The following is a 47,253-nucleotide window of genomic DNA, read 5'->3' as shown; positions in this document are numbered from 1 at the left end:
CCGCCCGGACCCGTTGCGGGGGCTCCGCCCCCGTACCCTCCCCCAGCTACCGCTGGGGGTGCCCCCAGCTCCTCAAACGCCGGAGGGGCTGGACTTCGCCGCGCGAACCCAGCCCCTCCGTAGCTGGGGGAGGGTCTGGGGGCAGAGCCCCCAGTTCGGGATGGGGCAGGGTGGGGAAACGGCTCCGCGCAGCGGCAACGGCCCGCAGCACGCACAGCGCCGCACACGACACACACACCGCGCCCCCGGCAACGACCGGCACCCGGCACGGGACCGGCACGGGACCGGCGCGGGACCGGTCACCGGCGTTTGAAGAACTCGGCCTCCGCCAGAGCCACCCGCTTCGCGGGCCCCGCGCCGTAGGCGGACCGGACCGTCAGGCGGACCCGCACCGCGTCGCTCACCGGCACGTGAAAGGTCTGCTTGCCCGGCTCGTCCGCGACGCGAAGCGTCTTCGTCGTGACCCTCCCGTCCTCCGCCGTCACGGCGACCAGCACCTCCCGCGGCCGCCCCTGCGTCAGGAACCGCTCGGCGACCGGCGCGACACCCGGGTACAGGACCAGGTCGAGCAGCCGCACCGGTTCCGCGAAGACGGCCTCCAGGAACTCCCCTTCCCCGGCACCCGGTTCGGCGGGCGCCCAGTACCGGTCCGTGGTGCCGTCCACGGCCAGGGAGGCCGGATGGCCCTCCTGGGCGCTGGACGCCGTGACCTTCACCGCGTGCACCTGCTCGGTCTTCGAGGTGCGGTCGCGTACGGACTCCAGCGCCCCCTCCGCGTGAGAGCGCAGCGCGTAGCCGACGCCCAGCACCACGGCGATCACGATCAGCGGCACGAGGCAGCCGGGCCGCCGCCACTGCCGCCGCCCGGGCCGGTCGCCGGCATTCGGCTTCTGCTTGGGCCGACGCGTGAACAGCCGCTTCCACCAGGGTGGTTCGGGCACGACCCGGGCGTCGATGAGCGAGCGCCCGCAGCCGCGGCAGTATTTCCGGGTGGGGATGTTGCCGACGCCGCACTCGCCGCAGATCAGGTCGCCCGCCTGGGGTGGCGGCTCGTCGCGATCCCGCTCGCGGTGCAAGGGCGTGGGCCGCGGGTCGGCGGTGGGCTGGACGGCGCGAAGGGGCTCGTGCGTGGGCCGGGGAGGGATGGCCGGGGCGCCGGGCCCGGGCCCGGGCCCGGGGGTTCCGGGCCCGGGGGTTCCAGTGGTGCCGCCGGAGCCCCCGGACGCGCCGGCGCCCGTACTCGTACCCGCCCCCGCCCCGGCGGTCCCGGCACCCTGTGCTCCCGCGCCAGGCGGCCCCGTACGACCCGGACCCGCGCCCACCGACCCCGCGCCGGGCGACCCCGTACCGCCCGAACCCCCAGAATGCCCCTGGCCCCCGGCAGCCTCCCTGGCCGGCCGGCCCTCGAACTTCAGGAACGCCCCGCAGTTGCCGCAGAACTTCTCGTCCGCCCCACAACGCTGACCGCACCGCATGCAGTTGACCACGCGCCCCTCACCCCTTCCCGGGGCCCATGCTCCGCCGTGCGCACCGGGCGGGCCATTCCCGTAAGGGCAGGCAGGACGGGGACGCACTCTGCCCCTTCGGGCAAAGCTCCTGAGGGGCGAGGCAGGGGCGACTCAGGCAGGGACCAGGGAAGGGCCACGGGAGAAGGGACCGGAGACGGGACCGGAGAAGAACCGGCGGCGGCTCAGGACCGCGGATACCGCGCCAGCCACCCCGGCGACGTCACGGCCGGCCCGTGCAGCGCCGGGCCCTGGGTCATCTCCATCGCGAAGTCGTCGGCCAGTTCCAGCACCGTGGCCCGCCCCTCCAGCTCCGCCAGCCAGGCCGGCGGCAGCGCCGTCTCGCCGTGCAGCGCACCCAGCAGCGACCCGCAGAGCGCGCCCGTGGCGGTGGAGTCGCCGCCGTGGTTCACGGCCAGCCGCAGTCCGTGCCGCAGGTCCTCGGCCACCAGCGCGCAGTACACGGCCACGGCCAGCGCGTCCTCGGCGTCCCGCCCGTCCCCCGGGGAGAGCGACTCGACCAGCTTCGGCGAGGGCAGCCCCTGCCGTACGGCGCCCAGGGCCCGCTGGAGCGCGTCGGTGACAGCCTGGTGGCCCGGCCGGCTGCCGAGCATGCCCAGGGCGCGCTGTACGGACGCGTCGAGGCCGTCGCCGCGGGCGAGCCCGTGCACGATCACCGCGAAGGCCCCGGCCGAGAGGTAGGCCGTGGGGTGCCCGTGGCTCTGCGCGGCGCACTCGACGGCGAGCTGCAGCACCAGGTCCGGCTCCCAGCCGACCAGCAGCCCGAAGGGCGCCGAGCGCCCGGTGGCCCCGGCGTCGCGCGCCGTCGGGTTCTTCGGCTTGTCGAGGGTGCCGAGGATCTCGTCCCCGAAGCCCGTCATGCAGGCCCGGTCCGGGCCGCGGCGGGCGTACAGCCACTCCTCACGGGCCAGCCAGCCGTTGTCGGTGCGCCGTTCGTCGGGTCCCCAGTCGTGCTGGGTGGCGGCCCACCGGAGGTACGCGCGGTGCACGTCGGTCGGCGGGTGCCAGGCGCCCGTGTCCCGGCGCACGTGAGCCCGTATCAGGCCGTCGACGGTGAAGAGGGTGAGCTGGGTGGACGCGGTGACGCTGCCGCGCCTGCCGTAGGCGGGGGCGAGTTCGGTCAGGCCCTCCAGGCCGTGCTTCTCGCGGATGCCGTCGAGGGAGAGGCCGGCCACGGGCGCGCCGAGGGCGTCCCCGATGGCGCCCCCGAGGAGCGTGCCGCGCACCCTGCTGCGGAAGTCCTGTTGCTCGGTCCGCCCCCACACGGGCGTCTTCGCCACTGTCGCTGAGCTCACTGAACCCCCCAACCGTCTCTGGACGCAGCAGGTTAGTGGACCGGAGCGGCCGGATTCGTTCGGTGGTGGGGAGGCGGCGAGTAAGTGAGCGGAGAACGGCTGGAATGCGAATATCGGCGGGCGCACGGGTGGTGGGGTGGCACGTTTTGCCACCTTGCTGGTCATCGAGCCGGTCGGTTTCGGCCACGTCCCGTTCAGCGCCGGTTCTCTCGTGGCACGGATTGTCACCTCCATGAAGACCGCAGCAGTCGCGACCACCGCGCTCGCCCTCGCCCTCACCGCCGCAGCCGCCACCGCCCCGGCGTACGGCGGCGAACCGGGCCGGGACCACGGCCGCCCCGAGGCCCACCACGGACGTCCCGGCGCCCACCCCGCCCGCATCCCGTTCACCGAGGCCACCGTCACCGCCGGCGCCGACGGCTCGTACACGCTCAAGTGGGCCGCGGAGGGCGTCCGCCGGGTCGAGATCCGCGCCGACGGCCGGGTCGTCGCGCGCGGTGCGGAGCGCGGCGAGGCCCGGGTCACCGGCCTGCCCTCCGCCGACCGCCAGTGGTTCGACTTCCGCGCCGACCACGGGCAGTCGCTGCGCCTCGCCGACCGGCTGGTGCGGCTGGACGGCACGGTCAACCTGCGCGACGCGGGCGGCTACCGCACCTCCGACGGCCGGTGGGTCCGCATGGGCGAGGTCTACCGCTCCGACGCGCTGAACCGCCTCACCGCCGACGACCAGGACAAGCTGCAGCGCCTGGGCATCCGCACCGTCTTCGACCTGCGCATGCAGGGCGAGCGCGACAAGGACCCGGACCGCGTCCCGGCCGGCACCACGTACACCTTCGCGGACGTCTTCGCGGACTCCGGCGCGTTCTCGACCATGCCGCGCACGCCCGACGAGGCGGTTCGCGCCATGATCGACGCCGAGAAGGCCATGGTCTCCTCCCCGGCCGGCAGGCAGGCCTACGCGCAGGTGGCCGACGGACTCGCCGCCGCGGACGCCCGCGGCGAGGCCGTCCTCTTCCACTGCACCGCGGGCAAGGACCGCACCGGCTGGGCCGCCGCGGCCCTGCTCACCGGCCTGGGCGTGCCGCGCGCGACGGTGGAGGCCGACTACCTGGCCAGCAACGACTACCGGAAGGCCGCCAACGACGCGATCCTCGGGCACCTGCCGCCCGCGCAGGCCGCGGTGTACAAGCCGCTGCTCGACGTACGCCCCGAGTACCTGAACGCCGGCTACGACGAGGTGGCGGCGCGGTTCGGTGACTTCGACACGTACCTGGGCGACGGCATCGGCCTGAACCGTCACGAGCGGAAGCGCCTGGAAAAGGACCTCCTGACCGGCTGACCGCCGCCCCCGCCCCCCGGCGGGCGGCTGGCGGCTGGTGGCTGGTGGCTGGTGGCTGGTGGCTGGTGGCTGGTGGGCGGCAACGAACCGGGCCCGGTGGGCGCCGCGGGCGGGCGGGCGCAGCCGGCGGTCGCTCGGTCGGTAAACACACTGGCACCAGAGGGCGGCCGGCAAACGGTCCGCGACGTACGGGTGAGCAAGCGGGCGGCCGGCAACGGACCGGCACCGACGGGCGGCCGGCGACGGACCGGAGCTGGCGGACCGGCGGACCGTGAGCCGGTGAGCCGGTGAGCCGGCAGACCGGCGGGCCGGTCCTACGGGGGTGTCACGCCCAGGGATTCCAGCATGCGGGCGTGGCGGCGCTCCGCCTGCGCGGCCGCCACCGGGTCACCCGCACGGAGGTGGGCGGCGATCAGCAGCCGCCACACCGCGTCCTGGAACGGATCCACGGCCAGGGCGTGGGAGGCCGCGACCACCGCCGCCTCCGCGCGCCCCCGGCCCAGTTCCACCTCGGCCAGCACCTGCGCGGCCTGCACCGCCTGCACGCGGTACCTCTCCCGGATCGGCACCACCCACTCCGCCGGCCCGTCCTCCGGCAGCAACTCGCCCGTGTAGAGCCGCAGGGCCTGCCCGAGCGCGGCCGCCGCCCGGTCGGCCTCGCCCCGCGCCGCGGCGCGCAGCCCCTCCCCCACCGCCGACTCGAAGGCCTGTACGTCGGAACTGCCGCCGGGGTCGAGCACCAGCATGTACGCCTCACCCTGGCGCACCAGCACCTGCGCCCGCCCCCGGTCCGTACCCGGCTCCAGGAAGGTGCGCAGCGCCGACACCGCGACCTGCAGCCCGCGCCCCGCGGTGCGCGCCGGGCTCTCGGGCCACAGGGCCGCCATCAACTCCTCGCGGTGGACCGGGCGTCCGGCATGTACGGACAGCAGCCGGGCCAGCGTGCGCACCCGGGGGCGCGTCGCGGACCAGTCCAGCGCCTGACCGCCCAGCGTCGCCTCGTACCGCCGGAAGCAGCGCACCGACAGGGGGGCGGCCGGAGCCCGTACCGGCCCGGCACAGGGCCGGCGGCCGGTCCCGCTCGCCGCTCCCCCTCCGCCCCCTGGTCCCGCTGCCCCGTGGGGGCCACCCGAGCCGCCCGGGCCCACCGCCCCTCCCGGCCCCCCGAAGCCCCGTACCCCCTGCGCACCCGCACCCGCCCCCGCCCCCGCCCGTTCCGCAAAGGCACGCAGCAGCGGCACGGGCGTCATCCCGTACTCCTCCAGCGCCTCCGGGGCCTCGACGGCGAAGCCGGACGGCAGGCCGCCCAGCACCTCCCGCTCCAGGTACGTGCGCAGCGCGCCGGAACCCAGCGGGTCGCGCCCCGCCAGCACCAGCGGTGCGCTCAGCCGCAGTACGGCGGGCCAGCCGCCGGTCAGCTCCGCCAGCTCGCCGCTCGCGTCGGGGAAGGCGCGCGCGATCTCCGCGTCCCGCAGCCGGAGGTCCAGCGCGGTGAACACCTGGGTGCCGGCCAGTTCCGCCCGGGCGAGGCTGAGCGCGGGCATCCGCCGGCCGGCCAGTACCAGCCGCAGGTTCTCCGGGGCCAGCCGCGCCAGCTCCTCCAGCACCCCCTCGGCCGGACTGCCGTGCACCAGGTGGACGTCGTCGACGATCAGCAGCACCGGCTCCGCGTACCGCTCCACCGCCAGCAGCACGGACTCGACGGTGACCTGCTCGGGCGGATCGGGGATCTCCAGCCGGCGGCCCAGCCGGCCCAGCAGCGCGGGCGCGCCACGGGTGTCCCGGCAGGGGTGCCAGTGCAGCACCTTGCCGGAGAAGGCGGCGGCCGCCTGGGTGAGCAGGGTGGTCTTGCCGTATCCGGCGGGCGCGACCAGGAGCGCCAACGGCGCGGCCCCGCCGATCAGTCCGGGCACGAGCCGGTCCCGCACGGTCATCGATGACCTCCTCCCCCGCCGACGAGCAGGTCAAGGATTGGTGCTCACTCTCCGCAATGGATGAGTAACTCATTACCTAATCGGCGCACGGCTGACAACATCTGCGCCCCTCTCGGCAATTGCACGCGCACCCCGTACGTTGTGTGCTCCCCAGCCGACTCCCCAGCCGACGGAGGTGTCAGCACGTGCGCATCGCCACCACGATCTTCCTGACCGACCGGACCATCACCCCGGTGCGCCTCGCCCGCGAGCTGGAACAGCGCGGCTTCGACGGCCTCTACCTCCCCGAGCACACCCACATCCCGGTCAGCCGGGAGTCGCCGGCGCCGATGGGCGGGGAGCTGCCGGAGCAGTACGGGCGCACGCTGGACGCGTTCGTGGCGCTGGGCCAGGCCGCCGCCGTGACGGAGCGGATCACCCTCGGGACCGGGATCACCCTGGTCGCCCAGCACGATCCGATCGACCTGGCGAAGGGCATCGCCACGCTCGACCACGTCTCCGGCGGCCGCTTCACGCTCGGCCTCGGCTACGGATGGAACGTCGAGGAGGCCGCCGACCACGGTGTCGAGTGGCGCACCCGGCGGGAGCTGGTGCGCGACCGGATGGCCCTGATGCGGGCCCTCTGGGCACCCGAACCAACTGCCTACGAAGGGGAGTTCGGCTCGGTACGGGCCTCCGCGGCCTTCCCCAAGCCGGTACGGGCCCCGCGCGCGCTGCCCGGCGGCGCCCCGCTCTACGGCCCCCGCACCCTCCTCGGCGGCGCAGCCGGGCCGAAGCTGTTCGCGCACATCGCCGAGTACACGGACGGCTGGATGCCGATCGGCGGCCGGGGCCTGACCGAGTCGCTGCCGGTGCTGCGCACGGTCTGGGAGCGGTCCGGGCGCGACCCGAAGGACCTCCAGGTGGTCCCGTACGCCGTCCACCCGACGGCCGGGAAGCTGGCCCACTTCGCGGACCTGGGCATCGAGGAGGTCGTGGCCCAGCTCCCGGCGGCGGAGGAACCGGAGGTGCTGCGGGTACTGGACGAGCTGGCGCAGTACCTCTGACGGGCCCGGGGACCCCGGCCCGGCGTCCGTTCCGCCGGTTCTCACCGGTACGGATCCGCCGTACAACCTCCCGGGGTCCCCGAATGTCTCCTCTGCGGACTGATCGTCTTCTTTCCACGGGGGAAACATGCAACTGCCCGTCCCTGCACGCTCAAGACGCGGCCTCGCCGCCCTGATCGCGGCCGCGGCCGTAGCCGGCACGGCGCCGGGCGTCGCCCGGGCGGCCACGCCCGACGCGGCCGCCACCACCGGGGCCAGCGCCACCGCCGCCGCCACCGTCCCCGCACAGCACGGCCCCTGGGAGACGCCCACGATCCACCAGGGGCACGCCGACCCCGGCACCGCCGTGGTCGCCGAGGACGGCACCCAGGTGGTGCTCGCCAGTGTCGGCGTCATGATCCGCCGACCCGGCGCCACCGACTGGCAGAACACCGGCTTCCACCCGCCGCTGGAGAACTGGTGGGAGGTCAGACTCTTCGCGCTGCCCGACGGTTCGGTCCAGCTCACCTGGCTCGACAGGTCGGACAGCTACTGGAACCGCCTGAAGACGGCGGTGCTCGCGCCCGGGGCGACGCAGTTCTCGTCCGCGGAGGAGTTCGTCCACACCCTCAACAGCCCCAAGCCCGTGGTGGCCGGCAACGCCGCCGGTCGGGTCATGGCCGCCTGGTACGCCAACAAGGGCGTCTGGGCCGCCGAACGCACCGCCGACGGCGGCTGGTCCGCGCCGGTCATGATCGACACGCACGGCATCACCCGCGGCACGGCCGACCTCTCGCTCGCCGTCGCCCCGGACGGCACCGCCCTGGTCACCTGGGACGCCCGGGTCAACCAGCCGGACGGCACGTACACCCGGCAGTACCGGGCCATCGAGAACACCGCCGCCGGCGGCTGGGGCAAGCCCGCCGACCTGGCGCTCGGCACCGACCCCGTGGACGTCCGAGCCGTCGCCCACCCCGAGGGCGGTTTCCACATGATCTGGCAGAACCAGGCGGGGTTCCGGTACGGGCGCAAGGCGGCCGGAGCGACCGCCTGGGGCGCGGCCGAGGCGATCGGCGCCGGGAACTCCGCCCAGGCGAACCCCCCGCTCGTCCTGCCCAACGGCGACGTGTTCGTCGTCGGGGCGGACGGCAAGCCCTTCCACCGGGTCCGTTCGGCGGCCACCGGCCGGTGGACCACCGGCCAGCGCTTCCCCGACACGTACGCCGTCAGCGGGACGATGCGCAGCACGCCCGGCCCGGACGGCTCCGTGGTCGTCGCGTGGTCGCAGGGCAGCAGCGGCCCCTGGCTCGCCAAGACCTCGACGTACCGGAACGGCAGCTGGTCCGTGCCCACCGTGCTGAACAACGGCAAGGGCCAGCACAACCGCAAGCTCGCGCTGGGCAGCGACGGGGCGGGCCGCCCGTACGTCTACTTCGAGCTGATCGTCCCCCGCCACAGCGGGCCCGTCCCGTTCACCGCGCGCACCCTCCCGCGCGGCCTGCCCGCGTGGCGCGACTTCACGGACGACGGCAGGGCCGACCTCCTCGGCCTCTCCACGGGCGGCAGCCTCAGGATCCTCAAGCCGGGCACCAAGGGCGTCACCACCGCGCACACCGTGCCCGGCTGGTCGAAGGACGCGCTGGTGCTGCCCTTCGGCGACCTCGACGGCGACCGCTGCAACGACGTTTTCGTCCGGCTGCCCGGCGGCGAGGCCCGGATGTACACGCCGGTCTGCGGCGGCCTCCCCTCACCCGGCTCGGCGCACCGGAAGGTCTCGTCGGACTGGAGCGGCTACGACGCGGTCGTCTCGCCCGGGGACGTGACCGGCGACGGCAGGGCCGACCTGCTGGCCCGGTCCGCCGCGTCCGGCGACGTCTACCTGTACGCCAACGACGGCAAGGGCGGCTTCGCCTCCCGGGTCAAGGCCGCCTCCGCCTGGAACGGGTACCGGAAGCTGATCGCCGCCGGCGACCTCGACCGCGACGGCCGCGCGGACCTGCTCGGCCTCGACTCCTCGAACGAGCTGTGGCGCCTGAGCGGCACGGGCAAGGGCACCTTCAAGCCGCGGGCACTGGTCTTCAAGGACTGGGGCACCTCGTACAAGGACGTCGTCGGCGGCCTGGACGTCACCGGCGACGGCAGGCCGGACCTGGTCTCCCGCGACAGCACCGGGCACCCCTGGCTCAACCCGGGCAACGGCACCGGCGGCTTCGGCGGCCGCACGGCGATGGGCGGCGCGGCCACGCTGGAGTACGTCCGCATCTCGTAGGCCGCGTCCTTCGGATCGGCCCGGCCGGCACCCTGCCGGCCCCGGGCGGCCTCAGCCGACGGGGCTCCTGGGGTCCCGCGGGTCCGGCGCGCGCGGCGGGTCCGGGGGGCGGGGCGGGAGGGGGACCACCTCCACCCGGAACGGGAGGTGGACCGGGCGGTTGCGGTCGACGTACGCCGTGACCGCGGCCACGTCCAGGGCCGCCGGGTCCGGGACGCGCAGGCGGACCGTGACGTACGGGCGGTCCGCCCCCGGCAGTGGGGTGCGGGCGGTGGCCGACCAGGCCGCCGCGCCGCTCTCCTCGATCTCCGGCTCCACCCCGAAGGCCTGGCGGATGCCCTTCGCCAGGCCTTCGGCCGTGCCACGGCGGGCGTGGCCGCGCACCGCCCCCGCGACCTCCGGGCCCTCCGCCCCCACCCACGCCCCGAGCAGGGCGCGGAAGTCCTCGGGCGCCAGGCGCGGGTCGAGGTAGGCGGGCAGGCAGTCCAGCACGGCCAGCACCGGCGCCAGCACCTCGTCCAGGCCCTCCGTGATCCGCTGGGCATTGTCGTCGTCCGCGTACACGGCCGGCAGCTGCGCGCCCAGCGGGTACCGCGACACCAGCCCGGGCACCAGACGCCGCCCGCTCACGACGGCCCCCCGGCGGCCCCGGCCCCGGCCCCGGCGCGCCGCCCGCTCCGGGCGCCCCCCGCGGTCACCGGCCGCCGCCCACGCGGACCTGGTGGTCGTACGAGAAGACCAGCGAGCCCGCGTCCAGGGGGATCCGCTCCACCTGGTCCAGCCGGCGCAGGGTCTCCATGTCGGCCGGGAACAGCAGGACGCCCTCCACCGCGTCCACCCCCGGCACCTGCTGGAGCACCGCGTACACCTCCCCGCTGTGCACGGCCCGCCCGAAGGGCCAGCCCCTCCCGTCCGGGCCGCCGGTCAGCGGGTTGAGGTACCGGTAGAGCGCCGCGAGGGCGTCGCGCCGCACCCGCGCCTGCGGCAGGCCGGGCACGGCGAGCAGCTCGGCCACCACCGTCACGCCCTGGTAGTACGGCGGCTCCACGACCAGCCGGGTGCCCAGCATCCGCCGCTCGTCCAGCTGCCCCGACACCTTCGCCAGCAGCGCCGGCGGGCAGAACAGCCGGCCGAACTCCAGCTGCCTCTCCCCGTCGTCCTCGGCCGCCGGCACCAGCAGCACCCGCACCCCGCCGCCGCCCGCGTCCACGCAGCGCACCCGCGCCACCTGCGGGGCCGCCTGCCGGGCGAGGTACTCGTAGTCCTCGGCCGTCACCGCCCGCTCCCGGCTGCGCAGCGCCAGCGCCCCCCGCAGCCGCGCGTTCGCCACGTCCTCGCCGTCCACGCCCCCGGAGGCCGCGCGGCGGTTCTCCACCCGGGCGACGTACGGGATGGAGCTGCGCAGCACCGACAGCGCGCGCCGGGCCACGTTGCCCCGCCGGCCGCCGCCCGCCAGGTACGCGCGCACCCGGACCGGCACCCCCTTGGCGGGCACCGCCCCGTACTGGCGCAGCCGCCCGTCGGGCTCCCGCACGGCGGGCCCGAAGGAGACCTCGCCGGTGGCCCGGTCGAGCCGCACGTGCCGGCTCCGCTCCCCCGACTCGGCGAAGTGGGGCACCACCTCCCAGCTCTCCCAGGCGCCCTCGCGGCCGGGCGTCTCCACCACGAACGGCGGCCCGCCCTCGACCACCGGGGCCCGGTCCAGCCGGAAGACCTGCCCGGGCACGCCCTCGGAGACTCCCAGCAGTTCCTCGCCCAGCCTCTCCGCGTGCAGCGCGGGCGCCGTCCCCCCGACGGTGAACGCCTCGGCCGCCAGCAGCTCCGGCGTCGCCGAGTACGCCCGCCGCCCCGGCACCCGGTCGGTGACCACGCAGCGCAGCCAGCCCGCCCGGGTCCGGGCCTCGACGGACGCGGTGTGGCCGGGCGGCAGCTGGACCAGCACGTCCCCGGGGCGGTTGAAGCCGCCGGTGCCGTCCCGGTCGACCTCGCAGCGCGTCCACTCCTCGCCGGTCCACGCCTCCCAGCGCAGCGGCGGGTCCTCGGGGTCGATGCCGTGGCCGGCCACCGGGAAGTCCAGACGGAGCGCCACCACGCAGGCCGGCGCGGGCCGGGACAGGCCGAACAGCAGGGCGTCCCCCGGCCGGGGCACCGGCTGGAAGCACGGCACGCCCCGCCCGCCGGCGAGCTCCGGTCCGCGCTCGGCGGCCGGGGCGCCCGGCTCGGCGGACTGCGTGGCCAGGACGGCGAGTTCGACGGGGACGACGGCCAGGTCTCCGACGGTCGAGAAGACCACGGCCTCCTCGGTCTCGGTGCGGTGGGTGGCCACCTCGGTGCCCTCGCGGACCAGGACGGTCTCCGGCTGGGGCGCCGAGAGCCAGAAGGTCACGTCGGTCCAGGCGGCGGCGGGCGGGTAGAGGGTGAGGCCGATCAGGTCGAGGAAGGCGAGGTGGTTCTTGTCGGGCACCCGGTTCAGCCGGTAGATCAGCTGGTCCGTCATGTGCGCGAAGGCCTCGATCAGCGTGACGCCGGGGTCGGAGACGTTGTGGTCGCTCCACTCCGGGCAGCGCTGCTGGACCATCCGCTTGGCCTCGTCGACGAGGTCCTGGAAGCGGCGGTCGTCCAGGTTGGGCTGGGGCAGACTCATCCCGTCACCGCCGCCTCCGGGCCGCCGTCCGCCTCGTGCTCCGGGATCACGTAGAACGGGAAGACCAGGTTCCGGGGGTCGTTGGTGCCGCGGAGCGCGTACCGGACGTCGATGTAGAGGGTGCCCTCGTCGCCCGAGTCGAAGGTGACCGACACGTCGACCAGCTCGATCCGGGGCTCCCAGCGCTCCAGCGACAGCCGCACCTCGTACGCGATGTGCGCGGCGGTCGCCGCGTCGGCCGGAGCGAAGACGAAGTCGTGGATCGCGCACCCGAACTGCGGCCGCATCGGCCGCTCCCCGGGCGCGGTGCCGAGGATCAGCCGCATGCTCTCCTCGATCTCCACGTCCCCGCCGACCAGCGCGACCGCGCCGGTCGCGTCCGTGCGCACGGGGAAGCCCCAGCCGGCACCGATGAACTGCTCACCCACGCCCGCTCACCCGCCGATCAGCACGTTGACCGCGCCCAGGATGATCGGCGCCCCGCACGCGGCCATGTCGCCCACCCGGGCCGCCGGCATGCCGCCGATCAGCACGGTCGGGCAGCCGGGCGGGGCGATCACGCTGGGCGGGTGGACGGCCGGGGGCGGGAAGGAGCAGATGTGCGGGGTCGAGACGACGGCCGCGGGCAGCCCGCCGATGAGCACGGTGGGCACCCCGGGCGGCCCGATGACCCCGGGGTGCCCGGTGGGGTCGCCTACACGCGCGGCAGGGGGCATGTCCTCCAACTCCTCTTCTGTGACGTGTCAGTTGATGCGGACGAGCGCGGCGCTGATCGAGCAGCTCGCCCCGCCCTTGATCTCGGTGCCGGCCTGGCCGTTCACACCGACGGTGGTGCCCTTCACGTCCACCTGGCCGTTCGTCCTGAGGTTCAGCGCGCCCGCGCCGCCGTCGACCTCCACTCCGGTCCTGGCGGTCACGGAGACGGACTGGCCGGAGAGTTCGAGCTTCCCGGTGCCCGCGTCCACGCTGATGCCCTGGTCCGCCTTGACGGTGACCTTCTCCTTGGCCGTGATCTCCACCTTGCCGTCGCTGTGCACGACCACCGACGTGGCCTTCTGGTCGAGGTGGAGGGTGAGCTTGCCGTCCCCGGTGGCCAGCCGGACGCCCTGGGGGCCGTTGGCCGCGTCCAGCAGCTCCAGCCGGTTGCCCGTACGGGTCACCAGGGAGCGCCGGTTGGTCTTGCCGCTGGTGGGGTCCACGAGCGGGCCCTCGTGCTTCGACGGCTTGTCCTGGCCGTTGTAGAGCCCGCCAACGACGTACGGGTGGTCCACCCGGCCCTGCTCGAAGCCGACCAGCACCTCGTCGCCCACCTCGGGCCCGAACACCCCGCCGCCGCCCTTGCCGCCCGCGCCCGCGGTACGGGCCCAGTCGCTCACGTACTCGCCCGACAGCCAGGGGAAGGCCAGCTTGACCCGGCCCCGGTCCTCCGGATCGCGGGTGTCGGTGACGGTCGCGCTGACCAGGCCGCCGATCCGGTCCTGGGACGGCCCGCCGGAGCCGCCCGACGCCAGCCCGTACAGCGACCGGTTGGACCTGCCGCCCACGGTCAGCCAGGTCTGGTAGCCGGTGTCCGGGTCGAAGACGTGCCGGCTCGCGGAGACCGTGTACTTGCCCTCGAAGGGCTTGCCGACGTTCGCGAGGGTCACCGCCGTGCCCGCCCTCAGCCGCGGGATTCCCATCGCCACCGCGTCCAGCTCCGCGAAGCTCGCCGCCAGGTCCGCGGCCAGCGCCTTCGCCGCCTGGTCGGCCTCCGCCTGGGTCCCGTACGGGGTGTCCGTGGCCAGGAACACCGCCTTGCCGAACGGGTCGGCCGCCTGGCCCGGGGTCAGCCCCAGCTGGAGGCGGTCGCTCCGGTCCGCCGGGGCCCGCCCCACCACCGCCGCCTTCGCCTGCACGTCCCAGCCGCGCACCTCGACCTGCTGGACCTGGTCGGCGGCGGTCACGGAGGCGTGGCAGCGGAGCAGGTTCCGGCCGAACTCCAGGACGTACGGGCTGGCCTGCGGGCGGGTGGAGGTGGCGGGGGCCGCCGCGGCCTTCGCCGGCACCCGGAACACGAACCTGCCGTCCACCACCGCGACCTCGGCGCCCGCCAGGTCGGCGAGGCGGTGCAGGAACTCCCAGTCGGTGACCCCGGGCTGCGCCACGTGCTCGTACACCGTCGTCGTCGCGTCGACCTGCCCGACCGGCAGCCCGGCCCTGCGGGCCACCTGGACGGCGATGTCGGACGCGGTCATCTGCCGGTACCCGGCGACCTTCCGGCCGCGGAAGAAGCGGTGCGCGTGGTCCAGGCCGCGGACCACGGTGAAGGTGCCGGTGGCGTCCAGGTCGATCTCGACCGCGGTGACCTCGCCGGACACGAGGAGCACGCGCTGCGGGTCGTCGCCGGAGCGGGCGAAGAGCTTCACCTTGGTGCCGATGGTGATGCCGGTCTGCTCCAGGACGAGGTGGTGCGGGTCGCGGAACCGGATGAGGAAGAGGTCCGGCAGCTGGGTGCTGTCGTCGACGTACGCGGACACGATGGTCTCGGCGACGGGCCCGGGCAGGGGCCGGCCGTCCACCTCGACCGCGAGGGTGTTGGCGAAGGTCTCACCGGCCATGGGGGCTTCTCCCTGGGGTTGTGGAGGAAATCCGCCTGCGTACGGTCACTGGGCGCCGAGTTCCTCGGCTCCCGGGAGGAGGAGTTCCGTACCCGGGGCGAGCCGCATCGGGTCGTCGATGCCGTTGGCCTCGGCGATGTCCCGCCAGGCCGCCGGGTCGCCGTACTCCCGCCAGGCCAGCAGCGCGAGCGTGTCGCCCGTGACGACCCGGTGCACGCGCCGCGCGGCCAGCGCGCCCGAGGTGGGGTTCTGGCCGGGCATGGGGCCGCTGATCTCCTCCAGGGTGACCTGGCAGGTGGCGCGGATCGGCAGGCCGCCCGGGGTGAACAGCGTGTACTTCGCCTGGACCTGGCTGACGTATCCGACGAACCCGGTGAGCCCGCCCCAGTGGAAGATCACCCAGGGCGGCACGCCCTGCTGCTTCTGGTGGGTCTGGTCCGTGGGCACGCAGCAGCCAAGCAGCTCCTCCACCGACTTCACGACCCGGTCGTCCTGCACGCCGGTCGCGTCGAAGAACATCTCCAGCGTCAGCTTGGAGGGCCCGGCCCCCTTGAACTCGGCGGGCCCGGCCTTCTTGGCGCCCTTGGCTGTCTTGCGCTCCCACTTCGCCGTCTTGGCGAGGGTCAGCTCCTTGGGGTTGAACTGGAAGTCGATCTGCCCCATCCGCGGCCCGGGCGTGGTCGTGCCGCCGTCGGCGGGCGGCTGGCGCAGCTCCAGGTACGCCCGCTCCAGCTTGGGGCGGGAGCCGCTCGCGCCGTTGCCGTTCGGGTCGTTGGACGGGGCCGCCGGCGGGGCGGAGGCGATGAACGCGACGGGCTGTCCGGGCGGCGGAGCCATGGCTACCTGCCCCCGCCCGCGTTGAGGAAGCCGTGGTGCGCGATCTCCAGGGTCTCGGTGGCGACCTTCACCGTCTCGGGGTTCAGCTGCGGTCCGGTCCAGCGCACCGGCACGACGTCCATCAGGCTCCAGCGGGCCACGACCGTGCCGTCGACCGTCATGGCGCTGATGTGCGCGGTCTTCCGGGCGACGCCGTTGATCATGCCGGAGAGCCAGGCGGTGACCTTCTCGGTGTCCTTGGTGACGGGGCGGCTGAGCTTGATGTTCGAGTACTTGATGCGGGAGGGGAGCTGCCAGACGTACCCGTTGTTGCCGCCCTCCTCGCGCTGCTCCATGACGACCTCGCAGCCGAGGCCCTCGCAGCTGTTGAACGCGCCGAGGCTGATGTTGTCGATCTCGACCATGAAGCAGACGCTGACGGCGGGGTCGGGGTCTCGGGCCATGTCGTTGTCCTGTCCTTGTCCTTGCCTCGTCCTTGGGTTCCTCGTGTGGCGCTCAGTGGCGCGGGTCGATGCGGAGGCCGGCGCGTTCGCGGTCCAGGCGGAGTTCGGCGCGGAGCAGGCGGCTCAGCGGGCCGATGAGGCGGCGGACCAGTTCGTCGGTGGACTCCTTCGAAGCCTCCTTCGGCGGTGGGGCGTTGGGGGCTTCCGCGGGTTCCGGGGTGGGGGGTGGGGGTGGGGGTGTCGGTGCGGCGTCGTCGGGCTCGCGCTGGAGGGTGGGCGGGGTCCAGATGAAGGCGGTGGCTTCTGGGGTGGGGGTGGAGGTGGGGGATCCGGCGGGCTCGCGCTGGAGGTACTGCGGTGCGGGGGGCCCGGGTGCGGTGGAGGGTGCCGGTGCGTCGAGGCTCACGAGGCTTACAGGGCTTACGGGGCTTACGGGGCTTACGGGCATGGCGCCTACGGGTACCGGGCTGCTGGATGCGAGTCCCGCGGACGCGGGGCTCGGCGGTGCGGCCGTGGCCGGCCGCGGTGCCTCCGAGCGCTGGACCGTGCCGGGGCCTCCGGGGCCTCCGGGGGGTGCCGGGGTGCTCCACGTGACCGGTACGACCACGGGTTCTGCGGCGTCCGGAGCGGGGGCTCCCGGTGCGGGGTGCTCGGGTGCCGGGGCGGCGTGGAGTTGCAGGGGGCGGTCGCCGACCAGCCCTGCGACCGGGTCGTCGGTCGGCTGCGGGACCAGGGGCGGGGTCCGCTGGAGCGGGAGGGCGGGGACGACGGGGAGGGGGGCTACGGGCCCTGCCGTCGCGGGGGGCGCGGTGGGTGCGGTGGGTACGGTGGGCGCCGCCGGGTGGGTGGTGGGCCAGGGCGCGGGCGGTGCGGCTTCCGGGGCGGGGGCCGCCGACGGGAGGGGCGCGGGGTCCTGGGTGCGCTGGAGTGCCGGGGCGGGGACCTGCGGGAGCGGGGGGCCGATGCGTCCGGTGCGGGGGCGGGCGGGGGCCCCGGGGGCGGTGGTGCGCTGCACCTCCGGTACCGCGGGCAGGGGTGCGCCGAGGCCCGGCCGACGGGTGGCGCGCTGGACCGGAGCGGGGGGCAGGGGCGCCGAGCTGCCGGTTCCGGGGGCGGCCGGGTGCGGGGCCGGGGCCTGTCCCGGGTCCTGGTCGCCGGTCACCGGCTCGAAGCCGCGCCCGCCCAGCAGGGGGCGTACCTCGGTCGGGGTGTCGTGGTCCGCTGCCGACCGCTGCACGGGTGCGGGGGCTGCGGTCGGTTCGGGTGCGCCCGGGTCGGCGTACGACGGTACGGGCGCGGGCGGCCCGTGCGCCTCCCGTACCCCGGGCTCCGGCGCCTGGAAGGCGCGCTGCACCGTCGGCTCGGGCCCCGTCTCGTGCCGCACCTGCGCCCCGGGCCGGGTCTCGCGCTGCACCGGCGGTACGGGCCCGGACCCGCGCTGTAGGGGCGCGCCGGGCCCTCGTACGGCGGGCGGCACCGGGGAACCGGCCTCCGTGCCCGCACCCGTCAGCAGCGGCGTACCCGGATCCGCACCGCCCTCCGGGCCGGCCACCCCGGGAACCAGCGGCTGCTCCCCGAGCAGCGGCCGCACCTCCGGCTCCGCCACGGCCCCCGGGCCGGGCGCATCCACGGGGCCCGGCTCCACGTTCTGGTCCGGCACGGTCCGCTGCACCGGCAGCGCGGCGGCCGCACCGGCGGACACGGGCGGGCCTGCCGCCGTGCCCGCACCCGCACCCGCAGGGGAGGCCGAGGGCATGCCGCTCAGCCCCTCGCCCCCCGGCACAGCGGCGCCACCGGTCGCACGCTGGACCGGCACCTCCGCCTCCGCGGCCGGCATCCGCTCCCCGACCAGGGGCCGCACCTCGGGCGCGGGCGGGACCGACGGGCCCGCATCCCGCGGCACGGCCGGCTCCCCGGCCGCACCGGGCGCATCCGGCACCGCGGCCGTGCGCTGCACCGACGGCACGGCCGGCTCCGCCCCACCGGCCTCGGCAGCCGGAGCGAACGGCACGTCCCCGGCAGCGGCAGCCGGCACCTCCGCCACTGCCCCCGCATCCGCCTCACGCACCGGCGGCAGCGGCGCAACCGGCAGCCACCGCAGCGGCAGCTCCACCGCCCGGGCCACGGTGAACACCGGCACCGGCGGCTCGGCCGGCACCACCACGCGCCCACCGTCCGCCCCGGCCCCGGCCCCGCCCCCGGCCCCGAACCCGTCCCCGCCACCAGCACCAGAACCGGCCCCGGACTCCACTCCGGCCCCGACGACGCCCACCGGCCCGCGCTCGCCCAGCAGGGGCGCATCCGGCACCGCGGCACCGGGCCGCAGCGGGGGCCCGTCGGCATCCGGCACCCCGGCGGCCCGCTGCACCGGCAGCCCGGCCACGTCCGGCACCGCCTCCGGCGCACCTCCCGAGTCCTCCGGCGCCTGTGCACCCGGCACCTCGGGCCCCTCACCGCCCGGAAGCTCCGCCGCACGCTGCACCCGCACGACCGCCGGCACGGACGCCCCGGCCCCGGCCTCCACAGCCCCCCGGGGCACCCCAGGCACCCAACCCGCCCCAGGCACCTCACCCACCCCAGCAACCCCAGCAGCACCCCCCGCCACCGGCATCTCGTGAGCCGTGCTCCCCGACCCCGGGGCAGCCCACCGCTGGACGGCCGTCGGCACGGGCGGCCGCGGCTCCGTGACCCCGTGCACCACCCCCGACGGCGCCTCCGGCGTCACGGCGTGACCCAGCGCCCGCGACAGGGAGGGGTTCTGCCAGCTGGCCAGCGCGGATCCGAACCCCTCAGGGTCCGTGACGAGCCCAGGCGCGCCGAACGTCAGCCGCTGCACCGGCAGTTCACGCCACCCGCCACCCGACTCACGCGCGACCCCGCCGGCACCGCCCCCGCCATCCGGACCCACACCGGCACGCGCACCGGCACCCGCATCGCCCCCCGACGGACCCTCGCCCGGACCCTCGGCCGGACCCTCGGCCGGACCCTCCGCCGAGCCCCCGCCCGGACCCTCGACCGAGAACCGCCCCCTGAGCCACCCCCACACCCCCACGGCTCACCGCCCTCCGGACGCCTGGCGGTTCAGGCGGGCGATCCGGTCGACGTACCGGCGGCGCTCCGCGTGCTCCAGGTCCAGGATCGGGTCCATGCCCCAGTGGAAGTGGTAGGCGATGTACGCGACTTCGTCGTACAGGGCGTCCGTCGCGTACGTCACGATTCCCCCAGGCGCCCACCTGCCAGGTCGACCGCGAAGCCGGTGGCGCAGGAGGGGCAGGTGACCTGGGCCCGCGTGTGCCCCTCGGCGTTGATCCGCCGGTAGAAGTCCTGGAGGAACGCCAGGTCGGAGGCGAAGAGGTCCTCGATGACCCCGGCATGGACGTCGGTCACGGAACCGATCCGCTCCACCACCCGCCCCAGCAGCACCACCGACAGGTACGCCGGGTTCTCGCGCACCCGGTCGTCCCGCAGCGGCACGAGCTCGTCGCGGGCGGTGGCCAGCCGCATGACGCCCGTACGGTGGACCTGGCCCGCGCCGTCCACGTACCCGCGCGGCAGCTCGAAGGTGAACTCGGTCCGCATGGTCTCGTGCACGGGCGCGACGGCCCCCGGCACGGCCCCCGGCACGGCGGCCGGCACGGCCGCCGCACCGCCCGCCCCGGCCGGCCCGTGACCCACGCCCTGCCCCGCCCCCTGCCCCGCCCCGGCGAACGGACCCTCCTGGGCCACCGGACCCGGCTCGGGCGCAAACTGTCGGCGCATCAGCGCACGCACCCCCGCCGCGCCCAGGCCGTCACGCCACGTCCATCTGCTCGTACGTGATGACGAGCTTCTCGGTCAGCACGCTCGTGTCGCCGGCCTTGAGCGAACTGATCTCCAGGCTCTTCGGCCACGCGTTGACCAGCGTGTACCGCTTGATCGGCACGCCCTCGTAGTCGAAGACGATGATCGCGCCGCCCTTGCGGGCGGTGGCCATCTTGCCGAAGCGGGCGTCCTTGATCCACTTCTCGAAGCTGTTGTCGGCGGTGAGGCCGCGGGTCAGCGTGACCTCGCCGGCCTTCGCGCGGCCCGGCAGTTTCTTGATCACGTATTTGCCGTCGGCCGTGTTCTGCTTCAGCTCGATGACGTCCTGCTCCATCTTCAGGCCCGACACCTCGTTGATCTGCTTGATCACGACGCCGTCGATCTCCAGCCCGAAGGAGTGACCGACGGAGGTGTCCATGTCGGGAAGCGCCACAGCAGTACCCCTAACCCCTTAAGTAACCAGCCCTGACTCACTCGTTGACGAGGCTCGTGCCGCCCGAGAACTGGGCGAGCCGGAAGATGACGAACTCGGCCGGCTTGACCGGCGCGATGCCGATCTCGCAGACCACCTCGCCGGCGTCGATGCCCTCCGCGGGGTTGGTCTCGCGGTCGCACTTGACGTAGAACGCCTCGTCGGGCGTGAGCCCGAAGAGCGCGCCCCGGCGCCACTCGTTGACGAGGAACGCCGAGATCGTGCGGCGGATCCGGGCCCAGAGCGCCTCGTCGTTCGGCTCGAAGACGACCCACTGGGTGCCGATGAGGATCGAGTCCTCGATGTAGTTGAAGAGCCGGCGGACGTTGAGGTACCGCCAGGCCGGGTCGGAGGAGAGGGTGCGCGCGCCCCAGACCCGGATGCCGCGGCCGGGGAAGGCGCGGATGCAGTTGACGCCGTTCGGGTTGAGGAGGTCCTGCTCGCCCTTCGTCAGGTGCACGGCGAGGTCCACGGCCCCCCGGACCACCTCGTTGGCCGGCGCCTTGTGCACGCCGCGGCTCTCGTCGTTGCGCGCCCACACGCCGGCCATCGCGCCGCTCGGCGGGATGAACTTCATCTGGTTCGGGGCCGCGGGATCGGCCACCTTGATCCAGGGGTAGTAGAGGGCCGCGTACTTGGAGTCGTAGCCCGCGCCGACCATCCGCCACTCCTTCACCCGCTGCGGGGAGAGGTCGGGCAGCGGGTCGACGATCGCGACGCGGTTCCCCATCAGCTCGCAGTGGGCGATCATCGCGAGCTGCACGGCCTTCACGCCCTCCGCGTCGAGCGCGCCCTGCTGGTAGGCGCTCATCAGGTCGGGCACGGCCAGCATGGTGATCTCGTCGACGGTCTCCAGGCCGGCGAAGCCGGTGCGCTCGTCGGCGCTGCCGATGTAGTCGCCGGGGCTCGCCGAGACGGGGACGGCGGGCACCGCCGGGGCCGGTGCCGGGGGCACCTCGACGGTCTGGTTCTCGGGGCGGGCCAGGACCTGGGCCGGGCCGGCGTCCTCGACGAGGACCAGCCGGGACCGCTCCCGGACGAGCGTGACGACGTAGTTGCGCTGGCTGCGCTTGGCGGAGACCTCCCAGGTCTCCTCGACGCGGTCGCCGCGCTTGACGTTCAGCGTGAAGGCGTCCTCCGCGGGGGAGTCGCCGGGGGCGTTGGCGACCTCGACGCTGATGCCCTCGCCGGTGCCCTCCAGGGCCGCGACCTGGAAGCCGCCGAGCGCGGCGCGGGGGCCGGCGGGCAGGGCGGCCTTGCCGCGTTTGCCGCCGGCGGATGCGGGGGCCGGTACGGCGGCCGGGGGCGCGGGCTCGTCACCGGTGCCGCCGACGCGGACGACGTAGCAGGTGCCGCCGCCGTTCAGGAAGTAGCCGTAGACCGCGTGGGCGAGGTAGGAGCCCTCGATGAAGTCGCCGAAGGTGCTGGTGAACTGGGACCAGTTCGTCACCAGGGTCGGGGCGTTGTACGGGCCCGCCGCGGCGAGTCCGACGAACGCGGCGACGGCGGTGCCGACGCCCTCGATCGGGCGCGAGCCGGCCTCGACCTCTTCGACGTAGACGCCTGGCGACTTGTACGACGGCATCCGGGCCCTCCCCTGGGACGTGACGGTCGCCCCCACCTTCCGCCCCGGCCGGGTGGCGGGTCATGACCTCCCGTACGGCCGCCGGGGAATCCCGATCTGCCCCTTCGGGCAAACCCGGTGCGTTCCGGGGCGGGCGCGGTACCGGGGCGCCGCAGCCTGGCCGGCTCAGCCGAAGCGAATGGTGACCTTGGCGTTCTCGTCCCCTTGGTGCCACGCCGGCGTGACGACCGTGCCCCATTCGCGGTGCTGCCCGGACAGCGGGGCGAAGCGCTCGTCCTCCCCCTTCTGTCCAGGGGACCACTGCGAGTTGGTGCCGTGCGCGCCGAAGGAGTACGGGTTCCTCACGTCGCCGTAGTCGAGGGTCGACGCGACCCGGGTGCCCGTGCCCTTGAGGCGCTCGTTCGCCCTCTCCAGCGCCTGCCGGAGGACCTCGGAGCACCGTCGGCAGGGCTCGAACGTCCCGGTGACCCGGAGGTGGATGTCGACGAGCTTCGGGCCGTTGTTCGAGGTCACCGACTCGATCCAGTGGACGACCTGGGCCTCGGCGTGGGTGGCGTGGTCGTCCTTCCTCCCGTCACCGATGTTCCACGAGTGCACGAACGCCTGCCGCTCGGTGAACTTTCCGCCCTGCGTGCCGAGCTCCGCCCGACCGGCGGCGCTGGAGCGGCCGGACTCCGGAGCGAACCGGCTCGTCGGCCCGTCGTGGACCGTACGCGGCGGCGGCACCGGCTGCTGGTTCACGGTCCCGTCCGGAGAACGCGGCATCCTGGCCGGGTCGATCGCGCTGTCGAAGGTGAGGGCCGCCTGCGCCCGCACAGCCATCGACACGCCCTTCACCCCGTCACCCCGCTGGTTCGGAAGGTGACTCGCCGGGTTGGCCGCCGAGGCACCCGACCCGCTCGATCCCGCCCGTTCGACCACCGCGTGGTACGGCACCGCCTTGCGCTCGGTCCCCTTGGCCAGGACGGCCTCCCCCCGCCACGGGGCGGGTCCCGACCCGAGCATGGTCTGGGCCAGCTTGTGCCTGCCACCCATGGCGAACGTGGCTTCTTTGAACTCCTTGAGCGTCGTCGGCTTGCCGCCCAGGGTCAGGAGTTCCTGCCTGGCGGCCTCGACGGCCACTTCGTCGGGACTGGCGGGTGCCTTGTTCGCGTTCTGCTTGGACTTCGGGTTGATCTCTCCCTCGATCGACCACACGCGCCCCTCGGGCACCGCCTCCAGCCTGGTGAGGCCGTAGCGCATCCGGATCGCCGCGAGCACCGGGGTGAGCACGGCCTTGGGGACCTTCTGCCCCGGCAGCGCGTTGACCGCGCGCAGGGCGGCCGCCATCGCCTTGTCCAGCCGGGCCTGCTTCCCCTCGGGAGAGTCGTCGCCGCCCTGAACCTTCGACTTCAGCTTGCGCAGGAGCTTCTTGCCGGCGCCCGCGATCTTGCCGACCACCCAGTCGACGGCCTTCATCACCGGGGCCTGGACCTTGGTCAGGATCTCCTTGATCTTGGCCGAGATGCCGCCCAGCCCCAGCAGGCTCGCCAGGAAGTCCAGGACCACCGGGATGGCCTTGGAGAGGGCGCCCTCGATCAGGGCCGGGACGCCGCCACCGCCGCCGCTCGCGATGCCCTCGACGGAGTCGAGCACCGAGTCCACGAAGGACTTGATCTGCGCCGCGCGGTTCACGAAGAACATCACCACGTCGTAGATCGCCTTGCAGGCCCGCACGAAGGCCGACGCCGGGTTCAGCAGCGAGACGATCCACGTGATGCCGGCCGTGACGATCTTCTCGATCACGAAGTCCTTGATCGCGCCGACGACCGTGTCCTTCAGGTCGGACAGCTTGTCGACGATCCACTTCCAGAGGCCGCCCACCCCCTCCGTGACCAGCACCTGGACCATCTCGAAGGTGGTCTCCAGGGCCTTCATCGCCGGCTCGCCGATCTGCGCCACGATCCGTGTGCGGATGTTGGACCAGGTGAGCCCCAGGATGGAGAGGATCAGCCGGATGATCCCCTTGGCGTCGAAGGTCTCCGGGATCTCGATGCCGCCCGCCGACAGCTGGCCGAACAGCCACTGCTTCAGGCCGTTCTTCAGGTGCTCGCCGATGCGGGCGGCGAAGCCCATGACGCCCGCCTTGACGGCGTTCACCAGGTTGCCGAGGAAGCCGATCGGGTTCGCGATGATCTTGTCGATGGCGCCGGCCGCCCGGGCCAGCACGCCCAGCAGCATGTCCTTCAGCTTCAGGACCGTCTCGACCGTGCCCGCGACCGCGTCCTTCGCCTTGCTCAGCAGGCCCTTGTTCGCCTCCTGGAGGGCCTCGATCTCCTTGTCGAGTTCGTCGCGCGCCGCGACGTACTTGTCCGCCAGGTCCTGCGCCAGGGACTGCGACTTCTCGGCGACCGAGGACTCCAGCGCCGAGAACTCTCCACCGATGTCGTTCGCCGCCTGCTGCGCGAACTGCCGCAGGCTCCTGGGCTGTTCCGCGACCTTCTCGGCGATCTTCTGCCTGCCCTGCGCGATCTTGTTCGTGGCGTCGGCGAGCCGCTTGCCGATGAGGTCCGCGATGTTCGAGATGACGTTGCGCATCTCGCGCTCGTAGACGCCGCGCGCCTCCGCGAAGATCTGGTTGGCGCGCGGCGGCGGGTCCAGCACCGCGTCCGCCACCCAGCGGGCCGCGCCCGCGATGCCCGAGTACCGCTCGTCCTTCCAGGCCTTCATCTTGGTCTGGTGGTCGGCGTCGAAGGCCGCCTTGGCTGCCTTCTGGCCCGCCTCGAAGGCCTGGTCCACCTCGGTGTCCAGGGCGCCGAGGAGGTCCTCGACCTCCTTCTTCGTCGCGTCGAAGATCCCCTTGATCTCGGCCGCGACCCGGGCCCGCTCCTGCTCCTCCTTCGACTGCGCCGCGCCCTGCCCCGACGCCACCTGCTGCGCCGAGCCGGCCCGGGCCGCCGTCATCGCCTGCACCCCGGCCGGCCCGGCCGCGGCCGCGCCGCCCTGCTCCGCGGCGATCCGGGCCGCCTCCGCCGCCCGGAACTGCTGGGGGGCGGTGGCCGCGTGGGTGTCGGCCTCCTTCTTGGCGTCCAGGGTCTGCCTGAACTGCTCCTCGTTGGAGTTCGCCAGCATGTCCGGGGTGACCTTGGCCTCCGCCAGCATGCCGTCGGTCTCCTTGGGCCCCGTGCTCAGATCGGTCTGCGCGGCCGGGGCGGGGGCCACCGAGGCCGCCTTGGGGTCCGGTGGCGCGAGCGTCGGCGGGGCCGGCTGCCCGGGCAGCGGAGTGACCGGCTTCTCCACCGCCTTCGACGGGTCCGGGGCCGCCTTGGTCTTGTCGGTGATGTCCTTGGCCGAACCCTCCTTGCCCGCCTTGACCTGGCCGGAGACCTGGGACTTGATGTCGTCCGTCTTCCCGGACTCGGTGAACTTGTCCGCCTCGTCGAGCGTCTTGGGGGCCTTGGCGGCGATGGCCGCCGACACGGCCGCGACGAAGGCCGCCTTGTCGAACGTGCCGGGCTTCGCCGCGCCCATCTCGCCCGCCTGGGCCTGCTTGGCCTGCGCCTCCTTGTCGTCGGCGGGCGGCTTGGCCGCATCCTGGGCGGCCTTGGCCTGCGAGGCGGCGGTCGGATGCTTGGTGAGCAGCGCCTTCTTGGCACGGAGGTCGTCCGCGACCCTCCTGAAGCGCGGGTCGGTGGCCGGTGTCAGCCCGCCGGGCGGCGCGGGCAGGGAGTCCAGCCGCTGTACGACGGGGCCCGCGTCCGGCACCCGTCCCGCGTCCGGCGCCCTCCCCGTGTCCGGCACCGTCTCCGCATCCGGCGCCCGCGCGGCGGCGGCCGTCCCTGCGGCGGCCGCGGCAACGGGCCCCGCCGCCGGCCCGGCCCCGGGGGCCGTGCCGCCCCCGGCCGCCGGCTTCGCCACCAGCCTGGACACCGCCGCGTTCCCCGCACGCGCCTGGAGGCGCTGGAGCGTACGGGCGTCCACGGGGCGCGGGCGGGCCCCGGCGGGCGTGCCGGACTGTACGGGCCGCCGCGGTCCGGCGCCGTCCCGTACCGGCTCGTCACCCGGGGACCGGTCCGCGGCGGTCTTCACTCCGCCGGCGCCTCGTCCTCTTCGGCCTCCTCGGCGCCGGCCCGCTGGACGAACAGGCCCTGCACGGCCGGGGCTTCCTCGACGCCCTCCTCGGCAGCGCGCTGTACGGGCTCCTCGGCATCCCGCTGTACGGCCGCCACGGCGCCGGACCCGGCCGGAGTGCCGCCGCCCTCCCGTACCGCCTGCACGGGCGCCGGCGCCGCCATCACGCGCTCGGCGTTGGCCACGGCCTCCCGCTCGAAGCGGTCGCCCGGGTCGCTGACCGTGATGCCCCCCGCGGTCTCGGTGCCGTCGACGGGGCCGGAGCGCTGCTGCACGACGTGCGTCAGCTCGTGGGCGAGGGTGGTGCGGCCCTGGTGGGAGCCGGGGTCGTAGGCGTCGCGCTGGAAGACGACGTGCGAGCCGACGGTGTAGGCGTGGGCGCCGACCTCCTTGGCTGAGTCGTGCGCGGCGCCGTCGGTGTGGACCCGTACGTCGCCGAAGTCGTGGCCCAGCCGGGCCTCCATGTCGGACCGCACCTCCGGGTCCAGAGCCTGGCCGCCGGAGCCGACCACGCCGTGCACGGAGGAGCGCTGCACGGAGGCCGAGGCGGCCCTGTTCCCGAGCGCCCGCTGGAGGCGCAGCATGCCGCCGGGGCCGAGTACGTCGGCCCGTCCGCCCGCCGCCGCCTTGAGCAGCAGCGCGTCCGGGGCACGGTCCTGGTCCTGCTCCGCCTTGGGCCGGGGGCCCTCGGAGCACTCGCCGTCGTGCTCGTGTTCACGCATGTCGTCGCCTCCCCGGACCACGATCCCGCCGCCCGCCCGCCGGGTCCTTCACCCGCGCAGCCCCAAGAGGGCACCGCTTACTGCCCTTTGAGGCAGTCGCCCTACCCCTTCCTTACGCCACCCCTGCCGGGCATGGGCCCATGCCCGGCACGCCACTCCCCCCGGGACACGGCTGCGGCGGGGGCTCTTCTGGCACCACACACTGGCCTGACGGCCCCCCACCAGCGGTGAACGGCTCGTCGTGCGGCCTCGCGGGGGGCGTGCCTACGCTGGAGGACGGAGCCCTGTCCCTGGTGGAGAGGAGACCGCCGTGCGGTACTGGGGAAAGCGTCTGCGCAGGACCTGGCCGGCCGTCGCGGCCGCCGGACTGATCGCCGTACCGGCCGTGACGGCGACCGCGGGAAACGCGTCCGCGCAGGCCGGAACCGGTCTCCCGCCCTCCGCCTCCGCGGTGCCCGGCGACTCCTCGTCCGACGTGCCCGACAGCGACTTCACGACCCTCACCCCCGCGGTCATGCGCCAACTCGACACCGAGATCAGGCGCGTGATGCGCAAGGCGAGCGTCCCCGGCGTCATCGTCCACGTCTCGGCGCCCGGGAAGGGCACGTACGTGAAGACCTTCGGCGTCGCCGACAAGTCCACCCGGCAGCCGATGAGCCCGAACCTGTACATGCGCATCGGCAGCGAGACCAAGACCTTCACGGTGACCGCCGTGCTGGAGCTGGTGGACCAGAAGAAGATCGGCCTCGACGACCCGATCTCGAAGTACATCGACAACGTGCCGAACGGCGACAAGATCACCCTGCGGAACCTCGCCGGCATGCGCAGCGGCCTGTACAACTACTCGCTCGACCCGGACTTCCAGAAGGCCTTCTTCGGCAACCCCGACCGGCCCTTCACCCCGCAGGAACTGCTCGAATACTCCTTCAAGCACCCGGTGTCGTTCCAGCCCGGGGCGCAGTTCGACTACTGCAACACCAACCTCATCCTGCTGGGCCTGGTGGTCGAGAAGATCACCGGCCGCCCGCTCGACGAGGTCATCGAGAAGGACGTCGCGGAGCGCGCCGGGCTCGACCACACCAGCTTCCCGACGAACGCGGCCTTCCCGTCGCCGCACGCCCAGGGCTACACGAACCAGACCCTGAGCGGGGAGGTCGAGAACTCGACCGACTGGAACCCCTCCTGGGGCTGGGCGGCCGGCGCCATGATCTCCACGCTGGACGACCTGACGCGCTGGGCCCGGGTGGTCGCCACCGGCACCCTGCTGACCCCCGCCACACAGGCGCAGCGGCTCCAGGCGCCGCCGACCACCATCCCGGGCGCCTACTACGGGCTGGGCATCTTCAACGTCCAGGGCTGGATCGGGCACAACGGCTCGCTGCCGGGGTACGAGTCCCTGACGATCTACCTGCCGGGCCCGGACGCCACGATCGTCGTGCTGATCAACACCGACATCACGTACCAGGGGCAGGAGCCGACCACCCTGTTCGGCCAGGCCATCACCCAGGTCGTGTCGCCGAAGCACGTGTACTTCCTGCCCGCGGCCAACCAGGCCCCGTCGACGGCGAGCCCGTCCGGCTCCTGACCCCGCGTCGGACCCCCGACCCGGCGTGCGCAGCGCCGGAGGTCACCTCGCCCAGCGCACGTACGGGCCGAACTCGCTCTCCAGACACAGCCGTCCGAGCTTGCGGTACTCCCGCGCCACCGCCGCCACCAGGTCCGCCATCGCCACCGGCCGCCCCGCGTCGGCCGCCAGGTAGGCGGCCGTCACCGCGGCCGACCGGATGTCGCCGCCGGCCAGTTCGAAGGCCCTCCCGCAGAACTCCAGGTCCAGGTCCTCCCCGCGGGGCAGCGAGAGCCCGAGGCAGCGGTCCCACAGCGCGGTCCGCTGCACGGCGTCCGGCAGCGGGAAGTCCACCAGGAGGTCCAGGCGGCGGGTGAACGCCTCGTCCAGGTTGGCCCGCAGGTTGGTGGCCAGCACGGCGAGGCCGTCGAAGGTCTCCATCCGCTGGAGCAGGTAGGCGCTCTCGACGTTCGCGTACCGGTCGTGCGCGTCCTTCACCTCGGACCGCTTGCCGAAGACCGCGTCCGCCTCGTCGAAGAGCAGTACGCCGTTCACGCCCGCGGCCTCGGTGAAGATGCGCTCCAGGTTCTTCTCGGTCTCGCCCACGTACTTGTCGACCACCGTGGCCAGGTCGACGGTGTACAGGTCCAGGCCCAGGGCCCCCGCGATCACCTCGGCCGACATCGTCTTGCCCGTACCCGAGTCCCCGGCGAACAGCGCCATCACACCGCGCCCGCGCCCGCCGCCCGGCCGCATCGCCCAGTCCCCGAGCACCCGGTCCCGGTGCCGCGCCCGCGCGGCGAGCTCCCGCAGCTGGCCCAGCACCACGGGCGGCAGCACCAGGTCCTCCCAGCCGACGCCCGGGGTGATCCGGCGGGCCAGCCGCTCCAGGCCCGAGGTGTTCTGGGCCCGCGCCCCCTGGAGCACGTGCGCCTCCGACACCGGACCGCCGCCCAGCACCGCCTGCTGCCGCGCCGTCTCGGCCGCCCGCTCCATCTGCTCCGGCGTCAGGGCGAACGCCGACACCGCGCCGCCCACGCCCGTACCCAGCACCGCCTCCCACAGCGCGGCCCGCGCCGCCGCGCCCAGCCGCTCGACCTCCACCAGCAGCGGCACCCGGTCCGACCAGGCCGGGTCCCAGCCCGCCCGCCCCGCGAGCAGCACCGGCACCGGCAGCCCCGCCACCGCCCGCAGCAGCTCCGGCTTCTCGCCCAGCTCCTCCACCGGGCCCGCCACCAGCCCGGCACCCGCCAGGGCGGCCTCCCGCCCGGCGGCGGCCACCAGCGCCCCCGCGTCGGCCTGCCGGGCCAGCCTGCCCAGGTCCAGTACGAAGGCCCCGCACCCGGCCCCGGCCAGCGCCTCCACCCCGAGCGTGAGCGCGACCCCGCCGGCGGCCTCCCGCACGTACACGAGCCGCACGGCGGCGCCGGCCCCGGGCACGGCCTCGCCCCCGGACCCCGCACCCACCCCGGGCACCACACCAACCCCAGACCCCGCACCCACCCCGGACCCCACCCCCGCCCCGTCCCCCCGCAGCGCCCCCGCCAGCCGCTCCGGCAGGTCCCCCAGCGCCCCCGCGGGCAGTCGGCCCGGCCGCCCCGGCACCAGCAGGTCCACCAGCACCGGATCCGGGGTGTCGTCACCCAGCAGGTACGCCGCCACCCGGTCCGGCACCCGCAGCGAACGGCTCAGCAGCGGCCGCTCCGGCTCCTCCACCAGCAGCAGCCCGCGCGCCACCAGCGGACCCGCCGCCGACAGCCGGGCCCGCGCCCCCGCGGACACCGCCGGCACCCCGCACAGGTTCAGCGCCAGCCCCACGCTGGGCCGGCGCCGGGTGACGTCGTCGTTGAGGTACCCGTACAGCGGCTCGAACCGGCGGTCCAGATCGGGCGCGAGCGCGATCAGCAGCAGCTCCACGTCCAGCCCGCCCAGCCCGAAGTTCCGGGCCAGCAGCGCCAGCCGGGAGCCCTCGGGCGCCGGACCGTCCCAGCCGGGCAGCGCGTCCGGCTCCGGCAGCGCATCCGGCTCGTCCAGGATCCGGCGCACCGCCTCGTCCGACAGGTACAGCCCCCGGAAGGGGTCGTCGGGCTCGGGGTCCCCGGCCCGCCGCACCTCCACGGCCCGGCGCACCCGCGCCTCCACGACGGCCAGCCGCGCCAGCAGGTGGTCCATCAGCGCCGCCGCCGGGCCCGCGCCCGAGGCCCGGGCACGCGGGACACCCCGGGGTCGCCGTCAGCCGGTACCCCCGCGCCGTCGCCCGGCACCCCCTCGCCCTCCGCGCCCCCACCGGGATCCCGGTCCCCGGCCGGGCCGTCCCCGTGGACGTCGGACATGTTCACGGCCAGCCCCTCCTCGACCGGCGGCCCGGCCTCCCAGACCGGCGCCGTCGCCACCGGCGCGCTCACGACCACGTCCAGCGACGGCTTCAGCTCGCCCCCGAGCGCCGACCAGACGTCGGCGAAGGCCCGGTCCTCCGGCGGCGGCAGCGCGATCGACACCGGCACCGGCAGCCCGGTCGACGCCAGCTCCGGGCCGAGTGCCGCGGCCGGCAGGGCCTCGTGCCGCAGGAAGCAGGCCAGCAGCGCCGACAGCAGCCGGTGCTCGTCCTCGGGCCGCTGCGTCCACGCGCTGATCAGGTACGACAGCTTGAAGTAGCGCGGCGGCAGCGTCCGCGCCGTCACCCGCCCCTGCTCGTCGTAGAGGTTCCGCCGCCCGCGCGAGCGGCGCCGCATGTCCTCGCGGATGTCGTACAGGTACAGGTTCACCGTCGGCGTGTTGCGCCGGGCCGCCCAGTCACGGGTGGGCGCGTCGAAGACGACCTCCACGTCCGCGCCCTCGCCCAGCGCCTCGCCGCGCACCAGAGCCCGCAGCGCCTCGTCCACCTCGTGGATCACCCACGCACCTCACGCATCATCAGAACCGCAGCTCACATGTCATCGACCTCACCTGCGCCACTGGAAGTCGGACGGCTGGAGCACGCCCGGCACCACCAGGTACGGCGCCGTCAGCTCCCGGAAGAGCGGGGTCCGTACGCCGGCCTGCGCGACCCGCAGTTCCCGCTCCCCCAGCGTGTCCTGGACGAGGATCAGCATCGGCGCCGAGAAGGTGCCGTCCGCCCGCACCACCACCGGCGCGGCCGCCACCGTCACGCCCCGGCTCCAGCGCAGCCGGAGCGTGGCCCCGGGCGGGAACCGGGTGCCGGTGGCCTGGGTCACCGAACCGGGCGGCCCGAGCGGCGGGATCAGGGTCAGGGTGGGCTCGTTCACCGTCAGCGGCGCCCGCGCGGTGTTGTTGGCGGGCCGGGAGTCCGTACCGGTCGTGCTGACCGTGGCCGTGACGGCACCGGCCAGCCCGTGGTTCGCGCCGAGCACCAGCCGTACGTCCGTACGGTCCACGGACCGCAGGTCCGGCAGCGGGCAGCCGGCCGGGGTCAGGCACTGCGGCTTCGACACCGATACGACGTCCACCCCGCGCGGCACCGCGACCACCAGCCGCAGCCCCGTCGCCCTGGCCACGCCCTCGTTGCGCACCACGATCCGCGCGCTGATCCGGCCGCCGGTGTAGGCGGTGCGGGGCGTGGCGTCCACGGTGACCGACGGGTCGGCGCGGAGCCGCGGCGGCGTGGGGTTGTCGGGCGGTGTGCTGTCCCGCTTGAGCACGGTGACGGGCGCGGCGGCGGTGTTGTTGCCCGGGTTGGAGTCCGCACCGGGCGTGGTGATCGTGCCGACGGCCTCGCCGACGAGCGGGGCGTCGGCGGTGACCTTCCGCGTGACGGTCACCGAGGCGCCGGGGGCGAGGTCGCCGAGGGCGCAGCCGGTGTCCGGGCAGGCCGGGGCCGCGGAGACCACGCGCATGCCCGGCGGCAGGAGGGTGGTCAGCGTGACGGCCCTGGCCGGGGCCTCGCCGAGGTTGCGCACCGTGTAGACGACGTCGGAGAGGAAGCCGGTGCGGATCACGGCCGGGGTGGCGGTGACGGTGACGGCCGGGTCGGGCAGTCGCGGGTCCACGACCGTGAGGTCGACCGACGCCCGGTCGTTCTCGGGGTCGTTGTCGGGGGTGCTCGCGGAGACGGTGCCCTCGATGGCGCCGGAGAAGGCGTTCTCGGCCGTGTAGACGAGGGACAGCCTGCGTTCCGCTCCGGGCTCGACCGTACCCAGGGAGCAGCCGGCGGGCGGGCATTCGGTGCCGCTGACGAGGGTCAGGCCGGGGGGTACGACCAGCTTGAGGAGGACGTCCCGGGCCGCGGCCGTGCCGCCGTTGCGGACGGTGAACTCGACCGTCGACCGCTCGCGGATGTCGATCACGGGCGGGGCGGCGGTGGCGGTGACGGCGAGGTCGGGGACGACCACGTTGATGACGGCCTCGGCGCTGTTGTCGCCCGGCAGGTGGTCCGGCAGGGCGGAGGAGGCGGTGGCGGTGGCCTTCTGCTCGCCGGTGGCGACGCCCTTGACCCGGAGGGTGGCGCGGCCCTTCTGGCCGCTCTGCACCGGGTCGAACACGCAGGTCAGGTCGGCCGCGCAGGTGCCGGGGGCGAGCCCGGTCCCGGTGGAGGGCTCGGGCGGCCCGACCGCCTCCAGCCCGGGCGGCAGCGTGAACTGCGCCCGGACGCGGGGCGCGTGGGCGATGCCGAGGTTCCACACGACGAGCGTGAGCGTGCCGGTCGCACCGAGGAGGAGGGGGCTGTCGGAGGTGGTGAGGTAGGTGCGCAAGTCGGAGCTGGGCTTCCAGGTGGGCGTGGTCTGCTCGCTGTTCCACCGGGCGCGGAGTGCTGTGCCGTCGCTGCCGTCGGCGTCGAAGACCGCGATGCGGAAGTCGTCCGTACCCTCCTCGCCGTCGACGCGGAAGTCGATGGCGAAGCGGCTGCCGTCCGGTGCCCAGGCGGGGTTGTCGGGCCACTCGAAGTCCGGGGTTCCCTCGCCGTCGCCGCCGGGCACGGTCGCCGGGCAGCCGAGGCCGGTGGGGACGAGGGAGCGGCAGCCGGAGGCGTCGTCCAGGAAGTCGAGCACGATGCTCGGGCCGTCGTAGCCGCCGGGGACCACGGCCATGGTGGACGCGGCGGCGGTGGGTGAGGCAGCGGTGGGTGAGGCAGCGGTGGCACGGACGGCACCGGCCGGGGGGCCGGCTCCCGGGGTGGCCGCCGCCGGCCGGGCGGTCAGGCCGGGTCCCGACAGCACCTGGTGGCGGGTGAAGGCGATCTCGCGGGTGCCGGGCCGGAAGGCGGGCCGGAGGTCGATGACCCCGCACCACTCGCCGTCGCACTGGAGGCGGGTCAGGTCGGTGGTGGCGCCGCGGGGCCGGGCCTCGGCCTTCCAGATGTGGCGCTCCTCGTACGGGTTCACGGCGCGGGCGAGCCGGTCCGAACCGCCGCCGGAGGTGAGGGGCGACCAGCAGTCGCTGGCCCGGGAGAAGGCGAGGGTGGTGCCGTCGGAGGACCAGGTGGGGTCGCGGTCGTCGTTGTAGCAGTTGAGTTCGGACTCGCGGCGCTCCGGGACGAGGTAGAGCAGCCTGCCGTCCTCCACGCCGCGGGAGACGTCGACGACGGCGATGCGGGCGTCGCCGACGACGCGCCGGACGCGGTCGGACTCGGGGTCCTCCTCGTAGGTGACCAGCCAGCGGCTGAAGGCCACCCTCGTGCCGTCCGGCGACCAGGCGGGGCGGGACTGGTGCTCCTCCCCGTCGAGTTCGCGGTCGTACTTGAGCGGGACGGCCTCGGACAGCCGCCCCGTGTCGCCGACGAGGACGCGCTCGACCTCGAACTCGTAGGAGTTCTCGGTGCTGCGGACGAAGGCCATGCGGGTGCCGTCGGGCGCGTACGCGGCGTCGGAGAGGTCGGTCTCCGTGGTCTTTCCGGGGCGCAGTTCGGTGCGGTCGTACGGCGCGGCGGCACGGGATTCGTCGAGGGCGAAGAACTCGGGGTCGGTGCCGCCGATGAGTACGACGGGCTCGCCCCCGGCGGGGGTGTACCAGCCGACCGTCTCGGTGTCGAAGTCCCGTACGCCGTCGGGGAAGAGCGGGGTGCCGGCGCCGCAGGTGGTACAGGGGTCGCGGTCGGCGTCGACGAGGTAGGGCTCGCCGGTGAGGAAGGCCAGCTGCCTGCCGTCGGGCGACCAGGCAGCGCCCTTGCGCTGCCAGCGCCCCTGGTCGCCGACCGCCAGCACCCTGGACGGCCGGCTGCCGCCGTCGGTGGCGAAGACGGTGGCCAGGGCATGGTCGGCGCGGTCTCCGAACTCGGTCACGTACGCGACGCGGTTGCGGCCGGCGGCGTCGGAGGGCTCCCAGACGGGCTTGTACGCCTTCTCGTCGCCGTACGAGACCTTGGTCTCCGTGCCGCCGGCGACGGGAACGCGGTACGCCTTCTCGTCCCGCGTGAAGACGAACTGGCTGCCGTCCGGGGACCAGTCGGCCCAGTCGGCGTTCCGGAGGGCCTCGCGCAGGCCCTGGCCGTCGGTGCCGACGACCCAGACGCCGACGGTGCTGCCGGTGAGGGGGAAGCGGCGGGTGTCGTCGCAGTCGTAGTTGTCGACGAAGCCGTCCTGCCACGAGACGAAGGCGATCTTCGTACGGTCCGGGGAGAGCACCGGGTCGGCGATCCGCCACCCCTTGCGCTGCAGGACCAGGCGCGGGGGCCCGTCCCCGGTGCGCCGGAACAGGCCCTCGTCCTCGCCGTTGCGCATGCTCACGAAGACCGTGTCGTCACCGCGGGCCGTGGCCTGGCAGTCGTTGCGCCCGGCCTGCCCGACGGGGAGGAGGCGACGCGGGGGCTGCCCGCGCACGATGGTGCCGAGGCTCCGGTGGGTGCCGTAGTCGGTGTACGCGAGCCGCCCAGGGTCCGCCGGGTCCTCGGGAGCGGCGACGGCCGGGAACCGGGCGGCAGGGGCAGGTGTGGTCTGCTGCCCGGAGGCCGCGGCCACCACGGGGCTACCGGCCGGCGTCACACCCAGCAGAACCATGGCGACCACCAACACGAAGCCGCGCCGCCGTGCGAGGGGCGGGCGGGGGTGGGGGTGCGGATCCGGGTGCGGGGGCGGGGGCGGGGGCGTAGCCGGGTGCGGGGGGCGGGGCGGGCGTACTGGGCGGCCTGCCAAGGCGCCGCCAGGCGAACGGTAGTCACTGCGGGCACGCGGGCTACACGTCTCGGCGCCGCCGCGCGGGGTCCGGGGCTCGGGCTCCGGCTCGGGACGGGGGATGCGGGGCTCCGGCTCGGGACGGGGGGTGCGGGGCTGCGGCTCGGGACGGGGGGTGCGGGGCTCCGGGGCGGCGCGCGGGGTACGCGCCTCCGGCTCGGCGCGCGGGGTGCGGGGCTCCGGCTCGGCGCGCGGGGTGCGGGGCTGCGGGGCGGCGCGCGGGGTACGCGCCTCCGGCTCGGCGCGCGGGGTGCGGGGCTCCGGCTCGGGACGGGGGGTGCGGGGCTGCGGGGCGGCGCGCGGGGTACGCGCCTCCGGCTCGGCGCGCGGGGTGCGGGGCTCCGGCTCGGCGCGCGGGGTGCGGGGCTGCGGCTCGGGACGGGGGGTGCGGGCGGCGCGGGGCGAGAGGTTCTCGCCCACGGTCCGGGCGACGAAGTCCAGGGCGGCGCGGACGCGGCCGGGGCGGTCGGGACGACCGGCCTCGGAACCGCCCACCGCCCCTCTGGACGCGGCGGCGTCCGCGGCGGCGTCCGCGGCGGGGGCGCCCGGCGCGCCCGGCCCGGGAGCGCTGGGATCGCCGGCGGTGGGCGTGCCGGTCGGCAGGGCCCGTACAGCTCGTCGTACACCTCGTCGCACGCGCGTCCCCCATCCTCACGAAAACCCTGACGCGGGGCCCGGCCCGCCTGCAGCCGGAGACGGGCAGCGGTTCGGGTAGCGGCGGCTGCCCGAAGAGGCAGGAGCGGGCGGCGGGCGGGGCGGCCGGGGGCCGCCGGGGACCGGCTGCCGAAGGCGCCGGGGCGGGCGGGCAGGGAGGCCGGGAGGCGCCGGGCCGGAAAGCGCCGGGCCGGGGCCTGGGCAGCCGCGCCGAGGCCCGGAAGCGAGCGGGCCCGGAAGCCGGCGGGGCAGTCGGGGCGGCAGCCCGGGGGGGTGCCCGGAGGCGCCGGGGGGCCGGGCAGTCGGGGGCTGGGGCCGGGGCCGCCCCCTAGATGAAGCCCTGCCTCATCGCGTACGCCACCGCGTGCGAGCGGTTGCGCAGCTGGAGGCGGGTGGTGACGTCGTGCAGGATGTTCTTCACCGTCCGCTCGGAGAACGCCAGTGCCCGCGCGATCTCCGCCGTGTCGCTGCCCTCGGCGACCAGCCGCAGCACGTCGACCTCGCGCGGCGCGAGCCCGGTGAAGGCCAGCCCCCGCGGGTCCAGCACCTGCCTCTGCAGCCGTCCCACCTGGTCCAGCAGGCGCCCCAGCAGGTCCGCCGGCACGCTGCCCTCCCCGCGCGCCGCTGCCGTGATGACCTGCACGAGCCGGTCGGCGGAGGCCTCGGCCCGCCGTACGACGCCCACGACCCCGCACTCGACGGCCGCCACCAGCCCCGCGTCGTCGATCTCCGTGGCCACCAGCACGATCCGGCCCTGCCCGGCCCGCTGGAAGCGGCGCAGCGTCTGGGTCTCGGCGTCGCCGACCCGGTCGGCGGAGACCACCGCCACGCAGGGCTGGTCCTCGGACACCTCCTCGTCCTCGCCCAGCAGGCGCAGCTCCGGGCAGTTCCTCAGCTGCCCGGCCAGGCCCGCCTGGGAGATCGGGTCCTGTGCCGTCAGCCGCACCGGGATGCGCTCCGCGCCGGTCACACCGTGGTACCGCATGTACGTGCCCCCCTTGCTCAGCGCCCCCGCGCCCACGCGAGAGCCCCACCTCTCCGTGCGTCCAGTGAACACCCGGGCAATCAGCAGGCACTCCACGCGGACTCAACGGGCAACGCAGCGTGCCCTCGGGTGTGTCCCTACGGGTCCGGCGGGGGGTTCAGCGCGCTCCCTACCGTCCTTTCATGACCACTTCCGCTCATCTGGACGCCTCTCCGACTTCGGTGCTGCCCGGAGAAGAGGCCCGGATCCCGCTGGAAATCCGCAACAGCGGGAACGTCGTCGAGGCGTACGGCTTCGAGGTGCTCGGGCCCGCCGCGCGGTGGTCGGTGGTGGAGCCCGCCTCGATATCGCTGTACCCGGACACCGCGGGCCAGGTGGAGCTGGTGGTCCGGCCGCCCCGCGACACGACCGTCCCACCAGGGGAACTCACGTACGGCGTACGGGTGCTCCCCCGGGAACAGCCCCAGCACCAGACGGTGCCGGAGGGCGTCCTGCACATCCGCCCGTACGCCGACTTCGGCGCGGAGCTGTCGCCGCGCATGGGCACCGGCCGGGGCGGCGCCACCTTCCAGGCAGCGATCGACAACCGGGGCAACTACCCGGTGTCCGTTGCCCTTTCGGGCAAGGACGCAGGGGAACTCCTGAAGTTCAAGCTGCCCACTGGGGCCACGGTGGTGGACCCCGGCCGGGCGGCCTTCGTCAAGGTCCCGGTGAAACCGAAGCGGCTCCTGTGGCGCGGGACCCCGGTCACGCACGTCTTCCAGCTGCACGCGGTCCCCGCCGCGGGCCCGGAGGGCGCGCCCGAGGTGCCGCCGGTGGCGCTGGACGGCACCCTGCTCCAGCGGCCGGTGATCTCGCCGGGGCTGCTGCGGGCGCTGCTCCTGCTGTTCCTCGTGCTCGCCCTGCTGGCGGGGCTGTGGTTCGGGCTGCTGCGGCCGGTGGTCAGGTCGGCGGCGAAGGAGGCGGTGAAGGAGCCGGTCAAGGCGGCGCAGTCGCACGCTGCCGAGGCGAAGAAGGAAGCCGAGAAGGCCAAGGAGAACGGGAGCGGGGGTGGCGGGGGCGGCGGGGGCGGCAAGCCCGGGCCGAACGCCTCGCCGTCGCCCTCGGTCTCCGTCAAGCCCGGCGAGGGCCCGGGACCGCAGCCGCAGGCCAGCCTCTTCGCGTCCCGGCTCACCGCGTCGGCCCCGGCGGGCGGCACGGACTCGGCCACGTACAAGGTCCCGGACGACAAGGTGCTCCGCCTGACCGACCTGGTCCTGGAGAACCCCCAGGGCGACACCGGCACGGTCACCATCTCGGTGGGCGGGAAGCCGCTGCTGGCCCCGGCCCTGGAGAACTTCCGCGAACAGGACTTCCACTGGGCCTCGGCCATCCTGGCGGGCCCGAAGCAGGAGATCACGGTCACGGTCACGTGCCGGACGGTGGGCAGGCCGCCTTCGGGCCCGGTGCCTACCCGGTGCAGCACGGCGGCGCTGTTCAGCGGGACACTGGAGTAGGCGGGCGGGGCCGGCACACGCTTGGGGTGCAGCCGGTGGCCGCACCGCCCTCCGCCCCGGTGTTCTTCGCCCCGCCGGGTGCGGCGACCGGTACGAGCCCCCAGTACCTGTGCGGCGACCGGCAGGGCCTGTTCCCCGACCAGTTCCGGGCACTGCGCCACAACGGCGCGCTGCGGGCCTGGCAGTTGCTCGACCTGAACAGCGGCAGGCGTGGGGCCTCCCGTGCGGGCGCGCAGCCCGGCGAACAGGTGACCCAGCAGGATTGCTGCGAAGACCCGTGGTTGTTGTGGAGGGTGTGAGGGCGGGGGCGGGGGCATCCGCAGCGGGCCGGTGCGGTGAACGGGTCCTGGAACCGGTCCGGCTCAGTGGTCGGCGTCCTCCTCGTCCGTGATGTCCTCCGCTTGAGGGGCCAGGTCGACGACGAGCCGGGCGATCTCGCCGATGGTGTACACCTGGTACGCGTCGGTGTAGGGGACCGTGATCGCGAACTGTTGCTCCAGTGCCATGACAAGCTTGACGGTGTTGTCCGGATCGACGCCGAGGTCGTGCAGCAGATTGAGGTGCAGGACGTCGCCATCGGTGATGTCGACGGGAGTCACCCCTTGCACGAATTCGATCACGGCCGCCACCGCGGACCCGAGGGTCGTTGTCCCCATCTGCCGCACTCCTCTGCGTTCCAGCTCTGACGAGGGGGCTCAGCGGTCCAGTTCGTCGAAGAGTTCGTGCCAGCGGTTGAGGACCGCGGGCAGAGCGAACTGCTGGACGTGTCTGCGTGCGGCGAGGGCGTACCTGGCGCGCAGGCCGTCGTCGTCCATCATCTGTCCGAGCGAGTTGGCAAGCGCCGCAACGTCGCCGGGGGGTACCAGGGTTCCGGTGCGGCCGTCGGAGACGATTTCGCGGACCCCGCCGGACACATCGAATGCGACGGCGGGCACCCCGCAGGCAGCCGCTTCGGCGAGGGCCATGGGTCGGCCCTCGGCCTCGCTGCTGAGTGCGATCATGGAGAGTTCCGTGTACACGGCCCTCATGTCCTGGACGGCACCTCGGAACACGACCCGGTTGCCCACCCCGTGCTCCGCGGCGGTGCGTCGCAGTTCGTCCTCCATCGGCCCGTGGCCGAACAGGTGGAGTTCCCAGCCGGGGCGGCGGCTGGAGCACAGCGCGAACGCCTCGATGAGCCGGTCATAGCACTTGACGGGGTGGAGTCCGCCGACGGCGCCGATCTTTTTGCTCGACAAGGCGGCTTGCTGCTCCGGAAAGAACGGCAGCGGATTGGGCATGACGGCGACATTGGGCAGATGCGCGCTGCAGAACCGGGCTGCGTCCTCTTCGCTGAGTACCAGGGTCTTCTCCAGTTTCCCGTAGTGGCGCTGCATCAGACGCAGGTTCGCGGACCGCCGGGCCTGTTCGAACGACTCGTGGTACTGGCCGATCCCCTTCAAGCGGCCCCAAGCGACCGGCAGCGCCCAGTCCACTGCCCAGGGTGAGCCGAACACGACGTACCCGTCGCCGACTGCAGCGAAGCGGTTGCGCAGGATGGCGCGCGCCCGGTCGCGCGCTGCACGGGTGCGCCGGTTCGCCGACAGCCTGGACGGGCTGAGCCGGTCCGTCAGGGTGCGGGGCTTGGGCAGGTCCTGCTTGGGTGCTTCGTAGAGCGTGCGGTGGGCGTAGGCGCGCTCCGTGCCGTTGTAGGGGAAGGGCTCCGGACTCGGCCGGATGCCGATCAGTTCGACACTGTGGCCGTGCTCGCCCATCCCTTGGGCCAAGGTGTGCAGGACGCGCTGGGAGCCGCCCATTGAGTCCACGTCGATACCCACGAAGAAGATGTTGTGAAAGCGGGTTCGTTCAGCCATGGCTCTTGCCTTCGAAGAATGCGTCGACGACGGCCGCGCTGGCCCGGCCTGTGTCGTATGGGCAGAACATCTCTTGGAACCGGCGGTACCGGTCCTTATAGCGGCGCGAGATGCCGTCGAGGTCTGAGAGCACGGCCGCGAGCGCCTCCGGCGTTTCCACCAGGGGACCGGGGGCGATCTCTTCCAAGTCGTAGTACGTGCCACGTCCGCAGGAGCGGTACGCGGCGTAGTCGTCCGCGTAGAAGATCATCGGAAGCCCTGTTACGGCATAGTCGAACATCAGTGACGAGTAGTCCGTCATCAGTGCATCGGACGCCAGGACGAGGTCGTTGACGTCGGGGAACGGGGTGCCGTCACGAAGTACGTGCGCGAGCTGAGGGGGGATGCGGAAGCGATCGTAGGGGTGGGTGCGCACCACGATCGTCCAGTCGTCGGAGAGCAGAGGCAGGAGCGCCTCGAACGGCACGCTGACGGAATCTCCCGTGCCCCGGGCTCCGTCGCGGAAGGTCGGCGCGTAGAGCAGTACCTTGCGGCCGGCTGGGATGTCCAGCGATCGGCGGGCAGCCTCCGCCCGGGCCTGCTGGGCAGGTTCCGTCCGTCTGGCCAGCACGTCGTTGCGCGGGTAGCCGGAGGAAATCAGCTGGGCCGAAGTTCCGAACGCCGGGACGAAGGTGCGTTCGAACTCCGGGCTCGGGCAGACGAGCGCGTCCCATCGAGCCACGCTGGAGAGGAAGGCCTCACGCACTGCAGGGGGGCCTGTCCTGAGAGCTGCGAGGTCGAGGCCCATCTTCTTCAGGGTCTGCCCGTGCCACGTCTGCAGGTACCGGGTTCCGGGAGGCTTCTGAATCCAGTACGGCAGGTTGTGCGAATCGATCCAGTGCGTCGCACGGGCCAGTGCTCTCGCATACGCCCAGCTACCGCGCCGGACCAGTGCGGTGCCATCCGGGTACGACGATGTGTCGCCGTTGTGTACCCACACCGTCTGGATCGGCAGGTTTCGTCGGCGGAGTTCCTCATAGACGTAACGTGGACTATCCGCATAGCCGCGGCCTTCCATCGCTTCGAAGACCGCCAGCGGCTGCTTGAGGGGCAGCCGAGCCCACGCATCGAAGCAGGAGGCCTTCGCTTCGGGACCGGTCAGCAGGCGCGAGACCCTGGCAACCCTGCGTCGGGGTCCTCGCAGACGGGGCGCCGCGGACTCCAACACACGCAGCACTCCCGTGCGCTTCCACACGACCTGAAGCCTGCCCGCACCGGCTGTTTCCGCCGACACGGTCACCTCATGGGAGGCATAACCGTGGTAGGTGATGCCGCTTCGCAGGAGCCGGGCTCCCGGGGCGAGCAGGGGATCGGTGCGCCGGATGCCCTCACGCTTCAGCACGACGACGGGGTGGCGCACCGTGCTGACACCTTGGAGCCGGATGGGGACCTTCCCCAGGTCGAGCGACACGTGCGAGAGATAGCGCCCGGGACCGTCGGGGCGGAGGTCGCACTCTGCGGACAGCGGTTCGGCACACGGTGAAATGGCGACGGTGGCAGACGTCCCCGGAGTGATGTGCCGAGCCGGGTCGTACGTGGCGATGACCAGGGTGAGGACGGTCCCCTGCAACGTGTGGGAAACCACTTCGTGCCTGATGCGGGCCTGGGCGAAGGGAAGGGCGTACATATTCCACTCGGACAGGTCCAACTCCGTGCGGGCCTGCTCGCCGGCCGGTTCAGACAGCCCCCAGTACGGAACCCCTCCCGCCAGGCTTACCGCAGGCGGTGCGAGGAGTGGCCGGCCGATCCCGAGAGCTGCCCTCGGCAGCTCTTCGAGTCGTCCTGCACGCAGCAGGTGGAGGCAGATCCGCATGTCCCGGGACAGACGCCGGTACACCTCATCGGAAATTCCGTCCAGATATGGGCGCACTTCTTCGGCGAACCGACCGATCCATTCGCGTTCCCGGAAGGGAAGGTCCGTGAGATAGAGCTTGAAGTCATGCTCAAGGAACTTGAAGTCCTTCTCGGGGCGCAGTGCAGAATTTCCACTCTCTTCAAAGAAGTCATCGACCAGTTCGGCAACCCGAAGACGATCGCGTACGTTTTGAATCTTGTGGCGGCTCGATGAAATCGAGGTATCCTCAGGCGCGCGGCGCCATGTGTAGACAGGCCAGGGAACAACAGCGAACGACGAAGCCAGCAGATACGCGCGAGCAGAAAAAAGCTGATCCTCGAAATGGATTCCCTCAGGGAAAACCAGGTTATGAGCGGCAATAAAGGAGGAGCGGTACAGCTTGTTCGTGGACAGGTGATCGAAGAGAAATTCCGGCTCGTCGCGGATGCCGAGCACTCGCTGTTCGGAGAAAAGACGGGGATACCAGGGTGCCGTGCGGCCATTTTTTTCGTCAAGTCGAGACACCCCGCCGGTGACGAAGTCGGCGCCCGAATTCTCAGCGGCGATCAGCATGCTCTTGCACGAGTGCCGAGGAAGCTCGTCATCACTGTCGAGGAACATCACGTACGGCGCACGGGCCAGCTCGATTCCCCGGTTCCGGGGGGCGCTGCAGCCGCCGCTGTTGCGTGCCAGGCGCTCGTAGCGGACCCGCAGGTCGCTGGCCGCGATCCGGCGAGCCACCTCCTCGGTTGCGTCTGTGGAGCAATCGTCCACAATGATCACTTCGAGGTTGTTGAGAGTCTGCGCGAGGACAGAGTGAACGGCACGGGAAATGCGTGCCGCATCGTTGAACACGATGACGATAACGCTGACCTCGGGCTGGGCGCGCACCAACATTCCTTCCTAGCACGTGAGGCTGGCTGGGGTGACCAACCAGCGGGGCGTCCGCAGGTCGCGGGCGTTCCCGGATCGCGAGACGAGGTATAGATTTCCGTTGCTCCCGACCACCGGAATTCGCGAATGCGGCTTCGAGCGCTCTCTCGCAGTGCGAACCCTCGACCTCCCGTACTCCGAGAACGCGCGGGGCGCCCCGTTCGTTACGCTTCGTCAATATGGCGGCTCACCTCCCCCCCGAACGGATGAGTGGCGCTGCAGCCGCATCCGTACGGCGGCTGCGCATTGCGACCTTGAGGGATGCGCTGGTCGGCTGGCGTGCAGCAGCCGGGTGCCAGAATCAGCGCTGGCCGGGCGGTCCAGGCCCCTGGTACTCCGGTCGGAGGGTGGCCGGGCGGGAGTCCGTGCGGGAAGCGGGACCGCCTAGCTCGGGGCCCGCAACCGGTGCGGTTGGGTCACCCGGAGCGTGCTTGCGGTGCTACACCGGGGATCAAGGCCACGATCGTGCCGCGAGCTCTTCGTCGCGTTCGCCGACATCGGACGCCGATCGGTCAGCGGCAGTCCCCCGACGCTGACCGGCGAAAAGCCGGCCTGGTTCAAGGCCGGCAGTACCCCCGACCGCCACACGAAAGTACACACGTGAGCGCACACACCGTCCGTGACGCCGTCAGCAGACCTTTTCGGCACAGCAGCGTGGTCCTCGCGACAGCCTGCGGCACCCTGCTGTCGATGGGCGCGTTCCTGGGTCTCTGGGTGCGTCCCACCTCGGACGACTGGTGCGCCGCGTGGAAGGCCAGGGACATGGGCATCCTCGGGATCACATCTGACTTCTACATGACCCAGAACGGCCGGGTGACGAACGCCTTCCTCAGCGGAATCATCTACTCGCACGGCCTGCTGGGACCGAAGGTGCTGCCCGCGCTCCTCGCCCTTGCCCTGGGCACCGGCCTCGTCCTCCTGCTGCGCGAGACACTGAAGGCCCTCGGACGGCAAGTACCGCTGGTAGTGCTCATCGCCGTCGCGATGGTCCTTGAGGCTCTGCTGCTTTTCGCGGGAGCCAGCCCCTACCAGGCCCTCCTGTGGGCACCCGCCTCCATCTCGCACACCATTCCGTCGGTCATCGGCATCTGGGCGGTGCTCATCGGCATCTGGGCCCCGCGCTCCGGGCGGCGTGCAGCCCTGACCTCCGCCCTGGCCTCCGCCCTGCTCCCCGCCCTGGCGGTCGGCATGCTCAGTGAGCCGTTCACCCTCGTCAGCGGTGTGATCGCCAGCGCCGCCGGCCTGCTGGCCCTGCCGCGGCTGCGACTCGCCAAGGACTGGTACCCCTCCGCCTGGTGCGCCACCTGGTGCATCGGCCTGGCCATCGGGCTGACCATCCTCTACACCTCTCCTGGAGCCCGCTGGCGGCGCGCCCAGCAGCCCCCCAGGCAGTCAGTGCTCTCCCTTGGCGAGCTGAAATCCACCTTCCAGGACTGGCTGCGAATGCTGGAGACCATTACCGGGCAGTGGGCGTATCTCGGCGCCGCGGCGGCCGGCCTGCTGCTGGGGCTCGCGCTGACCCTGTGCCCGCCCGACGGGCGGGCCCCGTTTCGATCACCCTCCCGTGCAATGGCGGTCTTCCTGGTACTGCTGCCGATGCCTGTGGCGCTGGCCGGCTCCTTCTTCGTGGCCCTCGCCCTGCGCAGCGGGTACGGGCCGTCGGGCTGGACGTACAGCCGCACCTGGACCAACTTCATGCTGCCCCTGTTGCTCGCGCTGTGCCTGTACGGCGCCTGGCTCGGACGCCTGCTCGGCACACGGCCCGCCTTCGGCTCGGAGTCCGGCCGCGCACGTACCGCGTCCGCCGTGGCCGTCGCCTTGGCTGCCGCCTTCGGCGCGGCCTCCATCGCCGACCTCGTGCCGACGGTCCACAACCTGACTACCGACACCGTGGCTCGGGCAATCGCCTGGGACCGCCAGGACCACCGCATCCGGATGGACATCGCGCACGGCGCGACGGACGTCGAATACCGGCCCATGCACATCGGTGGCCTGACGGAGCCGTTCTCCGCCCGCACATACGAACGGGACTGGGCGGCGCAATGCGTGTCCAACTACTACGGCGTGGAGCGCGTCCACCATCCCTGATCGAACCCACGCTCGACGCGATCGCCAACTACTCGATGCGTGAGCCAGAAAGCCACCGGCACCGCAACTGCGCCAGGAGACGGTCTGGCCCGTGTGCAGCGTCAGGACATCCCTCCCCGGGCACAAGGGGTCGCGCTAGCGTTCGTATGTGAGTCTTCATGTGGTTGTGGGGTTCGGGCCTGCCGGGGCTGCCACCGCTCGGCTGTTGGCCGGGCAGGGACACGAGGTTCGCGTCATCACCAGGGGCGGCGGGGCCGGGCGGTCTCTGGAGCCGGGGATCGAGCACGTCGCGCTGGACGCGTCGGACGGTGAGCGGCTGGCCGGGGCCGTGCAGGGGGCTGTGGCGCTGTACGGGTGTGCCGCGCCGCCCTACCACCAGTGGGCGAATGCGTGGCCGGCGCTCGCCGGGGCGCTGTGCGTGGCGGCCGAGACATGCGGGGCCGTGCTGGTCATGCTGGGCAATCTCTATGGGTACGGACCCGTGTCCGGGCCGATGACCGAGTACCTTCCGCTGGCGGCCACCGGCCCGAAGGGGCGGGTACGGGCTGCTGCTTGGGAGCACGCTCGGGAGCTGCACGAGCAGCGGCGCATCCGGGCGGTCGAGGTGCGGGCCTCGGACTTCTTCGGGCCCGGCGTGACCGACGGGGGTCACCTGGCCGGTCGCGTGGTGCCGAGGGTCCTGCGCGGTAAGTCCGTTTCGGCGCTGGGTGATCCCGACGCCCCGCACAGCTGGACGTACCTGCCGGATGTGGCCGGAGCGCTGGTCGAGCTGGCCGGCGAGGAGCGGGCGTGGGGGAGGGCGTGGCACGTACCGACGGTGCCCGCCCGGTCCACCCGCCAGATGGTCGATCTCCTGGCCGGGGAGGCCGGCACCGGTCCGGTGCGGGTTCGCGCCCTCCCGCCCGCGGTCCTGACCCTGGCCGGCCTCTTCTCGCCGCTCCTGCGCGAACTGAAGGAGATCCGCTACCAGTTCGACGAGCCGTTCGTGGTCGACTCCTCGGCCTACGAGTCCCACTTCGCCCTCCGGCCCACTCCGCTCGACGCGCAGGTCAAGGCGACCGTTGAGTGGTGGCGGGTCCGCTAGAGGCCTTCCAGCTCTCCCAGCCCCAACGTCCGGAGCATGTGGTTGGCCATTTCCAGGTGGCCCTTGGCGTTGGGGTGGGCGGGGTCGTCGAGCCACGGGATCGGGTCCATGTCACCGAAGTGGTTGCGCCAGTGGATCTCGTGGTCGACGAGCAGGGCGCCGGTGTCCGCGGCGATGTCGCGGACGGCCTGGCAGTAGGCCGGCATGGCGGCCCGCCGCTCCCGCCCGGACGCGGCCACGAGCACGGGCGTCTGGAGCACGACCTGGGTGCCGCCCCCCGCCCTCGCGATGATCTTCCGCATCGCGTCGTGGAAGGCGGTCAGGCCGGCCTCACCGGCCAGGCAGTCGTTGGTGCCGAGTGACACGGACAGCACGTCGGGCGCGAAGCGGCCGATGAGGTGGTCGTGGGCCCCGAGCACGTCCTGCGCCGTCCAGGCCGAGACCCCGGTGTTGACGACGACGTCGGTGAGCCGTCCCGCCTGCCAACGCACCCGCTCCTGAAGGTGCTCGACCCATCCCCGGGCTCCGTGGGTGTGCAACACGCCCTGCGTGATGCTGTCCCCCGCGGCCACCCACGTCATGGGCCCATTCGCCAGCCGAATCATGCCTCTCCCCCGCCAAGTCCCGGATCACCGCTCGTCTGCGGCAACAACCACCATGATCCCCCGTCCAGCCCACGGCCGGCCCGCCGACCGATCGTGGGCGGCCCATGTCCAGCCCCAGGCGGCCGTCCGTCGCCATGAAACAGGAGCGCGTAGCGATCGTGGGCGGGGCACAGGCGGCCCGGAAGTCGCTGAAATCCGCCGGTGGGCCTACGGACGCTGTCGCGTCCGCCCCTTGGGGCGGTGCCTGTCCCCGGTACCGGGGACAGGCACTCGACACCGGAGTGCATGAGGTGTCCCCCAGGGCGTCTTTCCTGGGGTTGTCCGCCGAGGTCTTTGCCTTCCGGGCCGGGGTGCCCTGTCAAGGGTGGAACGAAGTGGAATCGCCGCAGGCGACG

Annotated in this window: 33 protein-coding genes; 8 read left to right on the top strand and 25 right to left on the bottom strand. The window is 73.7% G+C overall.

Annotation, left to right across the window (positions count from 1 at the left end; genetic code table 11):
• Window positions 1-299 precede the first annotated feature (299 nt).
• Together ACIF6F_RS36475 and ACIF6F_RS36470 are read right to left on the bottom strand one after the other, a co-directional pair.
• Window positions 300-1,076, bottom strand: a complete 777-nt coding sequence (locus ACIF6F_RS36475; RefSeq protein WP_399957758.1) for a discoidin domain-containing protein — start codon at window positions 1,074-1,076, stop codon at window positions 300-302.
• 614 nt (window positions 1,077-1,690) lie between these two features.
• Window positions 1,691-2,821: an ADP-ribosylglycohydrolase family protein gene (locus tag ACIF6F_RS36470; RefSeq protein ID WP_399957755.1), complete on the bottom strand. Its 1,131-nt coding sequence runs from the start codon at window positions 2,819-2,821 to the stop codon at window positions 1,691-1,693.
• 232 nt (window positions 2,822-3,053) lie between these two features.
• Here ACIF6F_RS36470 and ACIF6F_RS36465 point away from each other — a divergent pair, with 232 nt between their 5' ends.
• Window positions 3,054-4,160 carry a tyrosine-protein phosphatase gene (locus tag ACIF6F_RS36465; protein ID WP_399957752.1) on the top strand — a complete coding sequence of 369 codons (1,107 nt, stop codon included), beginning with the start codon at window positions 3,054-3,056 and terminating at the stop codon, window positions 4,158-4,160.
• 314 nt (window positions 4,161-4,474) lie between these two features.
• Here ACIF6F_RS36465 and ACIF6F_RS36460 read toward each other — a convergent pair whose 3' ends face one another.
• Window positions 4,475-6,094 carry a BTAD domain-containing putative transcriptional regulator gene (locus ACIF6F_RS36460; RefSeq protein WP_399957749.1) on the bottom strand — a complete coding sequence of 540 codons (1,620 nt, stop codon included), beginning with the start codon at window positions 6,092-6,094 and terminating at the stop codon, window positions 4,475-4,477.
• A 185-nt stretch (window positions 6,095-6,279) separates the two neighbouring features.
• Between ACIF6F_RS36460 and ACIF6F_RS36455 the strand changes: the two genes are divergently transcribed.
• Both ACIF6F_RS36455 and ACIF6F_RS36450 read left to right on the top strand, forming a co-directional pair.
• Window positions 6,280-7,140: a TIGR03619 family F420-dependent LLM class oxidoreductase gene (locus ACIF6F_RS36455; protein ID WP_399957746.1), complete on the top strand. Its 861-nt coding sequence runs from the start codon at window positions 6,280-6,282 to the stop codon at window positions 7,138-7,140.
• A 127-nt stretch (window positions 7,141-7,267) separates the two neighbouring features.
• Window positions 7,268-9,388, top strand: a complete 2,121-nt coding sequence (locus tag ACIF6F_RS36450; RefSeq protein ID WP_399957743.1) for an FG-GAP repeat domain-containing protein — start codon at window positions 7,268-7,270, stop codon at window positions 9,386-9,388.
• 51 nt (window positions 9,389-9,439) lie between these two features.
• Here ACIF6F_RS36450 and ACIF6F_RS36445 read toward each other — a convergent pair whose 3' ends face one another.
• From ACIF6F_RS36445 to ACIF6F_RS36380, 14 genes are all read right to left on the bottom strand, one after another.
• Entirely contained in the window at window positions 9,440-10,018 is a 579-nt protein-coding gene (locus ACIF6F_RS36445) for a phage tail protein (RefSeq protein ID WP_399957740.1), read from the bottom strand.
• Between the two features lie 64 nt (window positions 10,019-10,082).
• A complete protein-coding gene (locus ACIF6F_RS36440) occupies window positions 10,083-12,032 on the bottom strand; it encodes a putative baseplate assembly protein (protein ID WP_399957737.1) in 1,950 nt (649 codons plus the stop codon).
• Window positions 12,029-12,460, bottom strand: coding sequence for a GPW/gp25 family protein (locus ACIF6F_RS36435; protein WP_399957735.1), 432 nt, complete (start codon window positions 12,458-12,460; stop codon window positions 12,029-12,031). Before ACIF6F_RS36435 ends, ACIF6F_RS36440 begins: the two co-directional genes overlap by 4 nt.
• A gap of 6 nt (window positions 12,461-12,466) precedes the next feature.
• Window positions 12,467-12,748: a PAAR domain-containing protein gene (locus ACIF6F_RS36430; RefSeq protein WP_399957732.1), complete on the bottom strand. Its 282-nt coding sequence runs from the start codon at window positions 12,746-12,748 to the stop codon at window positions 12,467-12,469.
• A 27-nt stretch (window positions 12,749-12,775) separates the two neighbouring features.
• Window positions 12,776-14,629, bottom strand: coding sequence for a VgrG-related protein (locus ACIF6F_RS36425; protein WP_399957728.1), 1,854 nt, complete (start codon window positions 14,627-14,629; stop codon window positions 12,776-12,778).
• Between the two features lie 45 nt (window positions 14,630-14,674).
• On the bottom strand, window positions 14,675-15,466 hold the full coding sequence (locus ACIF6F_RS36420) for a LysM peptidoglycan-binding domain-containing protein (protein ID WP_399957725.1): 792 nt from the start codon (window positions 15,464-15,466) through the stop codon (window positions 14,675-14,677).
• Between the two features lie 2 nt (window positions 15,467-15,468).
• Window positions 15,469-15,909 (bottom strand): phage tail protein, encoded by a 441-nt coding sequence (locus ACIF6F_RS36415; protein ID WP_399957722.1) that lies wholly within the window; start codon window positions 15,907-15,909, stop codon window positions 15,469-15,471.
• 52 nt (window positions 15,910-15,961) lie between these two features.
• Window positions 15,962-18,349 (bottom strand): hypothetical protein, encoded by a 2,388-nt coding sequence (locus tag ACIF6F_RS36410; protein ID WP_399957719.1) that lies wholly within the window; start codon window positions 18,347-18,349, stop codon window positions 15,962-15,964.
• Between the two features lie 615 nt (window positions 18,350-18,964).
• Window positions 18,965-19,123: a DUF6760 family protein gene (locus ACIF6F_RS36405; RefSeq protein WP_399957716.1), complete on the bottom strand. Its 159-nt coding sequence runs from the start codon at window positions 19,121-19,123 to the stop codon at window positions 18,965-18,967.
• Window positions 19,120-19,668 carry a hypothetical protein gene (locus ACIF6F_RS36400; RefSeq protein ID WP_399957713.1) on the bottom strand — a complete coding sequence of 183 codons (549 nt, stop codon included), beginning with the start codon at window positions 19,666-19,668 and terminating at the stop codon, window positions 19,120-19,122. The genes ACIF6F_RS36405 and ACIF6F_RS36400 overlap by 4 nt, the downstream gene beginning before the upstream one ends.
• A gap of 31 nt (window positions 19,669-19,699) precedes the next feature.
• Window positions 19,700-20,143 carry a phage tail protein gene (locus tag ACIF6F_RS36395; protein WP_399957710.1) on the bottom strand — a complete coding sequence of 148 codons (444 nt, stop codon included), beginning with the start codon at window positions 20,141-20,143 and terminating at the stop codon, window positions 19,700-19,702.
• A gap of 37 nt (window positions 20,144-20,180) precedes the next feature.
• Window positions 20,181-21,767 carry a phage tail sheath family protein gene (locus tag ACIF6F_RS36390; protein WP_399957707.1) on the bottom strand — a complete coding sequence of 529 codons (1,587 nt, stop codon included), beginning with the start codon at window positions 21,765-21,767 and terminating at the stop codon, window positions 20,181-20,183.
• A gap of 165 nt (window positions 21,768-21,932) precedes the next feature.
• Complete coding sequence (locus ACIF6F_RS36385; RefSeq protein ID WP_399957704.1) at window positions 21,933-25,835, bottom strand: hypothetical protein; 3,903 nt, start codon at window positions 25,833-25,835, stop codon at window positions 21,933-21,935.
• Window positions 25,832-26,599 (bottom strand): DUF4157 domain-containing protein, encoded by a 768-nt coding sequence (locus ACIF6F_RS36380; protein ID WP_399957701.1) that lies wholly within the window; start codon window positions 26,597-26,599, stop codon window positions 25,832-25,834. The genes ACIF6F_RS36385 and ACIF6F_RS36380 overlap by 4 nt, the downstream gene beginning before the upstream one ends.
• 310 nt (window positions 26,600-26,909) lie before the next feature.
• On the opposite strand from ACIF6F_RS36380, the gene ACIF6F_RS36375 reads away from it, so the two are divergent.
• Complete coding sequence (locus tag ACIF6F_RS36375; RefSeq protein ID WP_399957698.1) at window positions 26,910-28,184, top strand: serine hydrolase domain-containing protein; 1,275 nt, start codon at window positions 26,910-26,912, stop codon at window positions 28,182-28,184.
• A 42-nt stretch (window positions 28,185-28,226) separates the two neighbouring features.
• Here ACIF6F_RS36375 and ACIF6F_RS36370 read toward each other — a convergent pair whose 3' ends face one another.
• From ACIF6F_RS36370 to ACIF6F_RS36355, 4 genes are all read right to left on the bottom strand, one after another.
• Window positions 28,227-30,335, bottom strand: a complete 2,109-nt coding sequence (locus tag ACIF6F_RS36370; RefSeq protein WP_399957694.1) for an ATP-binding protein — start codon at window positions 30,333-30,335, stop codon at window positions 28,227-28,229.
• On the bottom strand, window positions 30,335-31,057 hold the full coding sequence (locus ACIF6F_RS36365; protein WP_399957690.1) for a DUF4255 domain-containing protein: 723 nt from the start codon (window positions 31,055-31,057) through the stop codon (window positions 30,335-30,337). The genes ACIF6F_RS36370 and ACIF6F_RS36365 overlap by 1 nt, the downstream gene beginning before the upstream one ends.
• Window positions 31,058-31,105: 48 nt before the next feature.
• A complete protein-coding gene (locus ACIF6F_RS36360) occupies window positions 31,106-35,923 on the bottom strand; it encodes a hypothetical protein (RefSeq protein WP_399957687.1) in 4,818 nt (1,605 codons plus the stop codon).
• A gap of 346 nt (window positions 35,924-36,269) precedes the next feature.
• On the bottom strand, window positions 36,270-36,926 hold the full coding sequence (locus ACIF6F_RS36355) for a response regulator transcription factor (protein ID WP_399957685.1): 657 nt from the start codon (window positions 36,924-36,926) through the stop codon (window positions 36,270-36,272).
• A 182-nt stretch (window positions 36,927-37,108) separates the two neighbouring features.
• Between ACIF6F_RS36355 and ACIF6F_RS36350 the strand changes: the two genes are divergently transcribed.
• A complete protein-coding gene (locus tag ACIF6F_RS36350; protein WP_399957682.1) occupies window positions 37,109-38,422 on the top strand; it encodes a hypothetical protein in 1,314 nt (437 codons plus the stop codon).
• Between the two features lie 35 nt (window positions 38,423-38,457).
• A complete protein-coding gene (locus ACIF6F_RS36345) occupies window positions 38,458-38,721 on the top strand; it encodes a hypothetical protein (protein WP_399957678.1) in 264 nt (87 codons plus the stop codon).
• 63 nt (window positions 38,722-38,784) lie between these two features.
• Here ACIF6F_RS36345 and ACIF6F_RS36340 read toward each other — a convergent pair whose 3' ends face one another.
• The 3 genes from ACIF6F_RS36340 to ACIF6F_RS36330 are packed head-to-tail and all read right to left on the bottom strand — an operon-like array spanning window position 38,785 to window position 43,039.
• On the bottom strand, window positions 38,785-39,078 hold the full coding sequence (locus ACIF6F_RS36340; RefSeq protein WP_399957675.1) for an acyl carrier protein: 294 nt from the start codon (window positions 39,076-39,078) through the stop codon (window positions 38,785-38,787).
• Window positions 39,079-39,117: 39 nt separating this feature from the next.
• Entirely contained in the window at window positions 39,118-40,275 is a 1,158-nt protein-coding gene (locus ACIF6F_RS36335; RefSeq protein WP_399957670.1) for a glycosyltransferase, read from the bottom strand.
• Window positions 40,268-43,039: a CDP-glycerol glycerophosphotransferase family protein gene (locus ACIF6F_RS36330; protein WP_399957667.1), complete on the bottom strand. Its 2,772-nt coding sequence runs from the start codon at window positions 43,037-43,039 to the stop codon at window positions 40,268-40,270. Before ACIF6F_RS36330 ends, ACIF6F_RS36335 begins: the two co-directional genes overlap by 8 nt.
• A gap of 642 nt (window positions 43,040-43,681) precedes the next feature.
• On the opposite strand from ACIF6F_RS36330, the gene ACIF6F_RS36325 reads away from it, so the two are divergent.
• Together ACIF6F_RS36325 and ACIF6F_RS36320 are read left to right on the top strand one after the other, a co-directional pair.
• Window positions 43,682-45,169: a DUF6056 family protein gene (locus tag ACIF6F_RS36325; RefSeq protein WP_399957664.1), complete on the top strand. Its 1,488-nt coding sequence runs from the start codon at window positions 43,682-43,684 to the stop codon at window positions 45,167-45,169.
• 148 nt (window positions 45,170-45,317) lie between these two features.
• Window positions 45,318-46,253 (top strand): NAD-dependent epimerase/dehydratase family protein, encoded by a 936-nt coding sequence (locus tag ACIF6F_RS36320; RefSeq protein WP_399957660.1) that lies wholly within the window; start codon window positions 45,318-45,320, stop codon window positions 46,251-46,253.
• Here ACIF6F_RS36320 and ACIF6F_RS36315 read toward each other — a convergent pair.
• Complete coding sequence (locus ACIF6F_RS36315) at window positions 46,250-46,834, bottom strand: SGNH/GDSL hydrolase family protein (protein ID WP_399957657.1); 585 nt, start codon at window positions 46,832-46,834, stop codon at window positions 46,250-46,252. The two genes, ACIF6F_RS36320 and ACIF6F_RS36315, sit on opposite strands and share 4 nt — an antisense overlap.
• Window positions 46,835-47,253 lie beyond the last annotated feature (419 nt).

The organism is Streptomyces sp. NPDC086023 (genome assembly GCF_044540325.1).
Taxonomy (GTDB): domain Bacteria; phylum Actinomycetota; class Actinomycetes; order Streptomycetales; family Streptomycetaceae; genus Streptomyces.
The sequence above is the reverse complement of the archived record's forward strand: the minus strand, read 5'-3'. Positions and strand labels throughout refer to the sequence as shown.

Excerpts from the sequence above, each read along its gene's own strand:
- ACIF6F_RS36465 (WP_399957752.1), top strand. The coding sequence starts at position 3,054 with ATGAAGACCGCAGCAGTCGCGACCACCGCGCTCGCCCTCGCCCTCACC.
- ACIF6F_RS36460 (WP_399957749.1), bottom strand. The coding sequence starts at position 6,094 with ATGACCGTGCGGGACCGGCTCGTGCCCGGACTGATCGGCGGGGCCGCG.
- ACIF6F_RS36450 (WP_399957743.1), top strand. The coding sequence starts at position 7,268 with ATGCAACTGCCCGTCCCTGCACGCTCAAGACGCGGCCTCGCCGCCCTG.
- ACIF6F_RS36440 (WP_399957737.1), bottom strand. The coding sequence starts at position 12,032 with ATGAGTCTGCCCCAGCCCAACCTGGACGACCGCCGCTTCCAGGACCTC.
- ACIF6F_RS36430 (WP_399957732.1), bottom strand. The coding sequence starts at position 12,748 with ATGCCCCCTGCCGCGCGTGTAGGCGACCCCACCGGGCACCCCGGGGTC.
- ACIF6F_RS36425 (WP_399957728.1), bottom strand. The coding sequence starts at position 14,629 with ATGGCCGGTGAGACCTTCGCCAACACCCTCGCGGTCGAGGTGGACGGC.
- ACIF6F_RS36420 (WP_399957725.1), bottom strand. The coding sequence starts at position 15,466 with ATGGCTCCGCCGCCCGGACAGCCCGTCGCGTTCATCGCCTCCGCCCCG.
- ACIF6F_RS36415 (WP_399957722.1), bottom strand. The coding sequence starts at position 15,909 with ATGGCCCGAGACCCCGACCCCGCCGTCAGCGTCTGCTTCATGGTCGAG.
- ACIF6F_RS36400 (WP_399957713.1), bottom strand. The coding sequence starts at position 19,668 with ATGCGCCGACAGTTTGCGCCCGAGCCGGGTCCGGTGGCCCAGGAGGGT.
- ACIF6F_RS36390 (WP_399957707.1), bottom strand. The coding sequence starts at position 21,767 with ATGCCGTCGTACAAGTCGCCAGGCGTCTACGTCGAAGAGGTCGAGGCC.
- ACIF6F_RS36380 (WP_399957701.1), bottom strand. The coding sequence starts at position 26,599 with ATGCGTGAACACGAGCACGACGGCGAGTGCTCCGAGGGCCCCCGGCCC.
- ACIF6F_RS36370 (WP_399957694.1), bottom strand. The coding sequence starts at position 30,335 with ATGGACCACCTGCTGGCGCGGCTGGCCGTCGTGGAGGCGCGGGTGCGC.
- ACIF6F_RS36355 (WP_399957685.1), bottom strand. The coding sequence starts at position 36,926 with ATGCGGTACCACGGTGTGACCGGCGCGGAGCGCATCCCGGTGCGGCTG.
- ACIF6F_RS36350 (WP_399957682.1), top strand. The coding sequence starts at position 37,109 with ATGACCACTTCCGCTCATCTGGACGCCTCTCCGACTTCGGTGCTGCCC.
- ACIF6F_RS36340 (WP_399957675.1), bottom strand. The coding sequence starts at position 39,078 with ATGGGGACAACGACCCTCGGGTCCGCGGTGGCGGCCGTGATCGAATTC.
- ACIF6F_RS36335 (WP_399957670.1), bottom strand. The coding sequence starts at position 40,275 with ATGGCTGAACGAACCCGCTTTCACAACATCTTCTTCGTGGGTATCGAC.
- ACIF6F_RS36315 (WP_399957657.1), bottom strand. The coding sequence starts at position 46,834 with ATGACGTGGGTGGCCGCGGGGGACAGCATCACGCAGGGCGTGTTGCAC.